This window comes from Methylobacterium sp. UNCCL125, from assembly GCF_900116795.1.
Taxonomy (GTDB): domain Bacteria; phylum Pseudomonadota; class Alphaproteobacteria; order Rhizobiales; family Beijerinckiaceae; genus Methylobacterium; species Methylobacterium fujisawaense.
On the sequence record NZ_FPBW01000015.1, the window covers coordinates 58879 to 113290 of the forward strand.

The window sequence follows — 54412 nt, forward strand, 5'->3', positions numbered from 1 at the left end:
CCGGGTCCTGTTGGATGAGGGCCCATAACGCGGTTCGATGCCGCGATGCAACAAGAGATCGGACACGTCGCTCCCGGCGGAGGTCGTCTCAGTGGTCCTTGGGTAATCTTATCCTCTCCACCGCCCCAGCGGCGGCGAGGGTGGCGTTGGCCGCGGCGACGTCAGCCTCGTCCGGATGCGAGACGGGATCGATGGAAGCGTCGGTACGCCGGCATAGGCGGGCGAGGTAGGGGAAGTGGTCGGACCCGAAGCCGTCGAGCCGTTCGATGGACACCGTCGCGAATCCCCCCTCGTGGAAAATCTGGTCGAGGGGCCAGCGCAGCCAGGAGGATCCGGCGTTCCAGGTTGCTACGTAGCCATAGCCACGGCGTGGGTCGACGAGGCCCGAGAGCTGCCGCATGCGCTCGACCGCGATCTCCCACGGGGTCGCGTTGAGGTCGCCCGCCAGGATGCCGGGCTCGACGCGCTCGTTCAGGATGCCCGCGGCCGCGTAGAGTTCGGCGTCCCTGCCGAGGGAGGACTGCCACGGGAGCGGCGGCTTCGGGTGGAGCCCGACGAAGTCGACGGTCTCGCCGGTCCTCATGGTCACGCCGGTGACGATGGCCGGCGTATCCCGCTTCGCGAGATGGCGGATCTCGCCGTTGACCAGGGGCAGGCGAGAATAGAGCTCGATCCCGTAGTACGACCCGGTGATCCGCTTCAGGACGTTCGGCATCCGCTCCCTGAGGGGATTGAGCGCCCCGTCCCACCAAGCATCCGTCTCCATCGCGAGGAACAGGTCGGGGTCGGCTTTTCGAACGGTGTCGAGCAACCCGGGAGCGTTGCGGTTCCCAAGCTGGACGTTCGCGATCAGCACGGACAGGCTGCGGTCCGCTGGGCATGCCTCCACGTGGCCACCCCCGTCCGGCCGGTACGGCCACAGGATGGCGACGTTGACCGCCAGGGCCAAGAGGACCGCGGCCCCGGCGATGCCCGTTACCCACCGTGCCTTCGACGGGAAAAGCAGGAGTCCGACACCGACCCCGACGAGCCCAATGGCCCAATGCAGGCGCGGAAAGTCCAGCAGCCGCACGGCCCACCACTCGGTCGGGACCAGGGGCAGGAGCGTGCACGCGACCAAAACCGCAGCGGCGCCGAGGGTGACAACGTGGAGGACGCGCCGGATCACGGCACCGGCGCCACCGCCGCTCAGCGCATGTCCATCGGGAGATGCTGGATCGGGTTCGTCCGCGACGGCGCGCCGTCACCCTGAACGGCCCCGCCCTTCATGACGTCGGTGGAGGACTGGATGGCACTCGGCGGCGCGACGCGGCCGTTGCCGCCATCCTGCGACGTGCCCGAGGGCAAGGTCCCCGGGGTGGGCTGGTCGATCCGGCTGGCCGCGGACTGGGCGAACGCGGGAGCCGTGACGCCTAGGCCAGCGACCATGACCACGAGGGCGACCGCCCGGGGGATTCTATTCGTCATTGCAGGGTGATGTCCGTTCCGGCTGCTACTGGGGCTGCGATCTTCCAGGCCCCAATGCCTCCGGGTCGTCGGTGTTCCCGCGCCGTCGGACGCCCCTTCGCGGCCGCCGGGAGGCATCGGAGCCATCTCCGCATCGTGAGGCGGAAAATTCGAATGTGTCTGAAACGTTTCCGGGAGGCGTACGTTGAGCCTCCCGATACGACCGGGGCGACGATGTCGAGGCATCGAAATGATCGTCTTCCTCAGACTATCGCCCACATATTTCCAAATGGAGAAAAGCTTTGTCGTTCCGTAATCTTGCCGCCGCGTTCGCCCTGACCTGCGTTGCCGTTCCTGCCCTGGCTCAGACGCCCGCTCCGGCCACCACCGCGCACTCCGCGTCCGACATGGGCATGAAGATGGCCGACACGGCGACGGTGAAGCTCAAGTTCGTCACCGTGAAACCGGCCGACATCACCTCGTCGAAGCTGATCGGCACGAACGTCTATAACAACAACAAGGAGACGGTCGGCGAGATCGAGGACCTCGTCATCGAGAACGGCAAGACCGTGACCGGCGTCATCGTCAGCGTCGGCGGCTTCCTCGGCCTGGGCGAGCGCTACGTGGTCCTCGACCCCTCGACGATCTCGGTGAGCAACAAGGACAACAAGTGGGCGGCCTACGTCGACACCGACAAGGACACGCTCAACAAGGCACCGACCTTCGACTACTCGAAGAAGAAGTAAGGCCTTCCCGGGTCTGACCGACTCATACTCGAAGAACGTAGGCCCGGACGCCCATTCGGTTGGCGGCCGGGCCTTCTCGTATCCGCTGCCCACCGATTGGTTGGCGTGTCGACGCCGGGCGCGTGACGGTCGACCGACCTCAGCCCTTGACGTCTGACGGTTCCGGCATCCGGGTCAGCAGGAGAGCGGCGGCGGTCCCGATGGCGCTGGAGACAAGGAACGCCGCGGTGAACCCGCTGAGGTCGACGATGCTGCCGGCGAGCACGTTCGACAGGGCGATGGCGACGCCCTGGACGGTCGCGATGGCTCCCGAGGCGAGGTTGTAGCGACTCTTGTCCTCCATGAAGTCGGCGATCATCAGCGGCTTGATCGCGCTGTAGAGGCCGGTGCTGACCCCCTCCAGGGACTGGACCGCGAACAGCCAGATGGCGTCGTCGGACACCGTGTAGAGCAGTGCTCGGACGGGCAGCATCGCGAACGCGAACAGGATGATGGGCTTGCGCCCCCAACCGTCGGCGAAGCGCCCGACCATGATGGCCATGGGCAGCATCACCACCTGGGCCGCGATGATGGTCGTGGAGGTAATCGCGGCGGACCAGTTCTCGTGCGCCAGGGAGATCTTCTGGGCGACCAGCGAGGCCATCGGCCCGTTGGCGAGTTGAAACAGGAAGATCGAAGCGGCGAAGATCAGAAGCGGGCGATTGGCGAGCAGCACCTTGAACGCGGAGCCGCCCTTCGCCTTGGGCTTCACCTCCTCGGCGATCTCCTGTCCGACGATGTCGCGCGGGATGGAGAGCACGGCCGCCGCCGCCAGCAGCGATAGGGCTGGGACGAGGAAGAACACCGCACGGTCCGGGAAGCCGTAGCCCACCAGGGCGATGAGAACGGCGATGCAGACATTGCCCCCACGATACCACGCGCTGTTGCGGCCCATCCGGCGTGACAGGCGCGCCTTCGGAAAGATGCCGAGGGTGAGGCCGGCGATGGTCGGGGTGAAGCTGCTGCCTGCCGCGGTCAAGATCGTGAAGGCCACGAGCACCGGCCAGAACTGGGGCCAGATCGCAATCACCGCGGCCCCGGACGACGCCGCCAGCAGGGCCGCCACAATGGCCATGCGCTTGTCCCGTGCGGCGTCGATGACGGCGCCGAGGGGTGCCTGCAAGGCGACGCCGATGAGACCGGCGACGGTCGTGACCAATCCGACGGTCGTGGCGCTCCACTCCCGGTGCACCAGCAGGAAGACGTTGAGGTACGGGCGTAGGCCGCCGTTCACGTCGACGACCGTGAGGTTGAGCAGATCGAACTTGCGGGGATGCAGTTTCCCCGCCCCCCCGGCCGCGGCTTCCGGGGACGTCCCGCTCGATTTCATGCTCATGTTGCCATCATGCCCGTCCTCGTATGACGGGAAGCGACGCTTGAGTGAGGATTGCGAACCGTCCCTCCATGATGCGTAAGGGGGCGTCGGAGACGGAGGAGCATCGGGCCAGCTGGTTCAATCTTCGGCGGGGGCAACCGTCCAGGGTGCCCGGCTCGTCCCCACGCCTCGACCGTCACAGCCCGAGTTGCGCTTTCCGTGTGAGATGCCCGTTGCGGAAGGTCAGGGTGACGTTAGCGCCATACCGACCCGCCCCACGCCAGGAATAGGTCGCCCTGCGCGTCGCGCCGATTGTCATATGGGTTACCTGCCGGCCCTCGCATCCGAAGATTGTCCGGACCCGCGCCATGCTCATGCCCGTCTCGATGCGGTCGTAGGCCGACCGCGTGGCACGGCATTCCTTCGCCCGTGCGTCCGTGGCGAAGCAGCCGACGGTGAGGAGGGCTGCCATCAGGATGACGGGGCGGTCGTTCGGCATGTTGTCCGGTGTCACTGGGGTGGATCGACGAGGTTCGATGATTGGGGGGTCATCGACCCTATCCGGGTCCGTTCACCGCGCGTCCGGCTTTGCCGTCCCGACCGGCGTCGGCGTCCGGTCGGACGACGACCCTCAGGTTCTGGCGCATGTCCTGAAGGTGGTCGACCACCACCCGGTCGCCGTCCGAGAGTCCATCCAGGATCGCGGTGTCGTCGCCATAGGCATCGCCGGTGGTCACGGGCCGCTGTTGCACCGTGCCGTTCCCGTCAACGACGTAGACGATCTGCTGCGCGAGTTGCGCATCCAGGGACACGGTGGGGACCAGCAGCCTGTCCTTCGTGCCGGTCTGGATCTTGGCGCGCACGAACTGCCCGGGCAGGAAGCGCTCGTCGGTGTTGGGCATCAACGCCCGGACGAGACGACGGGCGGTTCGGGGATCGAAGCGGTTGTCGAGCTGGTAGATCCTGGCCTCGCGAACGGTCTTGCCCTCGGCGTCGAGGACGGCGACCGTGACGCTTCCGTCCTTCATCGCCGCCCGGATCGTCTCGGAGTCCTCCGAGGAAAGGGCCATCTGGATGTCGATGGGATCGAGCTGCACGACCGAGACGAGCTGGGTCTGGTTCTCGATCACGAGGTCGCCGGGATTGATCGTCGAAAGGCTGGCGCGTCCGTCGAAGGGCGCGTTCACGATGGCGTAATCCAGGTTCAGGTTCTGCCTGGCAATCGCGGCCTCGGCCCCCTGGACCTGGGCGACGGCGGAGGTCCGGTTCGATTGCAACTGCTGGAACCGTTGCTCGGTAGCATAGCCCTTGTCGGCCAGGGACTCGGTGCGGTCGACCTCCGCCTGGGCGAAGGTGAGCTGCGCCTGTGCCTGCGCCGCCTGGGACTTCGCTGTCTGCAGTGCGACCTCGAAGGGGCGTGGATCGATGCGGAACAGGACCTGCCCCTTCTTCACGTGTCCGCCCGGCTCGAAGGGCCGCTCCGTCACGTTGCCGGTCACCCGGGCCTGCAGGGTCGCGTCCTGCTGCGCGATGATCGTGCCGGTGTACGTGAAGGCGATGGGCACCTGACGCTTGCGGGCGACGATGACCCGGACCTCCAGGGGAGGCTCCTCGGCCTTCACGCTTTCCTTCGCGCCTACGAATGGCAGGGCGGCCACGATCCGGTCCGGCGAGGGGCGCCCGGCCATGTACCAGCCACCTGCGCCCAGCAGGACGATCAGTCCCGCCCCGACACCGTATCCGACTGCTGCCCGCACCAACGATGCTCCTTAAGACCGATGGGGCCGGCCACCGCGACCGCCCAGCGCGAGAGGAACACGCCTGGGGACGAGACGTTGCATCGCAGGGTCCCCGCATCCGGCCCTGGACCGGAAGCCACGTTCCCGCATGTTTGCCCGCTTCGTCGACCGGCCGGTGCTCGCCGGCGTCATCTCCGTGCTCATCACGCTGATTGGCGCAGTCGCGGGTCTCACCCTGCCGATTGCGCAGTTCCCGGAGATCGCCCCGCCGATCATCAACATCCAGGCGACGTATCCCGGTGCCAGCGCGCAGCAGGCCTATGACGCCATCGCGATCCCGCTGGAGCAGGAGATCAACGGTGCGCAGAACCTGCTCTACATCAACTCGACCAGCAACACCGATGGCAGCGTCAGCATGGACGCGACCTTCGACGTCGGCTCGGACCTCGACGCCGCCGCCGCGGAAGTCCTGACCCGCGCCAACAGGGCGGAGGCCAAGCTGCCGCCCTCGGTGAACGCGCAGGGCCTCGAAATCACGAAGAGTTCGCGCCAGCGCCTCGGCAACATCGTGCTCTACGCCGACGAAGGCTCCCCCTACGACGAGCTGTTCCTGGCCAATTGGGCCGAAACCCAGGTGATCAAGCCCCTGCGTCGGGTGCAGGGCATGGGCCGCATCGTCAACTTCTCGAACAAGCGCTACGCCATGCGCGTGTGGCTCGATCCGATGAAGATGGAGGCTTTCGGGATCAGCCCCGGCGCGGTCACCGACGCCATCAGCCAGCAGAACGCGCAGATCACCACCGGCACCCTTGGCAAGCCGCCGGTCGACCAGGCCACCGCCTTCGAGTTGCAGCTCGTCACCCAGGGACGCTTGCGCAAGCCGGAGGAGTTCGGGAACATCCTCCTGCGTGCCAACCCGGACGGGTCCGTGGTGCGTATCCGGGACGTCGCCAGGGTCGAGCTGGGATCCGAGCAATACGGAGTCCGGTCGAGCTTCGATGGTTCGGCCTCCGCTACCCTCGGTCTCTACCAGAACCCCGACGCCAACGCGGTGCAGGTGATGGACGGCGCCCGCGAAACGATGAAGGACCTCGCCAAGCGCTTTCCGCCGGGGCTGAAGTATCGCATCGCCCTCGACCGGACCGAGTTCGTGAAGGAGGCGATCTTCGAGGTGGTGCGGACGCTGTTCGAGGCCCTCGCGCTTGTCGTGATCGTCACCTACCTCTTCCTCCAGAACTGGCGCGCCACCCTGATCCCGGCCATCGCGGTCCCGGTGGCGCTGGTCGGCACCTTCGGGCCGATGGCCCTGCTCGGCTTCTCGTTCAACACCCTCAGCCTGCTCGGAATGGTGCTGGCGGTGGGCCTTGTCGTCGATGACGCCATCATCGTGGTCGAGAACACCGAGCGCCTGATGGACGACGGCATGGCGCCGCGCGAGGCCTCGCGGGAAGCCGTCACGGAGGTCGCAGGGCCGGTCATCGCCACCACGCTGGTCCTGGCCGCCCTGTTCGTCCCGGTGGCCTTCATCCCCGGCCTCACGGGTAAGCTCTACAATCAGTTCGCCCTGACCATCGCCATCTCGGTGATGATCTCGGCGGTGGTCTCGCTCACCCTCACGCCGGCGCTGTGCGGCCTGATCCTCAAGCACCGCGACCATGACGCGAAGGACGAGAGCCTGTGGCGGGCGCCCCTGCGTTGGTTCAATCGCGTGCTGGATGGGGCGAGCCGTCGTCTCGTCAGCTCGATTGGTTGGCTGACCGGTCATGTCGCCCTCGTCGCCATCGCCTTCGTCGCCTTCGCGGCCCTCACCGTGTGGATGACCATGGCGCGGCCCTCCGGATTCGTGCCGGACGAGGACCAGGGCTACTTCTTCGCCGATGTGGTCTTGCCCAAGGGGGCCTCGGTGGCCCGTACCAACGTGATGGTCGACCGTCTCGGGCAAGCGCTGCGCGAGATACCGAGCGTGGAGCACACCATCGGCGTCACCGGGCGCAGCATCCTCGCCGACGCCATCGCGCCATTCTACGGCTTCCAGATCCCGACGCTGAAGCCGTGGGGTGAGCGTACCGAGAGCGTGAACGACGTCATCGCCACGGTTCAGGAGCGCTTCAAGCACGATCCCGACGGCCAGGTCCGGGTGGTGAACCCATCCCCGCTTCCCGGTCTCGGATCGCGCAGCGGCCTGACCCTGGAGCTCCAGGATCGCAGCGGCACCGGCGGTCTGAAGCTGGCGCAAGCCGCCAACCGCTTCATCGCCGAGATGGAGAAGCTGCCTTCGGTCGGGCGTGCGATTCCGACCACGACTTACGGCGTTCCGCAAATGCGCCTGGAGATCGACCGGGCCAAGGCGGAGCAACTCGGCGTGCCCCTGCAGAACCTTTTCGACGCGTTGGGCACCTTCGTCGGTTCGAGCTTCGTGAACCTCTTCAACCGCTTCGGATACGTCTATCAGGTCTACGTCCAGAGCGAGGCTTCCGGCCGCCGTACCATCCAGGACGTGGAGGCGCTGACGGTCCTCAACAGCCGTGGCGAACCTGTGCGGGTGGGCTCGCTGATCCAGACCAGCTTCGTCACCGGCCCGACCGCGGTCCTGTCCTACAACACCTATCCTACCATCGAGATCGCGGTGGACACCGCCGCGGACGCCAGTTCCGGAACGGCCATCGCGGCCATCGAGGCGTTGGCCGACGCCAAGCTACCCTCGACCTACGCGGTCGAATGGACGGACGTCGCCTATCAGGAAAAGATTGCGGGAGGCTACGCGCCCCTGATTTTCGGCCTCGGCACCCTGATGATCTTCCTCCTCCTGGCCGGGCAGTACGAGTCATTGCGCCTGCCCTTCGTGATCCTTCTCGGGACGCCGATTGCAATCTTCGGCGCCGTCGCCTTCCTGGCGATCCGGGGCCTCGCCCTCGACATCTTCGGGCAGGTCGGGCTCCTGCTCCTGGTCGGGCTGGCCGCCAAGAACTCGATCCTTCTCGTCGCCTTCGCCGAGGACCTGCGCAAGCAGGGCGAGGACGTGCTCAAGGCCGCGCAGGACGCCGCGCGCCTGCGCATGCGCCCGATCCTGATGACCTCGTTCGCCTTCATCATGGGATCGGTGCCGCTCGCCATCGCCAGCGGCGCAGGCGCCAACGCCCGGGTGTCGATGGGCACCGTGGTCATCGGCGGCCTACTGGTGGCCACTTTCGTCACCCTGTTCGTGACGCCGACCTTCTACGTCGCCTTCGAGCGCCTGCTCGGCAAAGACGACAAGGAATCGGCTCGTACCCCAAACGACCGGGTATCCCCTCAGGCCTCGGAGCCAGCCGGAGGCTAGCGGTCGTTGATTTTCGTGGCTCGGCACTAGGTTCATCATGCCCGACAAGCGCGAGACAGAGCACGGCTACGCCATCAGGCCGAAGGCTTGGTAGACGGGGACCCTTGCATTCTCGCGAGGATCTCGCCCAACGTGACCGGGCTCCACTCCCAGCAATCGACGCCGACGTCGAGGCTTGTCCGGGTGGCCGGAATGCTGCCGTGGGAATGGCCGTAGACGTGCAGGTCGCCGTGCCAGGCATCTGGCCCCGGTCTCGGGGCGTCTTGCGGGCGAGGGGCCGTGAACCCCGACCAACGCCGTTCGATACCTACGGCGTCCTTCCAGCCGCCAGACCCGCTCGGTCCATCAACTGGACCTGTCCGCGACGGACCTCGACCAAGCCGGTGTCGGCCCACTCTCCCAGGAGGCGGCTGATCACCTCGCGCACGCTCCCGACGTCGGAAGCTAGTTGCTGATGCGTCTTCCAGACGATCCCCTCGGCGTCGGCCTCGACCAACAGCCGGCGGGCCAGACGTTGCTCCAGCGGTGCGAAGGCGACCTCCTCCACCAGGTCGAAGACCGCCGACAGGAGCCTCGTGTAGTCGTCGAGGACGAAGTCCCGGAAGGCGTCGCTCTCGCGCATCAGCTGGCGGAAGGTATCGGCCGGTAAGGCCGCCAACTCGGTCCGGGCCTCCGCGACGCTCTGCGCCGGGAAGCCACCGCCCGAGAGGAGGCATTGGGTGGTGAGGACGCAGGTCCCGCCGGCGCCGACCTTGTAGATCAGCATCTCCCGGCCACCCTCGGACATCCGGAACACGCGGGTCCGGCCGTCGATGCACATGAGGTAGTTCGCGCATGAGTCCTGGAGCTCGTACGCGATAGCACCTGCTTCCAGGATGGGGAAACCGACCGTACCCCGCGCCAACTGGAGATGGCTCGCGCTGAAATCCCGGACCAGCGGAAAGCGCTCGATCCAGCGCTCGACCTGATGGGCGCTCTGCATGGTTTTCCTCCTCGGGCTGGCGGTCATTGAACGCCACCATGCCCCGGTCGATGCGTGAAACCTGGAGATCCACAGCCTTCGGTGACCTGGGTCACAGACGCTTGGAAACGTCCTCAGTACCACCGTCCCTAGAGAACAAAAATCCGCTCGGGCGACGGCATGAGGAAGCAAAGGCTTCCCGTGGGCCGGGGCGAAACCATCGGGAGAAAACTATGCGCCGCCTCGCCCCCCTTCTGCTCGCCTCCATCCTCCTGAGCGCCCCGGTCCATGCCGAACAGGACCTGCTCCTGGGCGCCGACATGGGCTCGGCCGCGATGACGAAGGCCGAGATGACCCGTGCCGACGTCGAGGCGCTGATCGCCAAGGCCGACGGCAAGCCCATCGACCTGTCAGACAAGGCGCTCGCCGGCCTCGACCTGTCGGGCCTGAACCTCAAGGGCGCGAACCTTCGCACCGCGCGGTTGAACAAGGCCAACCTGCGCGGCGCCGACCTGAGCGGGGCGAACCTGGAGCAGGCTTGGTTCATCAAGGCCGACCTCTCCGGCGCCAAGCTCGTCGGCGCCAAGATGTTCGGCATCACCGCCCGCGACGCTAACCTCAGCCGGGCCGACCTCAGCCGGTCCATGCCCATCGGCGACTTCAAGGGCGCCAACATGGCCGGGGCGACGCTGGTCGACCTCAAGGGCGGCGCCGACATCAAGAACCAGTCCATGGGCCTCATGCGGACCGTGTTCGTCTCGGTGAACCTCAAGGGTGCCAATCTGAAGGGGGCGAACCTCGGGCGCTCGCGCCTCGAATACGCCGACCTCACCGATGCCGACCTCACAAATGTGGTGCTGATGGGCTCCGACCTGTCGGGGGCCAACCTCACGGGCGCGACCGTCGCCGGGGCCGACTTCAAGAACGTCGACGTCACCGCCGCCCGTCTGATCGATCTCAAGGGCCAGGACAGCGCCAAGGACTGGTCGGCCCGCGTGAACGTCGACCGGGCAATCACCCAGGTCTCGAACTGAGCCTCGACTTCCACCTCCAGCCAGCCATCACGGGAACAACGTCCATGACGACCCGACGCATCCTGCTCGCCGCCTTCGCCGTCGCTCCCATGCTGTTCGGCACCGCCGCCGGCGCCGCCGAGATGACCTACACGCCCGCCGCCTTCGAGGCGGCCCAGAAGGCCGAAAAGCCTATCCTGGTGCACATCACCGCGCCGTGGTGCACCACCTGCGCCGCCCAGAAGCCGATCCTGTCGAAGCTTGAGGCCGACCCGAAGTTCAAGGACCTGCAGGTGTTCGACGTCGACTTCGACAGCCGCAAGGACGTGGTCAAGAAGTTCGGCGCGACGATGCAGAGCACGCTCATCACCTTCAAGGGTGAGAAGGAGACCGGTCGCTCGGCTGGCGAGACCAAGCCCGAGGCGATCTCCTCGCTCCTCGACAAGGCGATCTGAGCCGTCATGGTCACGAGCCTGGGCCTCGCCTTCCTCGCCGGCATCCTCTCGGTGCTGTCCCCCTGCGTGCTGCCGTTGCTGCCGCTGGTGCTCGGCGCGGCGGCCTCGGAACATAGGCTCGGCCCGGCGGCGCTCGCCACCGGCCTTGCCCTGTCGTTCGTGATCATAGGCCTGTTTGTGGCGACCGTCGGCTTCGCCATCGGCCTCGACGCCGGCATCTTCCGGACCGGCGCGGCCGTAATGCTGATCCTGATCGGCGTGGTCCTGATGGTCCCGGCGGCCCAGACGCGGCTCGCCGTAGCCGCCGGACCAGTCAGCAACTGGACGGAGAGCCGGTTCGGCGGCTTCTCGACCGCCGGCCTGCTCGGCCAATTCGGGGTCGGGATGCTGCTCGGCGCGGTGTGGAGCCCCTGCGTCGGCCCGACTCTCGGGGCGGCCTCACTGCTCGCCTCCCAGGGGCGCGACCTCGGCATCGTGGCGCTGACCATGCTCCTGTTCGGCCTCGGCGCGGCCCTGCCGCTGCTCCTGCTCGGCACCCTGTCGCGCGAGGTGCTGATGCGCTGGCGCGACCGGATGATGGGACTGGGCAGGGGGCTGAAGGCGGCTCTCGGCCTGATCCTCGTCGCAACCGGCCTGATGATCGCCTCGGGCTACGACAAGTCGGCGGAAACCGTCTTGGTCAATGCCTCTCCGGATTGGCTGACCAACCTCACCACCCGCTTCTGAGATCGAGGTCCGACGAGCGAACCAAGTCGGTCGTCGACGAACGCCGGGGATGATTGCCGCATCCCCGGCGTCGCCATGTCTTCATGCGGCCCTGGCGGTGACCTTCTCGTAGGTACCCGTCGCGACCTGCTCTTCGAGTTGCGCCTTGAAGTCTGCAATGCCGAGGACCTGCACGGGATTGCCCGCGTCGTCAAGGAACTCGTAGAGCGCGTCCTCGATGTTGCGGTTGCTGAAGAACACGATGGCGTCCTCGTCGCCGCCACCCTCCAGGTGCGGCTCGCCGTTCGCCACGCCCGAGACGTAGGAGCCCGTCGGGCGGGTCTCCTTATGAGTGCCATCCTGCCGATAGAACCGGAGCTCACCCTGCATCACGAGGGTCACGTAGGGGCTCTTGTGCCGGTGCAGCATCACGCGCTGGTTGGCGGCGAACTTGAACACCACATCGACGATGCGATTCTCCTCGTCGACCTTGTAGACGAAGAAGGAGATATGCGGCAGCCAGTCGAGCGTCCGCCAGGTGATGTTGCTCTCGTCGAACATGGGCTTCGGCATACCGTTTCCTTCCGTTCCCGCATCCGGCCGCTCTTGGGCGACGCACGGCTTTCCGCCGCGTCGGATGCCTCGGGACAAGGTCAACGCCGCCCACGATGAAACGATGCGACGCGCACCCCTGACGTCGCCCGTGACCAAGTCCGCCGCCCGGGCCCCCGGAAGGTCATGACCCGGGCGCGACGGGGTCACCCCGCGACCCCGCCATCGGACCGGCCGACGGTCCCGGAACCGGATCGAGCGAGGTGAACCGGACCTCTGGGTCCACGGCCATGTCCACCGCCACGCCGACTACCTGGTCGGGCGAACGCGCATCGTCTGCAATGCACGAGGCCATATCGACGAGGGTTCCGGCTTCCAGGCCGACACGGTCATCGAACTGCACGGCCCTCCGATTGCGTAGCGCCCGAAGGGTTCCGCCACGTCGCGGAGGCATGGCGGCGTCGGGGCTATCAGTCTGTGGTTCCTAGGCTTTCAATGGAACAAAACGGCACCCTGGCGCCTATCCCTGGACCTTGGCCGCCAGTCACGGAGGCTTCATGGCCGCCCGAAATCCCGTTCGATCCGGGAAGCCGCCCCCAAGTCGCCGGACCGCTGCGCCCCGCAAGGCCGCCACGCGGCCGTCGACGGTCGCGCGGACAGCCGCCCCGGGCAAGCCCGAGGTGCGGATCTTCGTCTCCTACAGCCACGTCGACGCCGACGAGCGCGCCAGGTTTGAGACCCATCTCGCCCCGCTGAGGCGGGACAACGTCACGACCTGGTTCGACGGCGACCTGAACGCCGGGGACGCGTTGGATGCGAACATCGCGCGTGAACTCAAGAAGGCGCACGTCTTCGTCGCCCTGCTGAGCCCGAGTTACCTCAACAGCCACTACTGCTGGCAGATCGAGTACAAGCGGGCGACGGGCCGGCGCCGCAAGGGCACGATGCGGGTCGTCGCCGCGGTGGACAAACCCTGCGATTGGAAGGCGACCGACGCGGCGGGATTCAAGCTGTTGCCGAAGGACGGCAAGCCGGTGATCAACTGGCGCAGCGCCGACCTGGCCTTCCTCGACATCGCCCAGGGCATCCGGGGGGTCGTCAAGGACGTGCGCAAGCACATGGCGGTCGACCCGCAGCCTCCCTCCGCCGCCAAGGCCCCGGCGGTGGCTCCGCGCACCAAGCCGCCGGCCAAGCCGAAGCCCGGCAAGGTGGCGAACGCGAGGACGAGGACGGGTGCGGCGACGAAGCGAACCGCGAAGCCGGCATCGTCCCGTCCGAAGGTCACGCGCAGCCGTCCCTGACGCCGTAACCCGACCCGCTCCCAGCCACCTGGCGGAATGGGGCGCTCGACATCCCTCAACGACCGGCCGTCGCCGACGTCCCGGGGCGTACGACGTCCTGCGCCCCCACCCCGGGGATACGAGCGGACGGGCCGATGCCTTGACCGAGATGCTCGAATTCGTAACGCGTGACGGGTGCCGCTATCCGATATCCGTTATCTTCGGACTCGCTTGGCCTGCTCCCCCTCGGGCTCGGGACCCGCCGCGTAGCGACCGTCGCCGAGCGGGTGGAAGTAGGTCTTGGGGCCCACCCGTTCGGACATCTTCTTCGCGAAGCGGTCCAAGCCATCCGACCAGAATCGCCTTGCCAGCGCCGTCGTCCCCGCCGGTAAGAGCGGGACGATCTCGGAGGGTCTCATCGGCCCGTGACGTGCGAGGACATCGCGCACGTCACGCATCACCGCGTCGCCGTCCGTCGTCGGCGGTTCCTCGTCCACCATCCACGGGGCAATCGCCTCGGGCATGACCTCGATGCCCTTCTCCGCGGGAACGAAGCGGCCGCCCTTCTCGACCAGCGATCCGCCCTCGACCGCCAGGGCCCGCAGGCGGAAGCGCAGCCAGCCCACCGACAGCGGCATCTCGACGTCCGCGCCGCGGTTCAGCAGGTTCCCCGACAGGTTCGTCAGCAGGTCCCCCGCGGGCATCGGGCCACGCTTGCGCAACAGCGCCAGCACCTCGCGCTCGACATCCTGCCAGAACGCCTCCTGGGCGCCGGGGACGACCTTCTCGTCCATCTTGCGTGCCATCAGCGCCCGCAGGGACGCGCCGCGCTCCCAGACGCCCCGGCGGCGCTCCTCCTCGGCCATCTCCTCGGGGGTCCGTCCGGCAGCCGTCTCCGTGGCGCCGTCCCTGCGCAAGCGCTCGACCTCCGCGGTCAACGCCGCCACCCGCGCCTCCAGCACGTCGACCGTCATCCCGGCCTCGTCGAGCATGTAGCCGTAGGCTTCCCGCTCCACCTCGAAGTTCCTGCGCTCGCCGTCCCGGATGCGGCTCTCGTGTGCCTGCACCTCGTCCAGCAACGCCTTGCCGAAGTCGCCCAGGCGCCGCTGCAGGGCGTCCGGCAGTTCCATCAGCTCGATGACGGGCTGGTAGTTGCGGGCCGCCTTCCACCGCAGGAGCTCCGGCCCGACGTCGCTGAACGACCCCTTCCGTTCGAGCGCGTCGCGCACCCGCCGCACCGAGACCCGGACCTTCTTGTCGCCCCTAAGCGCCCGCAGCTTGTCCGCGACGCGAAAGACCTCTGCCCTGTCCACCATGACCGCCGCCCCGAAACCGTTCGGCACAGCATGGCCCCAGGGCGTGAAGAAGCTCTCACCGAACGCGTCGGTCGTAGCGGGCCGATCAACTCGTTACCGCTCAAGCGACACCAGGGGACACAACGCGGCGGCGCCCGATGCGGTGTTCAGGAACGACCGCCCTTCTCGAACCTGTCGACCACGTCCGGTTCATGTTCCTCCACCACCTCCCAGCGCGCCCGTCCCTCGCCGAGATGCAGTATCGTGATGGCCTGGTCGAACGCCGTCGCATGAACCGTGAATTCCTCGACTTCCTCGTCGAACCAGATGCCCGAGGGGTGGGCGATACCAGCCCGGCAGGCTTCCGTCAGATCGGGCTGCGACGCACCGGCGCCCGCGGGGATCTCGTGCGGGGTGCCTGACGTCCTGATGAAGCGACCGGACTTGAACGCCGGCTCGCTCGACCTCGCCCAGAGGGCATATCCCTCCGTGGAGACGACCATGAGCGACCGGCGTTCGGTGATTTCGAGCCACCTCAGCGTCACCGCCGTAAGCGATACGCCGTAACGCTCGGCCAGCGCGCCGAGGTCCGCCAGAGTCGGCTTTGCCTTCGGATCGATCTGCCGCCGCAGGTCATGGAGGGGCATGAGGAGCGCCGCGGCGAACGTGTCCGCCTCCTTCTCGATGTCCTTGCCGGCCCGGCGGCTGACGTCTTCCTCCTTGCAGTAGATGCCCTGCGGGGGAATGCGGTCACGGTGAAGGATGTAATGGGCGACCTCGTGCGCGACCGTGAACCGGCGCCTGCCAGGCGAGGCCGACGAGTTGCTGACGACGAGCCATCCGCAAGGGGCCTCGCGCACCGGAACCAGCGCGCCCTCGAACCCCCTCAGGGGCCGGCTGACGATCTCAAGCACCGGGTCGTCCGGCGAGATGACCCGGGAATATTCGAGGATCAGTTCCTCGACGTCGACCGGGTAACGGTCGGACCCCTTCACCGCGTCGAGCATCCGGGTGAGCCGGTTGGCCCACCTCATCGGTGTCATCTCGGATGTGTCTGGCATCGACCGGAACCTGAATCGCTCACAGGTCCAGGCTCGCAGCCAAGCGAGGCCAGGGCAACGCCAGCCTACGCCTTTCGACGTCAGACGATGCCTATTTCCGGAAGGTCTCGGTAATCCGGCGGATCTGATCCTTCACGTCCGGATCGAGGCCCCTGTACTTCCGGAAGAACGCCTCGTCCTCCGCGGTCGCCAAGTCGGCCTGGGCGTCCATCAGGTAATCGGCGGTCACGCCGAGCGCCTTCGCGATCCGGTCGATCTTCTCGGCCGAGGGCCTAGGGGGATTCTTGTTCTCCACCTCCCAGACGTACGACTTGCTGGAGCCGGTCATCTCGGCGAGCTGGTCGAGCGTCAGACCCGCCTTCTTCCTCAGCTCCTTGATCTTCTCGCCGAACGTCGCCACCGCGGCCTGTCTCCCCTCACGCACCGGTCGAACCAGAAAGTTCGGCGTAGACTAACACCAGGGCCTTGCAAAGCGCTACAACGACGCGCATGTTCGGTGTAGACATACTTTATGGTTCGCTACCACGGTGGCGTAGCCGGAGCACGCGATGCAGCCGGAGAACTGCCCAAAGCCTGGCTGCGAAGCCGACCCGACGTCCCGGGAGCACGGAACGGAACCCCCGACCACCACCGTCGCTGCCGCGACGCCGGATGGCCAACCTTCCGGGCTGCCGATTCGCTTGGCGCTCTCCGGCGGAGGCATACGCGCCGCGGCCTTCCATGCGGGGGTGCTGAAACGACTGGCCGAGGAGGGCCTTCTGGAAAGGGTCACGCACGTTTCGACCGTATCCGGCGGAAGCCTGCTCGTTTCGGCCCTCGTGTCGTTCAACGAACATGCGTGGCCCGGCTCCGCAGCCTACCTCGAACGCACATACCCGGCCCTCCGCAACCTCCTGACGACCGTCGACCTCTTCACGGTCAGGGCAATCGGATGGCGCGGTCTGTTCCGTTTCAACCGAAGGATACTGACGCACCGGGCCAGCGTGCTCGCGGATCTCCTGGCCGAACGCTGGGGCGTCACCGGCCGCGTGAGGGACCTGCCGGAGAAGCCCGCCTGGCTCATCAACACGACGTCCCTCCACAGCGGCAAGTGCTGGAGGTTCTCCGCGAGGGAAATGGGGGACTGGGTGTTCGGGCGCCATTACGCCCCCGACATTCGATTGGCGGATGCGGCCGCAGCATCGGCAGCCGTTCCCTACGTCCTGGGCGCCCTCTGGGTCGACCTGCCCAAGGAGGGTTGGTTCCAGACCGATCCCGCCACGCGCAAGCCGCTCAAGCGGACCCAACCCGACGTGGACAGGATCGGGCTTTGGGATGGGGGCGTCTACGAGAACCTGGGACTGGAAGCGATCTACAAGCCCGGAATAGCGCCGGACCCGGCGGCGTTCGTCATCTGCAGCGACGCTTCCGGTCCCGTCCCGGCGTACGGATCGGCCTCCCCGCTCGCCATCTTTCGAGGACGCCTTGCCGGACCCCGCCTCTTCGACATCGCGAGCGACCAGATCCGGGCCCTAAGGTCCAGGATGTTCATGAGGGACGTCGACGCCAAGGTCGTCACCGGCGCCCTCTTCAAGATGGGCGTGTCGATCCGGGACGTCGACATCAAGGAAGGACGCTCGCGCGACGAGCGGGAATACGACGCTTTCCTGAACGACGCCGAAGTCCGCGCGGCTCTCGGCCATCCCACGGACCTCAAGGCCATGACGCCGGCCGCGTTCGAACGCATCGCACGGCACGGCTTCGAGGTGGCCGACACTGTCCTCACGACGCATTCGGCCGCCCTGTTCCCAAGGACGCTTCAGTGGCGCCCGTAGACGAAATGCAAGCCTGAACCCAAGGGAACGAGGAGACTTCGAGATGACCGCCTACGCGACCTTCTATCCGCTCGGAAACGCCGACAGCACCCTGCTTGAGCTCGCGAACAAGCAGTTGCTCCTCATCGACTTCGGCAACCAGCACAATCCCGACGATCCCTACGAGAAGCGCTGCGATCTCGCCAAGGAGTTGAGGGCGGTCCTCCGCAAGGCGGGGCGGAACCACTTCGACGTTGTCTGCTTCACGCACCTCGACGACGACCACTGCCAGCGCATGGGCGAGTTCTTCTGGCTCCGGCACTCGACCGCGTACCAGGGGGAGGACCGCGTCGAGATCGACGAGCTCTGGGTGCCGGCCTGCGCGCTGACGGAAACCAATCTCGACGGCGATGCCCGCCTCATTCGACAGGAGGCGCGCCATCGCCTCCGCGAGAAGAAGGGCATTCGCATCTTCTCCCGCGCCGACCGCCTCAAGTCGTGGATGGAAGCGGAGGGCATGGACTTCGAAAGCCGCAAGCACCTGTTCGTCGACGCGGGCAAGCTCGTGCCCGGCTTCGCCAAGGACGGGCCGGAGGCCGTGGAATTCTTCGTCCACAGCCCCTTCGCGTGGCGACAGGACGAGACCGTGGTCCACGACCGCAACGGCGACAGCATCGTCTTCCAGGCCGTCTTCGTGGACGGTGGGGAGGAATCGTATGCGCTGTTCGGCTCGGACGTCGACCATACGGTGCTGGCCGAGATCGTGAACATCACACGCGGCTACGGAAACGACGACCGCCTGCGTTGGGACCTGCTGAAGCTGTTCCACCATTGCTCGTACCTGTCCCTGGGGCCGGATCGCGGTTTGACCGAGACCGTGGCGGTCCCCGAGGTGAAATGGCTCTTCGAGACCCAGGGGCAGAACCGCTGCACCATCGTGTCGCCGAGCAAGCCCATCCCGCTCCCCGGATCGCTTGAGGACAAGTCCACGCAGCCGCCCCACCGCCAGGCGGCCAACCACCATCGCCGCGTCGTCGGCGACAAGCTCGGGACGTTCATGGTGACCATGGACCAGACCGCAAACCCACCGAAGCCCCTGCGCTTCGAGATCGACCGCTACGGCATCGGCTTGGTGCTTGCGGCCCCGACCGTCGCGACGGCCGCCACCTCCAAGCCCGCCCGCCAGGGTTGAGCGCCATGGCCTGGATCGACGAGTGGGCCGTCATCGCCATCGACGACTTGGTTACGAGGCAGGCGAGGGCCATCGACGCCTACATGCGCACGGCCCCGGACATCGCCACCGTGGTCGAGGCTCGCCGACATCCCGCCGGTCCGGAGATGCTTCTCGTCGATATCAGGACGGGGGTGCCGCAGCGGCCCGTCGTACCCATCGAAAGGATCGAGAGGATCGGCATCGCCCTTGGCGCCGACGAGGCCATGCCCTTCGTGGTGATGATTCGGGAGGACTTTCCGGACACGGAGCATCAACAGCTTGTGCCGGAGGGCTTTCCCTCCGCCATGTGCATCGACGACCGTCCCTGGGACGAGGCGCGCCTGACCTGGTCCCCGGCGGAACTGCTTCAGCGCGTCCACCTCTGGTTCCGGCGAGCCGCCCGAGGCGAATTGCACGACCCCCATCAGCCCGTGGACCCCTTCTTCGGGCTATCTCCCCTTAAGATCGTCGTGCCAACCTCCGTCCTGTCCGGGACGGACGACGTGGAGCTCGTCGGTTTCAGAACCAGCGATGACGATCCCGACGTCCTCATGGTCCTGCCTGTCGATTCCATGCCGAGGAGCGCGGACGCGAGCCGCATCATCCCGGTGGCCTACACCGTGCCCCCGGAGCGGATGACCCGAATGCGGCGGGCCCCGCGCGATCTGGCCGCGCTCGCTGCGGTGCTTTCGGACCGCGGCGTCGCGATCATCCCCGACCTCCAGGAACGTGTGAGGCGTTGGGCCGGGTCGGAGGCGAAGGACCGGGCGCGCCTCAACGGGGCGCTGGCCCTGATCGTCGCAATGCCGGTCGTCGCTCCGAACGGCGACCTTCCGGGGCTGATCGACCTCCGGGTCTTCATCACGCAGAAGACGGTCGGCGAGGTCGGGGTCGCCCTCGGCGTCCTGCTCCCGGACCAGGATGCGAACGCGGCATCCGGATTCGTCCGTGCGATCCCGTCACGCGACGTAGACGGCATGCAATTGACCGGATGCGTCGTGGAGATGGCGCAGGTCCATCGCGCGTTCGACGCGGGATTGGCCGCCACCTTGGGAGGCCGGCAAACGGCGGACGCGCGGAAGGTGGTCATGGTCGGGGCAGGCGCCATCGGCTCCCACGTCGCCGAAAGCCTCGTCCGGGAGGGACGATACGAGTGGTGCATCGTCGACGACGACCGGCTGCTGCCCCACAACCTGGCACGTCACACGCTGGGGGCCATGCAGGTCGGGCAAGTGAAGGCGGCCGCGCTCGGGCATCACCTGAACGCCGTCTTCCAGCCCACGGCAGCCGGCCCGGTCACGAAGGTCATCGGCTGCAACGTCCTCCGTCCCGGGCCCCACGCCGACGACCTCGGCGATGCGCTCGCGCAGGCTGCGGTCGTCATCGACGCCTCGGCCTCGGTCGCGGCGAGCCGACATCTCTCCGACCTCGACGTGCCCGGCCGTCGTGCAAGCATCTTCTTCAACCCCTCCGCCGAAGCCGCGGTGGTCCTCGTAGAGCCCGAGGATCGCTCGACCACGCTGCGCGACCTTGAGGCCCAGTATTATCGATCCGTGCTGCTGATCCCCGCGCTGGAGCGCCACCTGACGGCCACGGGCGAGAGGTTCGCTTACACGGGGGCGTGTCGGGCGGTGACGAACCGCGTCCCGGAAACCCGCGTCGCCCTGTTGTCGTCGCTGGCCGCCATGGGCCTCGCGCGGGCCCTGGATGCCCCCGGCCCCTCAATCGGCATCTGGACCCTCGCCGCGGATGGGGGCGTGTCCGTCACGGCGCCGGTCGTCTCCCCCATCGAGCGCCACCGCCTCGTGGGATGGGAGATCACCATCGACGCCGAGGCGCGCGCCGCGATGGTCGCCATGCGGGAGGGCGCCCTACCTGCCGAGACCGGCGGCTCCGTGATCGGGGTGGTCGATGGCTCGGCGCGGAAGATCCATATCGTCGAACCCTTGCCGCCTCCGCCCGACAGCAGAGGGACGCCGGCCGCGTTCGAAAGGGGCGTCGAGGGCCTCTCCGACCACGTCACCGGCAAGATGGCCAGGGTCATGGACATGGTCCGGTACGTCGGGGAGTGGCATTCGCACCCCTCCCGACATCCCGTGGACCCGAGTCCCACCGATATCGTCCAACTCTGCCACACGGCCATCGACACCGCCTTGGACAGCTTGCCCGGGCTGTCGCTGATCCTCGGCGACGACGGGCTGAACGTGGTGCTGGCCGAGAAGGTCTGATGAGCGCCAGGAGCAGCGACAGCCGCCGATCCAGCGAGGGGTCGAACCGAACCTCGCCCACCCAGCGCAGACCGGATTAACGGGGTTCCGAATGGTGACGCGTTTCAGGGCTTACCAATTGGGTACGAAGGGGTCCTCCTTCTCGTACTTCGCCAACGGGCGCTTCACCGTCATCGAAGGTCGCCTGAACGCGATCAACCGGAAGACCTTGCTCGCCGAGATGGAGATCTGCGGGGTCACCCACGCGGACGACCTTCATGTGACGAGTTGGGACGCAGACCACTGCGCCGGCTCGGAGCTTGAGTCACTATTGGGCCTTGTGAGACCGTCTCGGATCGACTGCCCGGGATACGTTCCGCATACCGTCAACGGCGACACGTGCCTCGATATCATCGAGGCATACCGTCACGAGATGCGTTTCTCCAATCGCGGCGCATCCGTTCGACAGATCACGCCGGCATTCATCGCCAACCGCGATTATGCGCGCGACCTCGCGTTCCAGGACACATACCACAACCCGGTGCATCTCAGCGCGGGATGCGACAACGACAATTCCACGGTGAAGCACTTTCGGCGCGGCGATTTCAACGTCCTAAGCCTCGGCGACGTCGAGTCCACGTTCATCGGCGCGCGCCTCACCTACGTCCACCACGCCCTCAGCCATCTCGCCGCGATGGCGGACCACCCCTACGAGGAGGCTGTCACGAACCTAGTGCGCGGCGCCGCCCTTGAGGCCCGTTTCTTGGTCGAGGAGCGGGAGCGCCACAGGCGCGAGATGGATGCCTGGCGCGCCGGGTTCGAGCATGGCTTCCTCCGCCCGTACCAGCGCGCCTGCGTCGACCTCATCGTTGACGCCGAGGCGGTGAAGGCGGCCCGGCCTGCAATCGGCAAGCCCCTGTCCCGCCGGGCCCGGCGCCGGAACCGCGGACGCGTCCGGGCGGCCAGGCTCGCGCTGGGGCGACAGTGCCACCAGCCGATCCGGTGGGTGTGGCCGGGCATGCAGGGGGAAGCATGAAGCCGGTCATCATAAAGCGGGTCATCGGGAGATCGACCTGGATCGCGAAAACAGTCGGACCGATGGCTCGCGACGCCCTGGACGCCATCGGGCGCCCGTCCGACGTGGAGGAGATCCGCATCGAGCAGGTGGGCGACGACTACACCCTCGACGGGAAGCCGGTCTCCCGGGCGGACGCCGACCTCGTCTGGAACGCCTGGCGCTGCGACCCGAAGCGGTTCTCCGAGGACGCGTCTGAGGAACTCGTCATCTACATGCGCCGGGCCATCACACTCCGGCGGCTGCTCGGAGGGACCGCGGCATGACCGAAGCCTGGAAGGATCGCATCTTCACCAACGCGACCGTCGAGACCACTATCAAGCTCAAGCGGACTGCCTTCCTCAGCGAGGAGGACTGGCAGCGCGCGATCCGCGAGGGCGGCACCTTCAACCTGCGCGGAGGCTTCCGGGTCTACATCCAGCCCCCCGGGGTAATGCTTATCGCCGACACGGACTGCGACCCGGTCGACCTGAAATGGAGCGCATCGTTCGAGCCGGTGGAGCCGCAGTCAGTGAAGCGGGCCGAGTTCTGGTGGGTCCAGGTTCGCTACGAGAACGGCGACCCCGGCGACCTGCAGCTCGCCGAGGTCGAGTTCGAGGGCGACGCGCCACGGCAGGCCAGCCTGATGGGAACCTGTGCCTCTTTGACGCCGGAGGACATGGGCGACCTGTCCCTGATCGAGCGGGTGCTCCCGGCCGGGCGCGCCGCGGCGGCCGTCTCGAAGCTGAGCGAGGCCTGGAGCGACACGGGCTCCCCAGGAACGGCCAATGACATCGCGGCAGCCATCGACATGCTGAGCGCGGGCGCGTACTTCGCCGCCACCTGCGCCGTCCATCCGGAATCAGTGCAGCCCGAGGCGGATATCCACAGGTAACTGCGTAAAGATTCGCCGCGCGCTGGTCGTAAACTGCTTACTGTGTTTCCATCTTTCGTCGATTGCTCATCAGGAAGATGCCCTTGGCAGATCTCGAAGCGCTGTTTGACAAAGCGGGTGCCGGTTTCTGGAAGACCCGCTCAGACGACGAACTTCTGGAAATGGAGTTCACCACCGACGACCCCGAAAGCTTGGACAACGTCTCGAACGACCCGCCGCCCGACGAGGAGGCGATGGTCGAACTGGCCTACAACGTCGCCGGCCGGGAGCGCGGCCGCGCCCAGTGCGTGTTCTGCAAGCACCCGAACCACGACCGCGGCGTGGTGATGCTCTACCGCTCCGGCGGGCGCCGCCTCGTCGGGCGGGACTGCGCCCACAAGAGGTACGGCGTCGTTTTCGACGAGTTGGTGAAAGACTTCGACGCGGCCCGGGACCGGCGCGACTACGTCGAGCGCCAACGGACCGTTCTCTCGCAGCGGACCGACCTCGTCGACCAGATCGCCGCCATGGCCCGCGACCCGGCGGTCAAGGCCTTCGCCGACATCCAGCGCCAGTTGCGGGCGATGCTCGGGAAGTCGTTATGGGCGAAGCTGCAGCGGATCGCCGACGGGGACGGCCTGCTCACGGCCGAGGAGCAATTGCGCGACTACGGGAGCGGGAACGAGCGGGTGCGGGGCGTCATCGTCCAGGGCGACGCCCTGCACGGCGCCGAACTCTTTCGGTCCGGCCCGTCGGTGTCCGACCAGTTGATGGACATCGAGATCGACGTCGCGATGACGCTCGAAGCCCTGCGCCAGCCGGACGTCACCACACGCGAGATCCGCATCGGCCTCGTGAAGCTAGGCGACCTGATGCGGCGGATCGAGGAGCAGCGGGTTCGCTTGCGGGCGGTCAACAGCTTCTTCGAGATCTACAACCTCGGCCACCTCGCCCGGTGGGCGGCCAAGGTCGACCGGCAGGTCTGGATCGCGACCGGCACCCTGCCGAACAGGCTGGTGGTCCAGCGAGGGAGCGAGACCCTGGAGTGCGCCGCGCCCGAGCACTACCGCGTCCCGGGGCAGTCCCTCGTGGCGCTGATGCGGGACACGGTCACGTCCCAGAAGGAGGAGCGCCGGCGCGCGTAGTCGGCCTCCCGGTCGGGGGGATCGCCGCGATCCAGGTGGTATCCCGGTGGTATCCGGCGCTTGTGCATTCAGCGGCGGATACCACCGCAGAGCGCCTAAGCGCCTGCGACAAGAGCGATAATCAGGGGGAGAGGAGTGGAGCGGGTACCGGGAATCGAACCCGGGTATTCAGCTTGGAAGGCTGCTGCTCTACCATTGAGCTACACCCGCGCGGGCGGATCGTTAGCACGCTGCGATGCCCGTGAGAAGGTGGGGCGCGGCCGGCGATGAACGGCCGCCGCGAAGGGACGATCCTCCGGCGCCGCGCCGCTCGGCAACCCGGCACCGCCTCGAAACGAGGGGCTTGCGACGGTCGCGTCGCTCCAGCCGGGGGCACTCGTCGCGGGACCGAGGCGTCGCCCGATCAGCCGAGCCCCAGCGCGGCGCGGGCCTCGGCGGGCGTCGCGACCCGCCGGCCGTGCCGGGCCACCGCCTCGGCGGCGAGGCCGACCAGTTCGGCGTTGCTGGCCGCCAGACGGTCCTTCGTCACCCGGATGTTGTCCTCCAGGCCGGTGCGGACCGCGTCGGCGCCGCGGGCGAGCGCCCAGTCCATCACGATCGCCTGGTTGCGGCCGATCCCGGCCGCCGTCCACGTCGCCTCCGGCAGGATCCGCCGCGTCTCGGCGAGCAGGATGTCGAGGAGGTGCTCCTCGGCCGGCATCGCGTTCTGGACGCCCATGACGAACTGCACGTGCGGGCGCGCGTCGATCAGGCCCGCCTCCACGAGGCGCTTGGCGCCGTGCAGGTGCGAGAGGTCGAAGATCTCGATCTCGGGTCGGACGCCATACTGCTTCATCTGGCCGGCGAGGTCGGTCACGAGGCTCGCGGAATTCTCGTAGACGATCGTCGGGAAGTTCACCGAGCCGGTGGACAGGGACGCCATGTCGGGCCGGTGCTTGAGCGAGAGGCCGCGGGCGGCCGGGTCGCGCCCGCGCCCCCCCGTGGAGAACTGCACGATCATCCCCGGGCAGTGCTCGCGCAGCCCCGCCTGCACGGCGGCGAACTTGTCCGGGTCGGAGGAGGGCGACTCGTCGTCGTTGCGCACGTGGATATGGCAGAGCGTGGCGCCCGCCTCGAAGGCCTGATGCGTCGACTCGACCTGCTCGGAGACGGTGACCGGAACGGCCGGGTTGTCGGTCTTGCGCGGCACGGAGCCGGTGATCGCCACCGCGATCACAACGGGCACCTCGCTCCGGGATCCTGCCATCCGCCTGTCCTCCCTGCCTCTTGGATTTCGGAAACCCGGATAGCGCCGTGGAAGCCGGATCTGAACCGCCCGGCGCGGGCGGCAGATCCGTCTGCGGGACATCTCGGGCCGGATGACAGCCCGGACCCGTGTCCCGACGGACTTGTGTCTCGCCGGCGCTTGCCGCACCTCTTCCGGCCGCGAGGCACACGATGAACGACACGATCCTGGTCCTGAACGGGCCGAACCTGAACCTGCTCGGCAAGCGCCAGCCCGAGATCTACGGCCGCGAGACCCTGGCCGACGTCGAGGCCCTGTGCCGCGAGACCGCCGCCGGCTTCGGGCTCACGGTCGATTTCCGCCAGAGCAACGCCGAGCACGTGCTGATCGACGCGATCCACGATTTCCGGGTCGGCTCGGCCGGCATCGTGATCAACGCGGGCGCCTACACCCATACCTCGGTGGCGCTCCTCGACGCGCTCAACACCTGCGAGGTGCCGGTGATCGAGTACCACATCTCGAACGTCCACCGGCGCGAGGCCTTCCGCCACCACTCCTACATCTCGCTCGCCGCCACGGCGGTGCTGGCGGGGTTCGGGACGCACGGCTACGCGCTCGCCATCCGCCACCTCGCGCATCTGCGGGCCGGCAAGCCTGCATGAGGCGCGGATAGCGCCGCGATCAGGGTTGACGCTGGCGGAGACAGGGCGGAGGAGGGCGGTCAGGCCCTAGTTTCACGCGCGCTCCCCGGCCGGACCGGTCCTCATGGCCCCGGAGAGCGCCTCAAGCGGAGCGCGCACGCCGCATGACCAGCCCCTTCCTGCCCCTCGACCGGACCGTCATCGCCCGCGAGGCGGCCAAGATGTTCCTCGAGATCGGTGCCGTCCTCTTCTACAAGGACGAGCCGTTCAAGTTCACCTCCGGCTGGGCGAGCCCGGTTTACACCGACAGCCGGAAGATCATCTCGTTCCCGCGCCTGCGCTCGACGCTGATGGACTTCGCCACCGCCACGATCGTGCGCGAGATCGGCTACGAGAAGCTGACCCACATCGCGGGTGGCGAGACCGCCGGCATCCCCTTCGCGGCCTGGATCGCCGACCGGATGATGCTGCCCATGCAGTATATCCGCAAGAAGCCCAAGGGCTTCGGCCGCAACGCCCAGATCGAGGGCGAGATCGTCGACGGCGCCCGGACGCTGCTGGTCGAGGATCTGGCCACCGACGGACGCAGCAAGGTCAACTTCTGCAAGGCCCTGCGCGAGTCCGGCGCCCAGGTCGATCACTGCTTCGTGCTGTTCTACTACGACATCTTCCCCGGCAGCGCCGCGCTGATGGAGGAGATCGGCATCAAGCTCCACTACCTCACCACGTGGTGGGACGTGCTGGCGGTGGCCAAGGAGATGGGCACCTTCGACCCGAAGACGCTCGACGAGGTCGAGCGCTTCCTCAACGCGCCGGCCGAGTGGTCGGCCGCCCATGGCGGCATCTCCGCCTTCGGCCAGGCCTGAGGGGTTTTCGCGATGGGCGTCGCAGACCTGTTCCCCGCCGAGCGCCAGGACGCGAAGCCGGTCGACCGGATCACGATCCGCCGGCCGGACGACTGGCACATCCACCTGCGCGACGGCGCGATGCTGAAGGCGGTGCTGCCCTACACGGCGGCGCAGTTCGCCCGGGGCATCATCATGCCGAACCTCGTGCCGCCCGTGACCACGGTCGCCGCCGCGGAGGCCTATCGCGCGCGGATCCTGGCGGCCCTTCCCGCCGGCATGGACTTCACCCCGCTCATGACCTGCTACCTGCGGGACGACACCGATCCGGACGAGATCGAGCGCGGCTTCCGGGAGAAGGTCTGGGTCGCCGCCAAGCTCTATCCGGCGGGCGCGACCACGAACTCCCATGCGGGCGTCACCGACCTCCTGGGGATCGCGCCGGTGCTGGAGCGGATGGAGCGGATCGGCATGCCGCTCCTGATCCACGGCGAGGCCACCGACCCGGAGATCGACATCTTCGACCGGGAGGCCGCGTTCATGGAGGGCAGCCTGATCCCGCTGCTCGGCCGGCACAAGGGGCTGAAGGTCACCGTGGAGCACGCCACCACGGCGGAGATCCTCGACGTGGTCCGGGAGCACCGGAGCCGGTGCGCGGCCACGATCACGCCGCACCACCTCGTGATCAACCGGACGCACATCTTCCAGGGCGGGCTGCGCCCGCACCTGTACTGCCTGCCGGTGGCCAAGCGCGAGCGGCACCGGCTGGCCCTGCGCAGGGCCGCGACCTCCGGCGAGGCCTGCTTCTATCTCGGCACCGACACCGCCCCCCACGTCCGCGGCGCCAAGGAGGCGGCCTGCGGCTGCGCAGGCGTGTTCTGCGGGCCGAGCGCGCTCCAGACCTACGTGCAGGTCTTCGACGAGGAGGGGGCGCTCGATAAGTTCGAGGCCTTCGCCTCCCTCAACGGCGCCCGCTTCCACGGTCTGGAGCCGAATGCCGGGACCGTCACCCTGGAGCGCCGGCCCGGCCGCGTCGCCGAGGCCGTGACCGTGGACGACACCGCGGTGGTGGTGTTCCGGGGTGACGAGACGCTGCCCTGGTCGGTGGTATCCAGCTAATCGCGACGGATGCCGGTCTCAGGCCGTTCGGCTTGAGACGAAGACCCCGCCAAGCCGAGGAAGACGAGTATCGCTCGGTCGAGCCGCAGCAGATCCTCGTCGTCGAGCCGTCCGATGCGGTCGCCCATCTTGATTTTCGGAACGGTCGTGATCTTGTCGACCATGAGCCGTGACGGTGCACGCAATCCGTTGCGTCCGGTTGGAAGGACGGGGATCCGGAAAAGAGGCGCGTCCGTCTCGTTCGACGTGAAGGCGCAGATGGTGATCGAGTCGGTCGCGTCGAAGCTGTCATCCTGAACGATCACGGCCGGGCGTGGCTTCCCCGCGTAGGTTTTTCCGCCGGCTACCGTCCAGATCGCACCGCGCCTCATTCATCGCCCTGATCGGACACGGCGTCGATGAAGGCCTGATCCTCCGCATCGCGCTCGCTCTCGGCGATCGCGTGCGACTGGCGATGCGCCTCCGCTCTGAACGCGGGCGCGCTCACGTCCGGCACCCAGATCTGCATGGGTCTCAGGCCTTGAGCGCGCAGACGTGCACGGTCGTTGCGGGCCTTCGCGGCTGCGGATCCGGCTTTGAAAGCGGGCGGCATGTCGTTCGCGCTCCTCGGCGGCGACCTGTAAGCTACATGGGCGGCCGAGGGCTTGCCAACGCTCTGCTCGGCGGCCGTCATCTCCGTACTCATCCCGACCAAGCTGGAGGCGGTGTACGATGCAGGACGCGCGACAGGACGGCATCACGGCGATGGGCGCCGTGGACCTCGCCGCCGCCATCCGCGGCCGGGTGGTCTCCTGCGCGGAGGTGATGCGCGCCTATCTGGAGCGGATCCACCGGCTCAACCCGCAGGTCAACGCAATCGTGGGCCTGCAGGACGACGCGGCGCTCTTGCGCGAGGCCGAAGGTGCGGACGCCGTCCTGGCGCGGGGCGAGCCCGTCGGGCCGCTGCACGGCTTCCCGCTGGCCGTGAAGGATCTCGACCCGGTCCGCGGCCTGCCGTTCACCCAAGGGTCGCCGATCTTCGCCGACCGGATCGCCGAGACGGACTCGATCATGGTGACGCGCCTGCGCGCCGCCGGGGCGATCTTCATCGGCAAGACCAACATCCCCGAATTCGGCCTCGGCTCGCACAGCTTCAACCCGGTCTACGGCGCCACCGGCAACGCCTACGATCCGGCGAAGACCGGGGGCGGGTCGAGCGGCGGCGCGGCCGTGGCGGTGGCGCTGCGGATGCAGCCGGTGGCCGACGGCAGCGACCATGCCGGTTCGCTCCGCAACCCGCCGGCCTTCAACAATTGCTACGGCCTGCGCCCGGCCTGGGGACGGATCCCCGCCGAGGCCAAGGACGTGTTCAGCCCCGGGCTCGGCGTGCTCGGGGCGATCGGGCGAACGCCCGGCGATATCGGACTGATGCTCTCGGTTCTGGCGGGCTACGACCCCCGCTGCCCGAACGCCATCCGGCAGGACCCCTCCGCCTTCGCGAGCCCGCTCGCCCGCGACTTCCGCGGGACGCGGATCGCGTGGCTCGGCGATTGCGGCGGCCAGATCCCCTTCGATCCCGGCGTGCTCGACGTCGGACGCGCCGCCCTGGCGACGTTCGCGGAGATCGGCTGCATCGTCGAGGAGGCGATGCCGCGCTACGATATGGAGCGGCTCTGGGAGGATTGGCTGGTGCTGCGCGCCTTCACCGTCGCGGCAAATCTCCGCCCGTTCTACGACGAGCCCCGCCACCGGGCCCTGCTCAAGCCGGAGGCGGTCTGGGAGGTCGAGCGGGGGCTGGCGCTCGGCGCCGACCGGATCATCGCGGCCCTGGAGGGGCGCACCCGCTGGTACGAGACCCTGCGCCGCTTCATGGAGGGCTACGATTACCTCGTGATGCCGAGCGCGCAGGTCTTCCCGTTCGACAAGGCTTTGCGCTGGCCCGAGACGGTGGGCGGACAGGCGATGGACACCTATCACCGCTGGATGCAGATCACGATCCCGGCGACGATGTCGGGCCTGCCGGCCCTCGACGTGCCGGCCGGGTTCGGAGCCGCCGGACTGCCAACCGGCATCCAGATCGTCGGACCGAACCACGGCGAACTCGCCTGCCTGCAACTCGGGGCCGCCTACGACGCGGCGAGCAACTGGGTCCGCCGTTTCCCGCCGCCCCTGCAGTGAGGGAGCGGCTCCGCCTCCGAACCGGCTCACTTGCACGCGCGGACGCGTTGACCCGCCGCGCGCGCTCCGCTATGAGGCCCGACACTTCGCGCGCCGACCATGAGCCAGTTCCGGATCATGCGGGTGCCGCGAGGCAGGTTCGGATTTCCGATGACCACGGTCCTTATTGTAGCGGTAGCGTCACCGACGGGGCGGCCCTGAGCTAGGGCCGCGATCCGGGCGGTGGCGCATGCAGGGTCCCTCGGGGCCCTTTTTTGTTGCCCGCGTCCGGGCGGGACAGGACTGGGACGGACGGAGATCCGAGGCGATAGGCACCTTCGGGCGAGGCGGAGACCGCCCCGCGTGACGAGGGTGCCGGGAGAGAGGACGGGGCAGGGCGGCGATCACGGGATCGCGGTGGCTCCGGAGAGCGCGAGGAGACGAGCATGGGCGGCGAGGTCATGACCGGGGCCGAGATGGTCATCCGGGCCTTCCAGGATCAGGGTGTCGACACGCTGTTCGGGTATCCGGGCGGCGCCGTACTTCCGATCTACGACGCGCTCTTCCACCAGAACGCCGTCAAGCACATCCTCGTCCGCCACGAGCAGGGCGCCGTCCACGCCGCCGAGGGCTATGCCCGCTCCTCCGGCAAGGTCGGCTGCGTGCTGGTCACCTCGGGCCCCGGTGCGACCAACATCGTCACCGGGCTGACCGACGCGATGCTGGATTCGATCCCGCTGGTCTGCATCACCGGGCAGGTCCCGACGCACCTGATCGGCACCGATGCCTTCCAGGAATGCGACACGGTCGGCATCACGCGCCACTGCACGAAGCACAATTACCTGGTCAAATCGATCGACGACCTGCCGCGCATCCTGCACGAGGCGTTCTATGTGGCGGCGAACGGCCGTCCCGGCCCGGTCGTCGTCGACCTGCCCAAGGACATCCAGTTCGCCTCCGGCCTCTACGAGCGTCCGGAGATCGCGAGCCACAAGACCTACCGCCCGGCCGTGAAGGGCGACGCCGACCGGATCCGCGCGGCCGTCGAGCTGATGGCGACCGCGCGTCGGCCGGTCTTCTACACCGGCGGCGGCGTGATCAATTCCGGCCCGGAGGCGTCGCGCCTGCTGCGCGAGCTCGTCCGCGAGACCGGCTTCCCGATCACCTCGACCCTGATGGGACTCGGCGCCTATCCGGGCACGGACGAGAAGTTCCTGGGCATGCTCGGCATGCACGGGACCTACGAGGCCAACCTCGCGATGCACGAGTGCGACGTGATGATCTGCGTCGGCGCCCGGTTCGACGACCGGATCACCGGCCGTCTCGACGCGTTCTCGCCCTTCTCCAAGAAGATCCACATCGACGTCGACGCCTCCTCGATCAACAAGGTCGTCAAGGTCGATGTCGGGATCGTCGGCGACTGCGCCTCGGTGCTCGCCGACATGCTGGAGGCGTGGCGCGCCCTGCCGTCGCGGCCCGACAAGTCGAACCTCGACCCGTGGTTCCAGAAGATCGGTGCCTGGAAGGCGCGGGACTGCCTCGCCTACTGGCCGTCGGGCACGATCATCAAGCCGCAATATGCCGTGCAGCGGCTCTACGAGGCCTGCAAGGACCGCGAGACCTACATCACCACCGAGGTCGGCCAGCACCAGATGTGGGCGGCCCAGTACTTCAAGTACGACGAGCCGAACCGCTGGATGACCTCAGGCGGCCTCGGCACGATGGGCTACGGCCTGCCGGCGGCGATCGGCACGCAGCTCGCGCATCCGAATGGGCTGGTGATCGACATCGCCGGCGAGGCGTCGATCCTTATGAACATGCAGGAGATGTCGACGGCGGTGCAATACCGCCTGCCGATCAAGGTGTTCATCCTGAACAACGAGTACATGGGCATGGTCCGGCAGTGGCAGGAGCTGCTGCACGGCTCGCGCTACTCGCAGAGCTACTCGGAGAGCCTGCCGGACTTCGTGAAGCTCGCGGAGGCCTACGGCGCCAAGGGCATGCGCTGCGAGAAGCCGGGCGACCTCGACGGCGCCATCGCCGAGATGCTCGCCTATGACGGCCCGGTGATCTTCGACTGCATCGTCGACAAGACCGAGAACTGCTTCCCGATGATCCCGTCGGGCAAGGCGCACAACGAGATGCTCCTGTCCGACTACCTCGGTGAGACCGGCGTCGAACTCGGCGACGTGATCTCCGAGGAAGGCAAGATGCTGGTGTGATGGGTTTGGCGGCGGCCCTCCGGGGTCGCCGCTGGTGAGCACGGACGGGACGACGAGGACGAGGCCGGCGATGAATGCGATGAACACCCACTACCCCGATGCCGTCCGCGTCGAGCCGGTGAACCGGCACACGCTGGCGGTGATCGTCGACAACGAGCCCGGCGTGCTCGCGCGCATTTCGGGCCTGTTCTCCGGCCGCGGCTACAATATCGAGAGCCTGACCGTCTCCGAGACCGAGGAGGCGCGCCACATCTCCCGCATCACCATCGTCACGACGGGCACCAACGCCGTGATCGAGCAGATCAAGGCGCAGCTCGACCGGCTGGTGCCGGTCCACCGGGTGGTGGACCTGACGCTCCAGGGCAACGCCCTCGAGCGCGAGATCTGCCTCGTGAAGGTGAAGGGCGAGGGCGAGCACCGCAGCGAGGCCCTGCGGCTCGCCGCCGCCTTCGGCGCCAAGACGCTGGACGCCACGCTCAACTCCTTCGTGTTCGAATTGACCGGAGCCACCGAGGAGATCGACCGGTTCGTGCGCCTGATGAGCGTGATCGGGCTGGTGGAGATCTGCCGGACCGGCATCTCCGCGATGGGGCGCGGGGCTGAGCCGCTGTAGGCTCCGGCGGCTGACCTCTGCTAGGATGCCCCGTCCCCGCAGGAGGCGGAGTGATGGAAGCCAAGGTCATCCGCTGGGGTGACGACCTCGCCGTCCGTCTGAGCAGCGCGGAGGCCGAAGAACTCGGCATCCGCGAAGGCGAGACGGTCGAGATCGTCTCGAAGCGCCCGGTCCCGCCGGAGCCGCAGCAATGGGCTGGGCGCCGGTACGTCAACGGGCTGCCGGTCTATACGCTCGAGGACATGGTCGCCGAGATGCGCCGTCTGGGCCCGGATTTCGAGCCGCCGACCGTGGACTGGGGTCCGGATGTCGGCTCTGAGATCATCGATGACGACGACTCCCGCTGAGCCATCGCTTCAGGCCGGCGATTTGATCCTCGTCGAATTCGGTCCTGTCCGCGGGACGGAACAAGATGGGCGTCGACCGGCGTTGGTTGTGTCGGAAGTGCTGATGAACACGGCGACGCGCCGCGTCATCGTCTGCCCGATTACGAGCAACATCGAACCATGGCCGACGAAGATCATGCTTCCGGTCGGAATGACTGTCGAAGGCGCGGTGTTGACGGATCAGATCCGGTCCATCGATCAGCGGGCGCGTATTCTGAGGCGCCTCGGCGTCGCGCCGGGCGCTGTTCTCGCCGAAGTCCGGCATCAGATCGCGAAACTGCTCGGGCTTTGAAGCAGGACGGCGTATAGCAGTGTCATGACCGCCCGCACCCTCTACTACGCCCCCGGCGCCTGCTCGCTCGCCGCCCACATCGTCCTGGAGGAATCCGGGCTGCCCTACGAGGGCATCAAGCTCGACCTCGCCGCCGGCGACCAGCGCCGGCCGGAATACCTCGCGATCAACGATCGCGGCCGCGTGCCGGCGCTGACCGAGGACGGCTGGGTGCTCACCGAATGTGCGGCCATCATGCGCCACGTGGCCCGTCAGGTGCCGGAGACGGCTCTGTGGCCCGCCGACCTGCGGGAGCAGGCCGCCGCGGACGAGTGGCTCGGCTGGCTCGCCTGCAACCACCACGTGACCTACGCGCATGTCCGCCGTCCGGAACGCTACACCGAGGATGAGGGCGCGTTCGACGGCATCAAGAGCAAGGCGGCCAACACCTACGCGGATCTCGCCACCATGACCGAGGTGCGCCTCTCGCACGGCGGCTGGGCGGTGGGCGACCGCTTCAGCGTCGTCGACGCCTACCTGATGGTCTTCTGGTTCTGGGCGAACGGCCCGGTGCTGCGGTTCGACATGGCCGGCCGCTTCCCGGCCTGGACCGCCCATGCCCGCCGCGTCGCCGAGCGCCCGGCCGTGCAGGCCGTCTTCGCCCGCGAGGGGTTGCCGCTACCGCACTAATCCCATTCGGTCGCGGCAACCCCCTTGCCGCGGCCATCGAATCGGCCTAGAGCGCGTACCGTACGGTACGGTACGCCATTCGAAATGATGCAGGCCAGCGCCACAGCAGAGCGGGAAGCGCCGTCGGCACGCCAGCAGGCGGTGCTGGACGTCGTGCTCGGCCTCATGGTCGAGGACGGCGAGCAGCTCACCATGGACGCCGTCGCGCGCCGGGCGAGCTGCTCGAAGGAGACGCTCTACAAGTGGTTCGGCGACCGGGACGGGTTGCTGACCGCGACGGTGCGCTGGCAGGCCTCCCGGGTCCATGCCGGGCACGACGCCGCGCAGATCCTCGACGGGGCGACCCTGCGGGAGCGCCTGCAGGATTTCGCCGTGACGTGGCTGGAGGTCATCACCGGCCCCACCTCGGTCGCGTTGAACCGCATCGCCATCGCGCATGCGGGCTCGCGCAAGAGCAATCTCGGCGGCATCGTGCTGGCCAACGGCCGCTTCGCCATCGGCGAGCGGGTGAAGCCCGTGCTGGAGGCCGGGCGCGCCGCCGGGCTACTCGCCTTCGCCGACAGCGAGGCCACCTTCCGCACCTTCTTCGGCCTCGTCGGCCGGGATATCCAGATTCGACTTCTGCTCGGCGAGACCCTCGATTTCGACGGGGCCGAGATCCGGCGCGATGCGGGCCGCGCCGTCGAGCAGTTCCTGGCCCTCTACGGCCAGGCCAAACCCGACCCGAACCGCCACGTTTAAGAGGAGACAGACATGCGGGTGTATTACGATCGCGACGCCGACCTGAACCTGATCAAGGGCAAGAAGGTCGCCATCGTCGGCTACGGCAGCCAGGGCCACGCCCACGCGCTCAACCTGCGCGATTCCGGCGTGAAGGACATCGTCATCGCCCTGCGCGAGGGCTCCGCCACCGCCAAGAAGGCCGAGCACGAGGGCTTCAAGGTCCTGTCGGTCGCCGAGGCCGCCAAGTGGGCCGACGTGGTGATGATGCTCACCCCCGACGAACTGCAGGGCGACATCTACCGCGAGTCCCTCGAGGGCAACATGAAGCAGGGCGCCGCGCTCCTGTTCGCCCACGGCCTCAACGTCCACTTCAACCTGATCGAGCCGCGCAAGGACCTCGACGTCCTGATGGTCGCCCCGAAGGGCCCGGGCCACACCGTGCGCTCCGAGTACCTCCGCGGCGGCGGCGTGCCGACCCTGATCGCCATCGCGCAGGACGCGAGCGGAAACGCCCACGACCTCGGCCTGTCCTACGCCTCGGCGAACGGCGGCGGCCGCGCCGGCATCATCGAGACGACGTTCAAGGAGGAGTGCGAGACCGACCTGTTCGGCGAGCAGGCCGTGCTCTGCGGCGGCCTCGTCGAGCTGATCAAGGCCGGCTTCGAGACCCTGGTCGAGGCGGGCTACGCCCCCGAGATGGCCTATTTCGAGTGCCTCCACGAGGTGAAGCTGATCGTCGACCTCATCTACGAGGGCGGCATCGCCAACATGAACTACTCGATCTCCAACACGGCCGAGTATGGCGAGTACGTCACCGGCCCGCGCATCGTCACGCCCGAGACCAAGGCCGAGATGAAGCGCGTGCTGAACGACATCCAGTCGGGCACCTTCACCCGCAACTGGATGCTGGAGAACAAGGTCAACCAGACCTCGTTCAAGGCGACCCGCGCCAAGCTCGCCGCCCACCCGATCGAGGAGGTCGGCGCCAAGCTCCGCGGCATGATGCCGTGGATCTCCGAGAAGGCGCTGGTCGACAAGACCCGCAACTGATCTGTTCGCATCACGCGGCCGGGCTTCGCCCGGTCGTCACGCCGGGGGCCGGTCGCGCGAAGGCGTGGCCGGCCCTTCGCGTTCCGGGTTGCCCGACCTGGGGAGTCCCGGCCATAAGCCCGCCAGCGGTCCCGCGCGTATGAGGACCGGCTAGCGGAGAGGACACGCATGGCATCGCTCTATTCCGACGCGCACCGGGCGCTGCAGGAGGAGTTCGGCACCACCAAGCTCGCGGTGCGCCTCGACGAGGACTGGGTCCACGAGAGCATCCAGCCGGACGAGGCCGCCTTCATCGGCTCCCGCGACATGTTCTTCCTCTCGACCGTCGACCCGGACGGCATGCCGACCGTCTCCTACAAGGGCGGCCCCACGGGCTTCGTGAAGGTGCTCGACGCCAACACGCTGGTGTTCCCGGGCTTCGACGGCAACGGCATGTTCTACTCGATGGGCAACATCGCGGGGCAGGCCAAGGTCGGCTTGCTGTTCATCGATTTCGAGACGCCCCACCGCATCCGCGTGCAGGGCCACGCCACGCTGCTGCGCGACGACGCCCTGATGGCCGAGTACACCGAGGCCAAATACTTGGTGAAGGTCGCGGTGACGAAGATCTGGATCAACTGCCCGCGCTACATCCACAAGTACCAGAAGCTCGAGCAGAACAAGTACGTGCCGCGGCCCGGCCGCGAGACGCCGCTCGCCGCCTGGAAGCGTCTGGACCTCGCGGGCGACGTGATCAGCGACGAAGACAAGGCGCGGGTCGCCCGGGAGGGCAAGCTGGAGGTCTCGGAGTACGAGGCGCTGGTCGCCCGCGGCGAGGCCTGACGACCCTTTGCCGGCCGCCCCGCGAAATGGGGCGGCCGGCGGGCGCTCGATATGCCGGGAATTCAATCTTCGGCGCACAAGTTGATACCAAGTAGATATCCGCGGCGCTTCATATTGATGTAGCAATATAATTGCGACTGATCGCGGCCGAGTTCAAAATTTCTTGACGATGTGCGGGGGTGGCCGCTAGATTTCCTGCAAATCTGGTCGGTCACATCCTTGCGCGGATCGTAGAGAACATGCTTTCGCTGCCCCTGCGTGTCGCCGTTATCTGTAGCGTCCTGATCGCTGCGGTTTTCGCGGGAGGGATGACTTTTCTTGCTCGTCGAATCAACGCTTCCTTCGAGGAGCAGGCGGCCAAGATGCAGTCGGAGACTCTGTCGAACGAGGCGCGCGAGGTCCGGTTTCGCCTCGCGGTCGCGGCCAAGACCGCCGAGAGCATCGCGGTCTCCGCCTCGGCCCTGCGCGCCCGCGGCATTCAGGACCGTGAGGTCTACGATGCGATGCTGCGCGAGCTTCTGCGCGCCAACCCCAGCCTGATCGCGACCTGGACGGGCTGGGAGCCGGATGCCCTGGACGGGCGCGACCGCACGTTCGCCGGCACGGCCTCCTCGGACGCGAGCGGCCGCTTCATGCCCTACTGGAATCGCGGCAGCGGCACGATCAAGCGGGAGGTTCTCACCGGCTACGAGGCCGAGCCGGACGGCGCCTATTATCTTCAGCCGAAGAAGCTGAACCGCTTGGTGGCCATCGAACCCTACATCTACAAGGTGGCCGGGAAGGACGTCGTCATGATGTCGTTCGGCGCGCCGATCAGCGTGGACGGCACGTATCGCGGCACCGCCGGGGTCGACATCGACCTCGGATCCCTGAATGCCGCCTTCGGCGCGGTGAAGCCGTTCGGGACCGGCTACCTGGCCGTGGTCTCGGCGAGCGGAACGACCGTCGCGCATCCGACCGGCGCGGCGGCCGGGAAGCCGATGCACGGCTTCGACGCGTCGGCAGCCGACGCGGCCAGGCAGGCGATCGCGGCAGGCGCCGTGGTGGTGACCGATGCGCCGGGCCCGGATGGGGCGCCGTGGCGGTACATGGCGCAGCATATCCAGGCGGGCGAGACGCCCGACCGCTGGGCCATCGTGGTCGCGGTGCCGGTGGCGACGCTCACGGCTGCCGCCGATCAGGCGCGCGCCAGGCTCATCGGCATCTCGGTCCTCTGCGTGCTGATCGGCTGCGCGGTCGTCTTCGGCGCGCTGCACCGCCTCGTCGGAAAGCCGGTCCGCGCCCTCGGCAGGACCATCGGCGACATGGCCGCGGGCGATTACGGGGCGGACGTGCCCGAGGCTCGGCGCCGCGACGAGGTCGGGCTGGTCGGGCGGGCCGTCCTGAAGCTGCGCGACGGCCTCCGGGCGCAGGCGGAGGCCGACACGCAGGCGCGGGCTTCTGCCCAGGCCGCCGCCGACCGGGACCGCAAGCGGGTGACGGCGGATCTGGCGAACACCTTCGAGCAGGCGGTCGGCGGCATCGTCGAGACGGTCACGAACGCGGCCACCGAGCTGCAGGCCACGGCCCGGGCGCTGGCCGCCACGGCGTCGGAGACCGCCGGCCAGTCGACCACCGTCGCGGCCGGGGCCGAGGAGGCGGCCGCCAACGTCCGGGCCGCGGCCTCGGCGGCCGAGGAGCTCGGCAGCTCCGTGCAGGAGATCGGGCGTCAGGTCCAGGGCTCCGCGCAGCTCGCGCGGGCCGCGGCCGACGAGGCCGGGCGGACGGTGCGTCTGGTCGAGGACCTGAGTGCGGCCGTGATGAAGATCGGGGACGTGGTGGCGCTGATCAGCGGCATCGCGGGCCAGACCAACCTGCTGGCCCTCAACGCCACCATCGAGGCGGCCCGTGCCGGCGAGGCCGGACGGGGCTTCGCGGTCGTGGCCGCCGAGGTGAAGGCGCTGGCCGAACAGACCGCGCGGGCCACCGAGGAGATTGCGGGCCAGATCGCCCGCGTGCAGGCCTCGACCGCGCAGGCGGCCTCGGCGATCGGCAGCATCACGACGCGCGTCGACGAGATCAGCGGCGTGGCCACGACGATCGCGGCCGCGGTCGAGCAGCAGGGTACGGCGACCCAGGAGATCGTCCGCAACGTGACCCAGGCCGCCGCCGGCACGGGCGAGGTGACGACGAACATCGCCCGCGTGGCCGAAGCCGCCGACATGACCGGCTCGGCCGCGGGCCAGGTGCTGGACTCGTCCGCGAACCTGTCGCAGCAATCCGAGCACCTCCGGGCGGAGGTCAGCCGCTTCCTCGGAACGGTGCGCGCGGCCTGAGGACCACCGGGCCGGCCTGCGCGCTACGGGGCTTTTCGGGCAACGATGAACACCCGCGGGAAGGCGAGCAGGCGCTGCCCGTCGCTGCGCGGCGTGTAGGCGGCGTCGATCGCGCCGGTATAGGCCGCCAGGAAGCCGGCCTTCTCCCCGGGCTGCAGCGGGTCGAGGAAGGGCCGGAGCCCCGTGGCGCTCACCCAGTCCACGATGGCGGCGGCATCCGCCATCCGGTGGTGATAGGCAGTGCGCCAGACATCGACCTCGGCGGCCAGGGGCGCCAGCAGGTCGTAGTAGGCCGCGGGCTCCAGCATGCGGCCGAGGCGGCCGGCCACGGCCGGGTCGCCGATCGTTGCCGCCCAGGGGCCGGCCGCCGCGACTTCGCGCATCAGCCGGTGGGTGGGCTCGGCGAGGTTGTCGGGCATCTGCACGGCGAGCACCCCGCCCGGGGCGAGGAGGCCGAACAGCCGCGGCAGCAGGGTCGCGTGGTCCGGCAGCCATTGCAGGACGGCGTTGGCGAAGATCAGGTCCGGGGCGCGCTCCGGGACCCAGGTCGCGGCATCGGCCTGCGCGAAGGTGAGGTCGGGCAGGCGGCCACGGGCGCTCTCCAGCATCGCCGGGGAACTGTCGAGGCCGAGCACCTCAGCATCGGGAAATCGCGCCGCGATCAGCGCGGTGGAATTGCCGGGCCCGCAGCCGAGATCGCAGGCGAGCCGTGGCGCGTCGAGGGGCACGCGGGCGAGGAGCTCGGCCGCCGGCCGCGTCCGCTCGTCCTCGAAGCGGGTGTAGAGGGCGGGGTTCCAATCGGCCATCTCTACCTCCGTGCGACGCCTCAGCAGCCGAGCTGGTCGGCGAGGTCCGCCAGGTCCCGCGCCGCGTGGGTGACCGGCACCGTCGGCGCGGTCTCGCCGCCGGCCGGGCCGTGCTCGTGCGGGCGGGCGATGTGGGCGGTGGACAGACCGTGGCGCGCCGCCGCCGCGAGGTCGTTCGAGTGCGCCGCGACCATCATCGTTTCCGCCGGCGCGAACCCGAAGGCCGCCACCGCGTCGCGGTAGAGCGCCGGCTTCGGCTTGTAGTCGCGGGAATAGCCGGCGCCGAGCACCGCGTCGAAGATCAGCCCGTTGCGGCGGGCGAGGTCGGCCATCAACCGGACAGGCCCGTTGGAGTTCGGTGCCAGGAGGTGCTTCTCCCGCAGCCGCCGCAGCGCGTCCGGCACCTCGGGCCAGGCGTCGAGCCGGTGCCACGCCTGGACCAGCTCCCGCTGCACGGTCTCGGGCACGCCCGCGATGCCGAACTGCGCCAGCACGTCGGGCAGGGACTCGGCCTGGAGCGTGTCGAGGTCGACATAGAGCCGGGCGCCGGAGCGCACCGTCTCCATCGACGGGTCGTAGCGGGCCCGCCATGCATCCGCGAAGGCGCCCGCATCGAGGCTCGGCGCGACGGACGCCAGCAGCCGCGCCGCCTCGCGGGCGACGCCGGAGCGCCAGTCGACGAGCGTCCCGAAGACGTCGAAGACCAGCGCCCGGATTGTCACCGCACCGCCTGGAGGCTGGGGCCCCGCCGCACGAAGCCGACGATGTCCTTGACCGCGTCGAGGGTCTGCGCCGCGATCGTCTCCGCCCGGCCGGAGCCGTCGGCCAGCACGGCGTCGATATGGCCGGGATCGGCGGTGAGCCGCCGCATCTCCCCGGCGATCGGCGCGAGGCTCGTCACGGCGAGGTCGGCGAGCGCCGGCTTGAAGGTCGAGAACTGCGCCCCGCCGAAGTCGCGCAGCACGTCCTCGCGGCTGATGCCGGCCAGCGCCGCGTAGATCCCCACGAGGTTGTCGGCCTCGGGCCGCTCCTTCAGGCCCGCGACCTCGGAGGGGAGGGGCTCCGGATCGGTCTTCGCCCGGCGGATCTTCTGGGCGATGGCGTCCGCATCGTCCGTGAGATTGATCCGGGCGTTGTCGGACGGGTCCGACTTCGACATCTTCTTGGTGCCGTCGCGCAACGACATGACCCGGGCGGCCGGGCCGCCGATCAGCGGTTCCGTGATCGGGAAGAACGCGTCGCCGTGGCCGTGCGCCGCGATGGAGCCGGCGAAGTCGGTGTTGAACTTCTGCGCGATGTCGCGGGTCAGCTCCAGATGCTGCTTCTGGTCCTCGCCCACGGGCACGTGCGTCGCCCGGTAGGCCAGGATGTCGGCGGCCATCAGCACCGGGTAGTCGTACAGGCCGATCGAGGCGTTCTCCCGGTCCTTGCCGGCCTTCTCCTTGAACTGGGTCATGCGGTTCAGCCAGCCGAGGCGGGCGACGCAGTTGAACACCCAGGCGAGCTCGGCGTGCTGGGGCACCTGGCTCTGGTTGAACACGATCGAGCGCTTCGGATCGATGCCGGCGGCGAGGAAGGCGGCCGTGACCTCGCGGATCTGGCCGCGCAAGGCCTCCGGATCCTGCCAGACGGTGATCGCGTGCAGGTCGACCACGCAGTACAGGCACTGCGCGTCGCGGTCCTGCATCTCCACGAAGCGCTTCACCGCTCCGAGATAGTTGCCGAGATGCAGGTTGCCGGTGGGCTGGACGCCCGAGAAGACCAATTCGGTGAACGCGGCCATCGGCGCCGATCCTGAGCAAAGATAGACCGGGGCTCCGCGCCGTCCGGGCGCGGGGTTACTCGCACCCGTAGGCCGGAATGGTCAAGGACGCGCTCACGGCTCCCGCACGGGGCGCTTCGCGCTGGGGCAGAGGTCGGTCAGGACGCAGCGCCCGCAGGCGGGCCGGTGATGGTGGCAGACCTGCTGGCCGTGCAGCATCAGGATCTCGTGATTGTCGTAGAGATCCTGCGCGCTCCACGCCGCGGGCAATTGCCCCCGCAGGATCGCGTGCGCCGGGCCGACATCGACCCGCGGGCCGATCAGCCCGAGGCGCTGGGCGACCCGGTGATGGTGGCTGTCCACCGGCAGCGCCGGCATCCGCAGGGTGGAGAACGACAGGACCGCCGCACTGGTCTTCGGCCCGATCCCGGGGATGGCCTGCAGCCACGCCCGCGCCGCCTCGACCTCCATGTCGGCCAGGAAGGCGAGGTCGAGGGTTCCGCACCGGTCGCGCAGGGCCCGGATCACGTCGCGGATGCGCGGCGCTTTCAGCTCCGGCCATGTCACCCCCGCGATGGCGGCCTCGATCTCCGGCACGTCCGCGTCGATCACCGCCTCCCAGTCCGGGAAGCGTGCCCGCAGGGCCTTGAAGGCCCGGCCGGATTCGGCGTTGCGCGTCCGGTGCGACAGGAGCGAGGAGACGAGTTCGCTGACCGGATCCAGGCTGTGGAAGTACGGGATCGGGCAGCCGTAGACCGGGCAGAGGCGCGCGTGGATCGCCAGCGCCTTCTCGGCGAGGGCGGGATCCATGGCGTTGGGGGCCGCCTTGCGGCGCGGAGGCGGGACGGTCCCGGTTCTGAGGGCGGTGGCGGGCATGTCGGGCGAATCCGCGAGCCGACGCCCCTGTTCCTGCCGGGGCGGGGCAGCGGCGATCTGTCCGATCTCCGCGCATGCGCGTCAGGATCGGGCGATCGGGTGCCGCACACTCCTCCCTTCCCCGCAGAGGGGCGAGAGGCGGCGGTTGCGGCCGGTTCTCCGGCGCAGGATCGGTCCGCGACGCCGGACGATCTGCCGGGCCCTACTTCACCAGCGCGTAGATGTTCACGTCGAGGTTGTCGTCGGTACCGTCCTTGAGGTCGGTGGCGTATTCCTCGACGAACCGGTCCTGCACCACGATGTCCTTGGCATCGAGATAGGCGGTCAGGGTCTCGTAGGTGCTGTCGATCGACTCGTAGGAACCCTTGTGGGCGAAGCGCAACGCCTTGCCGGAGGGCGTCGTGCCGAAGCGCAGCCCGTCGGTCTCCGCCGGCGCCGGGTTCGGCGCGGCCGCCACCGGGATCATCGCCTCGAACTCGAAGCCGTCATCGTCGGTTCGGGTGAAGACCGCCAGCGGCCGGCCGGCCGGCGCGACGCCCAGCTTGGCGAGGTCGGCCTCGATCCGCGCGAAGGCCTGCTTCAGGTTCGGCACGGCCTCCTCCCATTTGGTCTTACCCGACAGGATCGCGGCGGGCTTCGACGGCAGGGTGACCTCGTCGACGTCGCCGGGCTCGCCGGCCTTCTCGATGAGCGTCGGACGCGCAGGCGTTCCCACCGCGGACTGGCCCGCGGGCGGGGGCGCCACCGATTGCTGGGGGGCCGGGGCCGCGCTCTTGTCCGGATCGGCCACCGGGTTCGGCGCCGTCGTCGTCGGCAGCGGGTTCGTCTGGGCCGGCGCGGGTGCCGTGGAGGGCGGCGGCGCAGGCTGCTGCTGCGCGGCGATCGGGCCGCCGGACGCGAGCACGAGGGCGGCCGAGAGGGCGACGAGCGGACGAAGGCGGATCACGTGGGGCGCTCCGGTCGAGGCCCGCGGATGATCGCGCAGGCTCCCGCCGCGTAACCTAGTGGCGAACGTGACGGCCCGCGAGGGCACCGCGGACGAGAGCCGCGGGTGCGGCGCATCTGCCACGCTGCTGCACCCCTCGCGCCGGGCGGTCGCTTTTGCGATATAGCCGGCCCCTCCTCGACCTGCGGGACCGCATGAGCGCACTCGCCCACAGACGCTTCCTGAAGATGCACGGCGCCGGCAACGCGATCGTGGTGCTGGACCTGCGCGGCTCCACCGTGACGGTGCGGCCCGAGGAGGCGCGGGCGATCGCGCAGGATCCCGGCTCGGCCTTCGATCAGCTGATGGTGCTACACGATCCCGTGAGCCCGGGCACGGACGCGTTCCTGCGGATCTACAACACCGACGGTTCGGAATCGGGCGCCTGCGGAAACGGCACGCGCTGCGTCGCCTACGCGATGCTCGACGATCCGGCCATGGCCCGGCCGGCCGAGGGCGGGCGGCTCACCCTGGAGACCGAAGCGGGCGTGCTCGGCGTGCGCCGCGTCTCGGAGCGGGCCTTCACGGTCGATATGGGCCGGCCGCGTCTCGCCTGGGACGAGATTCCCCTGTCGGAGCCCTTCCCGGACACGCGCCGGATCGAGTTGCAGATCGGCCCGATCGACGATCCGATCCTGCACTCGCCGGGCGCGGTGAACATGGGCAACCCGCACGCGGTGTTCTTCGTGGAGCAGGATCCGGATTCCTTCGACCTCGCGCGGATCGGTCCGATGCTGGAGAACCACCCGCTCTTCCCGGAGCGCGCCAACATCTCCGTGGCGCAGGTGACGGGCCGCGAGACGATCAAGCTCCGCGTCTGGGAGCGCGGCGCCGGGCTGACGCTCGCCTGCGGCACCGCCGCCTGCGCCACCGTGGTGGCCGCCTCGCGCCTCAAGATGATCGGCCGGCAGGCCCAGGTCGCGCTGCCCGGCGGCGAGCTGTTCATCGAGTGGCGCGCCGACGACCATGTCCTGATGACCGGCCCGGTCGCGCTCGTCGCCGAGGGGACCCTGGCGCCGGAGCTGTTCGACAGCGCGGCCTGATGGCGGTCGAGACCCTCACCTTCGGCTGCCGCCTCAACACCGTCGAGTCCGAGGCTCTGCGGGCCCATGCGGCCGCGGACGGCCGCGACCGGGTGGTGGTCAACACCTGCGCGGTCACCGCCGAGGCCGGGCGGCAGGCCCGCAAGGCGATCCGGCGCATCGCCCGCGAACGGCCCGGCGCCGAGATCGTCGTCACAGGCTGCGGCGCCGAGGTGGAGACGGAGGCCTACGCGGCCATGCCGGAGGTCGCGCGCCTCGTCGGCAACGCCGAGAAGCTGCGGCCGGAGGGCTGGTCGGCGGCCGCGACCGGACCGGGGGCCGTCATGGCGGCGCGGATGGCCGAGCCGACGCGGATCGAGGCCATGGCCGGGCACACCCGCGCCTTCGTGCCCGTGCAGAACGGCTGCGACCACCGCTGCACCTTCTGCGTGATCCCGTTCGGACGCGGCGTCTCCCGCTCGGTGCCGGTGCCCGATGTGGTCGCGCAGGTGGAGACCCTCGTGGCCCGGGGCGGGCGGGAAGTGGTGCTGACCGGCGTGGATCTCACCGCCTATGGACGGGATCTCGCCGGGCCGTCCCTCGGCGGTCTGGTGCGGTCGATCCTCCGGGCGGTGCCCGACCTCCCGCGCCTGCGCCTCTCCTCCATCGATTCCGTGGAGGCCGACGACGCCCTGCTCGCGGCGATCGCCGAGGAGGAGCGGCTGATGCCGCACCTGCACCTGTCGCTGCAGGCCGGCGACGACCTGATCCTCAAGCGCATGAAGCGCCGGCACCTGCGCGCCGACGCGATCCGCTTCTGCGAGACCGTGCGGCGGCTGCGGCCCGACATGGTGTTCGGCGCCGATCTGATCGCGGGGTTTCCGACCGAGACGGAGGCGCAGTTCGCCCGCTCCCTCGACCTCGTGGCGGAATGCGGCCTGACGCACCTGCACGTCTTCCCGTATTCCCCGCGCCCCGGGACACCCGCCGCGCGGATGCCGCCGGTGGAGGCGGACGCGATCCGCGCGCGGGCGGCGCGGCTGCGCGCAGCCGGTGCCGACGCCCTGCGGCGGCACCTCGACGCACAGGTCGGGCGGCGGCTGACCGTGCTGGCGGAGCGCGGCGGCACCGGGCGGAGCGCGGATTTCACCGCCGTGCGCCTGTCAGACGCGCCTGCCCCCGGCACGTTCCACAGCGTCGCGATCGCGTCTCACGACGGGGCGCGGCTGATCGCGGCCTGAGCCGCGAGCGGCGCCACGGCCTCGGCGATGTGCGGCGGCGGCGGGGCCGTCACCGTGATGGCGTCGCGCTTCGGATAGAGCGGGATCGACAGGGTCCGCGCGTGCAGGTGCAGCGCGCTGCCGCGGGGCGCCCCGCCGTAGATCGCGTCGCCCAGGATCGGCCAGCCGGAGGCGGCGCAATGGACCCGGAGCTGGTGGGTGCGGCCGGTCACCGGCTTCAGCTCCAGCCATGTCCGCCCCCCGGCGCGGCCGAGCACCCGCCAGTCCGTCAGCGACGGGTCGCCCGCCGGGTCGGCCTTCATCCACCAGGAGCGCGGATCGTCCGAGCGGCGGGCCAGCGGCAGGTCGATGCGGCCGGCCTCCTCGGCGGGGCCGCCCTCCACGATCGCCCAGTAGGTCTTGTCGACGCCGCTGCCGGAGAACAGCTTGCCGAGCCGCGCCAGCGCCTTGGCGTGGCGGCCGAGCGCGAGGCAGCCGGAGGTGTCGCGGTCGAGCCGGTGCGCGGCCTCCGGGCGGCGCGGCAGGCCGAACCGCAGGGCGTCGAGGTGATCGGTGAGCGTCTCGCCGCCGCGGGGGCCCGGATGGACCGGTAAACCCGCCGGCTTGTCGATGACGAGCAGCAGGGCATCGCGGTAGAGGAGGCGCGCGCCTATGTCGAAGGCGTTGGACATCCGGATCGGCTAGAGGGTCGGTGTCGGCGGGGCAAGGTGGGGCGAGGACGCGATTTCATGGCGAGCGAGGAGAAGCCCGGCTGGTTCGGACGCCTGTTCGGGCGCAAAGGCCAGCCCGCGCCCGAGGACAAGCCCGAGGACAAGCCGGAAGACAAGCCCGAGGCCGAGCTGCCCGCGGAGGCGGCCTCGCCCTCCGAGGGTGAGCCGGACTTCGCCACCGCCGCGGAGGACGTCGCGCATGTTCCGCTGCCGCCCGAGGAGACCGGGGAGCCGGTCCCGGACGTGGTCGAGGGCGCCGATCTGCTGCCCGTCGCGGGCGAGCCCGAGCGTCCGCCGGCCGGCACCGCCGGCGACGACCCCGCGCACGGGGCCGACCCGGTCGATACCGGTGACGTGAACCGGGAGCCGGTGGTCGCGCCGATGCCCGACATCCAGCCGGTCGACAGCGCCGCGGCCCTGGCCCACGACGCGGGCGCCGGGCCGGACCGCGAGCCGGAGGCCAAGGGCTGGTGGAGCCGGCTGACCTCGGGGATGAAGCGGACCTCGTCGGCGCTCTCCGAGCGCGTGACCGGCCTGTTCACCAAGCGCAAGCTCGACGCCACCACCCTGGAGGACCTGGAGGACGCGCTGATCCAGGCCGATTTCGGCCTCGAGACCGCGATGCGGGTCTCGGAAGCCGTCGGCAAGGGCCGCTACGAGAAGGGCATCTCGCCGGACGAGGTGCGGGCGATCCTCGCCGCGGAGGTCGAGCGGGCGCTGGAGCCCGTGGCGGTGCCGCTCGCCATCGACGCGAGCCGGAAGCCCTTCGTGATCCTCACCGTCGGCGTGAACGGCGCCGGCAAGACCACGACCCTCGGCAAGCTCGCCTCGAAGCTGCGGGCGGAGGGGCGCACCGTGATGCTGGCGGCGGGCGACACGTTCCGGGCGGCGGCGATCGACCAGCTCAAGGTCTGGGGCGCGCGCACCGGCACGCCGGTGGTGAGCGGCGCGCAGGGGGCAGATGCCGCGGGCCTCGCCTTCGACGCCCTCAAGCAGGCGGCCGCCGCCGGGACCGACGTGCTGCTGATCGACACCGCCGGCCGGCTCCAGAACAAGACCGGCCTGATGGCGGAGCTAGAGAAGATCGTCCGCGTGCTGCGCAAGCAGGATCCGGAGGCGCCCCACGCCACGATCCTCGTGCTCGACGCCACGGTGGGCCAGAACGCCCTCAGCCAGGTGGAGCTGTTCTCGCAGGCCGCGCCAGTCTCGGGCCTGGTGATGACCAAGCTCGACGGCACCGCCCGGGGCGGCATCCTGGTGGCGCTCGCGGCGAAGTTCGGCCTGCCGGTCCACTTCATCGGCGTCGGCGAGGGCGTCGAGGACCTGGAGCCCTTCGCGGCCCGCGACTTCGCCCGGGCCATCGCCGGGCTGGAGAAGGATTAGGACGCGGCCCCCCGCCGATCTTTGGTGCGCGATGTCATGGACATCGCGCGCTCGGCGTACCACACACCCCGCAAATCCCGTTCGACGCTCCCGGCCCACCGTGAGCGCCGCAGCCGAGCCGACCGAGCGTATGCAGATCGAATCCGTCCCCCCGCACCGCCACCTGCCGCCGCTCGTGAAGCTGGCGCTGGAACTCGGCCCGCTGGTGCTGTTCTTCCTCGGCAACGCGTATTCCGAGAAGTTCGGCGTCGCCCCGGACCAGAAGCTGTTCGTGGCCACGGGCGTGTTCATCGCGGCGACCGTGGTGGCGCTGGCGATCCACTACGTCATGGTGCGCCGCCTGCCGATCATGCCGCTCGTGTCTGGCGTGGTGGTGGTGGTGTTCGGCGGCCTGACCCTGGCGCTGCAGGACAAGACCTTCATCATGGTCAAGCCGACCATCGTGAACGCCCTGTTCGGGACGGTGCTGCTCGGCGGCCTCGTGTTCGGGCGCTCGCTGCTCTCGGTGGTGCTCGATTCGATGTTCAGCCTCACCGAGGAGGGCTGGCGCAAGCTCACCTTCCGCTGGGGCGTGTTCTTCTTCGTGCTGGCGGCGCTCAACGAGCTGGTGTGGCGGACGCAGACGGAGGATTTCTGGGTGAACTTCAAGGTGTTCGGCATCATGCCGATCACCGTGCTGTTCGCCCTGGCGCAGACGCCGCTGCTGACCCGCTACGAGCGCAAGACCCCGCAGCCCGAAATCTAGGGTCTACTGCGCTGCCGCGACCTTGCCGGCGGCGCGGATTCGCGTGAGCACGCTCGCGAAATTCTCAGGCGTGAGGATGCCGACGAGCTTGTCGCGGATGATGCCGTCCGGCCCGATGATGAAGGTTTCGGGCACGCCGTAGACGCCGAAATCGATCGCCGCCCGCCCGCCGGCATCGGCCCCCACCGCGCTGAACGGGACCCCGTGCCGGGCCAGGAAGCGCTGGCCAGCCTCGGGGGTCGGCTCCTTGTAGTCGATGCCCACGAGCCGGATGCCGGGCTCCTTCGCCAGGCGCATCAGCATCGGGTGCTCCACCTGGCAGGGCGCGCACCAGGAGGCGAAGACGTTGAGCACCGTGATCTGGCCCTTCAGATCCGCGCTCGACAGGCCGGGCACGGGCGCGCCCCCGGCGGTCAGCCCCGGCACGGCGGGCAGATCGAACTGCGGCACCGGTTTGCCGATCATCGCGGAGGGCAGGGCCGCCGGATCGGCGCCGGAGCGCAGGCGCAGGAACAGCACGGCGGCGAGCGCCGCGAAGGCGAGGGCCGGCACGATCAGCAGCAGCGAGCGGCGGACCGGCTGCGGCCGCCCGGTCGCCTCGTCGAGGGGCGCGGTCATCGCCGATCCTCGCCGAAGCCCTTCAGGGCACGCAGCTGCGTCCGGCGATCGCGCAGGGCGTTGCCGACCAGGGCGACCATCACGAAGGCGGTGAAGGCGTAGGCGAGCAGGATGAAGCCGCCGTGAGACCCGAGATCCATTGCGGCCCCCTAGACCGGTTGGCCGACCGGCATCGCGGCCGGCGTCGGAGTGATGTGCGGCTGGGCGCGGTCGAGGCGCTCGGCCTCGCGGATCGTCAACGTCCGCACCCGGCGACGCATGATCTCGGTGCGCATCGTGTAGAGATGCAGGGTGGTCCCGCCCAGGGTCGCGGCGCCGATCATGACCAGCAGCGGGTAGAGCATCGAGGGATCGATGGTCGAGCCGCCCATGCGCAGGATCGAGGCCGGCTGGTGGAGGGTCGACCACCAGTTCACCGAGAACTTGATGATCGGCAGGTTCACGGCCCCGACCAGGGTCAGGATCGCCACCGCGCGCGCGGCACGGTTCGGATCCTCCAGCGTGCGCCACAGGGCGATGATGCCGCAATAGATCAGCAGCAGAATGAGCATGGAGGTCAGGCGGGCATCCCAGACCCAGTAGGTGCCCCACATGGGCTTGCCCCACAGGGAGCCGGTCACGAGGCAGATCAGCGTGAAGGCCGCCCCGATCGGCGCCGCCGCCCGCTGGGCGACATCGGCCAGCGGGTGGCGCCAGACCAGGGTGCCGATCGCCGACACGCTCATGGCCCCGTAGAAGAACACGCCGAGCCACGCCGCCGGGACGTGGATGTACATGATCCGCACGGTCTCGCCCTGCTGGTAGTCGGGCGGCACCACGAAGAAGGTCTGGTACAGCCCCAGGGCCAGGACGGCGAGCGACAGGGCCGTGAGCCACGGCACCAGCGCGCCCGACCAGCGCATGAAATGGCTGGGGTTCGACAGGCGGGTCCAGAGGGAAGGCGTCATCGCGGCAGCTGTCTCGGACATCGTGGAAGCGGTCTAGCCTAGGGTGCGGTGCAGCAACAATGCGGGACGGCGGCGCAGGCGGCGGGGTCGCCGGAATGTGGTCGCAGACGGTGCCAACGCTGACGGGGCGTCGGAGCCGACGCGCTCCTGGACGATCGCGTCGACACCCAACCGTCTTCTTGGGACATCCGCGACGCGCCCCCTCTCCCGTGCGGGAGAGGGGATTCGCGCTACGCCCACACGCGTCTAAGCCTCCCAGCGTTCGCCGGTCTGGACAGTATCGCTATCTCGAGCTTCCTGTGACCGCGCCTGTTCGAGGCGTCCCGGGCCATGCCCCCGGCGCCACCGGCGCGCGGGGACGATGACGCATGTCCGCAACCGCAGGTTTTGGCGTCCGAGCCTTGCGCATCGCGGGCAGATTGCGCATATAGACGTGAACAAAAAGAGAACGAAAGAGCGTCCCCGAGAAAAGCTGTGGACGACCCGCCTCCCTCCTGACGGAACGAGCGCCTCATGCGAACCGCCGACAAGCAGATCGCCGACATTCTCGTCCGCTACGGCGAGCCCTTCGGGGGCAACGTCTGGCGCGTTCAGGGGACCGCCGTCATCTACCACAAGACCCTGGAGCGCATCGCCGCCCAGGCCGGCATCGTGTTCGAGCCGCCGACCGTCATCCGGGCCGAACGCGACGAGGCCGTGATTCTGGTGACCGGCCGCCTGCCCGGCGCGAAGCCCGGGACCGAGCGGGTCGAGTGGTCGATGGGCGAGGCGCTGGTCAACGTGAACTACCGCGTCTCCGGCAAGCAGGCGGCCTACGTCTACGCCATGGCCGAGAAGCGCGGGAAGGACCGCGTCATCCTCAAGCTCATCGAGCTGCACGGTCTCGTCTACTCGGAGGAGGAGGCCGACGAGTTCCGCGCCCATCAGATCCCGGTCCGCGCCGTCGACGAGGATTTCGAGGAGGCGCCCGCCTTCGACGAGGTCACCGAGGCCGAGGGCGACCTCAAGCGCCGCATCGACGAGGCCGCGACGATCAACGCGGTCACCGACCTGATGCTGGACGGCGCCACCCAGGCCGTCCTGGCGACGATGCCGCCCGGCACCCGCGACGAGGTGCGCGACTACGCCAAGGCCCGCCTCGTGGCGCTCGGCTGGCCGAAGCGCGCCGGACGCCGCAGCGCCGCCTGATCCCGCTTCCACCCCACCGAAGGAGATCGCCATGCATCGCGCGACGAGCCGCCGCACCATGAAGGCCCGCCGGGATTCCCACCACGGCTGGAGCATCGAGACGCTGTCCTACAGCCCGACGCGGATCGTGCGCCTCGGCGCCGAGAAGGTCGCCATCCTGTTCCCCCCGGTCGAGCCCGGCGCGGCCTGGCAGCTCTACCCGCATCCCGACACGTTCCCGGGCCTCAACTTCGAGGGCCTGCCCGAGCCGCTGCGTCCGGAATTCCTCGCCTTCCCGGATCTTCCGGAGGTCGAGCGGTTCCTCGGCATCCGTGATGCCGAACCCGCCGCGCTGGCGGCGTAAGCTGACGGCTCAGAGCGATGGCCAGGGCGCGCCGCGATGGAGCGCCTCGGCCTCGGCCGTGAAGGTGCCGTCGGAACCGTGCAGCACGAGGGGCGGGCGCAGGCTCGCGGCGGCGCGGCTGCCGCGGACCGCGGCGATCAGCACACGGATCGCGGGCGCGTCGCCGCGGGGATGGACCGGGCGGATCGCCAGCCCGCCGTAGCGGCCCTTCAGGGCGTCGAGGCAGGCCGGAAGGGCGTCCGCCCGGTGGATCAGGCCGAGGCGGCCGCCGGGCCGCAGGATCGCCGTGCAGGTCCGGATCCAGGTCTCGAGATCCCCGCCCGCGAAGGTGTGGGCGGCGGCGCGGCCCGGATGCGGCGAGGCACGGTGGCTGCCGGGTGCGAAGAACGGCGGGTTGGTGAGCACGACGTCGAAACTGTCCGGCACCAGGCCGGCGGCGCGGCGTTCCGCCGCGGATGCCAGGACGTCGGCCACCAGAACCTGCGCGTCGATGCCGTTGAGGGCCGCGTTGGCGCGGGCATGCCCGGCGAGCACCGGGTCGCGCTCGACCAGCGTCGGCCGGAGGCCCGGCGCCAGGGCCGCGCAGGCGAGACCGACGGCACCGGTCCCGGCGCCGACATCGCAGACCCGCTCCCCGGCCTGCGGCGCGAGCAGTCGGGCGAGCAGCACCGCGTCGGTCCCGGCCCGATGCGCCCCCCGCGGCGGCTGGTGCAGGCGCAGGAGACCGCCGAGGAAGGAATCGGCGCCGGTGTCGGCCTCTTCTGTCACGGCTGGCGCAGCTCGTGGGCGATGCCGGCATCCGTGAGCAGGCGGCGGGCCTGGGCCTCGTGGTCGCGCGGGACGAGAAGGCGCTGGCCGAAGACCCCGATCGATCCCTCCATCAGGCTCATGTGGCTGTCGGCGACGAGGACCGGGATCTCGGCCGCCTCGAGGACCGATCGGGCGAACCCGATCAGCACGACATCGTTGGCCCGGATCAGCTCGATCATCGCGCGTTCGCTCCGAAGCGGGCTCGGATCGGCGGTTTCGTCGCGTGAGCCCCGCGCTGGCGGCACCCCATATCCGGACGGCGACGATGTTGCGGCGCCGCGGGGCGCGTGCGAAGGGATCGCCCGCCCCCTGAGGGGCGACCGGTCTGGAGGTCACGGATCTTGGGTATGGCCCTCTCCATCGAGAATCCGAAGCCCGAGGCGGAGGCGGGGCTCAACGACCTCGTCGCGCTGGTGGCCGACGGCATGGCGCGGGTCAACACCACGATCCTGTCGCGGACGGGATCGGACGTGGCGATGATCCCCGAGGTCGCCAACCACCTGATCGCCTCCGGCGGCAAGCGCCTGCGCCCGATCCTGACGCTCGCCTGCGCCCAGCTCTGCGGCTACGCGGGCGCGACCGACGGCGACGTGAAGCTCGCCGCCAGCGTCGAGTTCATGCACACCGCGACGCTCCTCCACGACGACGTGGTCGACGAGAGCGACATGCGCCGCGGCCGCGTCGCCGCCCGGATCAAGTGGGGCAACGAGGCCTCCGTGCTGGTCGGCGACTTCCTGCTCGGCCAGGCCTTCCGGATGATGGTGGAGGTCGGCTCCCTGCGGGCGCTCGACATCCTCTCGGCCGCCGCCACGGTGATCGCCGAGGGCGAGGTGATGCAGCTCACCAATGCCAAGAACCTGGAGACCGACGAGGCCGCTTACCTCGCGGTGATCCGCGGCAAGACCGCCGAGCTGTTCGCCGCCGCCTGCGAGGTCGGCCCGGTGCTCGCCGGACGGCCCGAGGCCGAGCAGGCGGCCGCCCGGTCCTACGGGATGAATCTCGGCATCGCCTTCCAGCTGATCGACGACGTGCTCGATTACGGCGGCACCTCGGCGGAGCTCGGCAAGAACGTCGGCGACGATTTCCGCGAGGGCAAGATCACCCTGCCGATCGTGCTCGCCTACCGCCGCGCCAGCGAGGGCGAGCGCGGCTTCTGGCGCCGCACCCTGCAGCAGGGCGAGATCGGCGCCGACGATCTGGAAACGGCCCTCGACCTCCTGCAGCGCCACGGCGCCCTGGAGGAGACCGTCGCCCGCGCCCACCATTACGGCGCAGAGGCCCGGGCCGCCCTCGACATCTTCCCCGACGGGCCCGTCAAGGCGGCGCTCCTCGGGGCCGTCGAGTTCTGCGTGGCGCGGGCGCGCTGAGGCGGGGCCTCACGGCTCCCGCATCGACAGCCAGACCGCCCCACCATCGGATCGGCAGCGCGTCGCCCCGGGCTGACCGGACCGCAGCCCGCCGCGAAGGTATCCCTCGCGCTCCGTCCCCGCAGGCGGGTCGGTGATGCCGGTCCCTACGATTGAACGACCCATCGGCCGCCGGTCGCGTCAGCGCGTCGCGGGTCCGAGGGCGTCGGTGAGGGCGGGGGCGAGGTTGCGCAGCTCGTCCAGATGCGCGGCCGTCAAGCTTTGCAGGAGGACCTCGGCACGGGGCGTGAGCGACAACGCGCTCCGCCGCCGGTCCTCCACGGCGCGTGTCTTGGTCAG

59 protein-coding genes and 1 tRNA gene (1 of these 60 cut by a window edge) are annotated in these 54412 nt (G+C 69.2%); 33 read left to right on the forward strand and 27 right to left on the reverse strand.

Going from position 1 to position 54412, the window contains the following annotated elements; genetic code table 11:
* Positions 1-88: 88 nt before the first annotated feature.
* Together BM396_RS16485 and BM396_RS16490 are read right to left on the reverse strand one after the other, a co-directional pair.
* Entirely contained in the window at positions 89-1168 is a 1080-nt protein-coding gene (locus BM396_RS16485; RefSeq protein ID WP_051976067.1) for an endonuclease/exonuclease/phosphatase family protein, read from the reverse strand.
* A gap of 20 nt (positions 1169-1188) precedes the next feature.
* On the reverse strand, positions 1189-1467 hold the full coding sequence (locus BM396_RS16490) for a hypothetical protein (protein ID WP_043382522.1): 279 nt from the start codon (positions 1465-1467) through the stop codon (positions 1189-1191).
* Positions 1468-1805: 338 nt separating this feature from the next.
* Between BM396_RS16490 and BM396_RS16495 the strand changes: the two genes are divergently transcribed.
* A complete protein-coding gene (locus BM396_RS16495; RefSeq protein WP_244538892.1) occupies positions 1806-2192 on the forward strand; it encodes a PRC-barrel domain-containing protein in 387 nt (128 codons plus the stop codon).
* A 139-nt stretch (positions 2193-2331) separates the two neighbouring features.
* Here BM396_RS16495 and BM396_RS16500 read toward each other — a convergent pair whose 3' ends face one another.
* The 3 genes from BM396_RS16500 to BM396_RS16510 form a co-directional block, all read right to left on the reverse strand.
* Positions 2332-3567: an MFS transporter gene (locus BM396_RS16500; RefSeq protein ID WP_051976068.1), complete on the reverse strand. Its 1236-nt coding sequence runs from the start codon at positions 3565-3567 to the stop codon at positions 2332-2334.
* A 175-nt stretch (positions 3568-3742) separates the two neighbouring features.
* Positions 3743-4045 (reverse strand): DUF3862 domain-containing protein, encoded by a 303-nt coding sequence (locus BM396_RS16505; protein WP_043382738.1) that lies wholly within the window; start codon positions 4043-4045, stop codon positions 3743-3745.
* A 58-nt stretch (positions 4046-4103) separates the two neighbouring features.
* Positions 4104-5234: an efflux RND transporter periplasmic adaptor subunit gene (locus BM396_RS16510; RefSeq protein ID WP_081948659.1), complete on the reverse strand. Its 1131-nt coding sequence runs from the start codon at positions 5232-5234 to the stop codon at positions 4104-4106.
* Positions 5235-5433: 199 nt separating this feature from the next.
* On the opposite strand from BM396_RS16510, the gene BM396_RS16515 reads away from it, so the two are divergent.
* Complete coding sequence (locus tag BM396_RS16515; RefSeq protein WP_043382526.1) at positions 5434-8604, forward strand: efflux RND transporter permease subunit; 3171 nt, start codon at positions 5434-5436, stop codon at positions 8602-8604.
* A 307-nt stretch (positions 8605-8911) separates the two neighbouring features.
* Here BM396_RS16515 and BM396_RS16525 read toward each other — a convergent pair whose 3' ends face one another.
* The gene (locus tag BM396_RS16525) at positions 8912-9586 is read right to left on the reverse strand and encodes a Crp/Fnr family transcriptional regulator (RefSeq protein ID WP_043382530.1); all 675 of its coding nucleotides are present in this window, start codon (positions 9584-9586) and stop codon (positions 8912-8914) included.
* A 212-nt stretch (positions 9587-9798) separates the two neighbouring features.
* On the opposite strand from BM396_RS16525, the gene BM396_RS16530 reads away from it, so the two are divergent.
* The 3 genes from BM396_RS16530 to BM396_RS16540 are packed head-to-tail and all read left to right on the forward strand — an operon-like array spanning position 9799 to position 11759.
* On the forward strand, positions 9799-10599 hold the full coding sequence (locus tag BM396_RS16530; RefSeq protein WP_043382532.1) for a pentapeptide repeat-containing protein: 801 nt from the start codon (positions 9799-9801) through the stop codon (positions 10597-10599).
* 44 nt (positions 10600-10643) lie between these two features.
* Entirely contained in the window at positions 10644-11033 is a 390-nt protein-coding gene (locus BM396_RS16535; RefSeq protein ID WP_043382534.1) for a thioredoxin family protein, read from the forward strand.
* 6 nt (positions 11034-11039) lie between these two features.
* A complete protein-coding gene (locus BM396_RS16540) occupies positions 11040-11759 on the forward strand; it encodes a cytochrome c biogenesis CcdA family protein (protein ID WP_043382538.1) in 720 nt (239 codons plus the stop codon).
* 81 nt (positions 11760-11840) lie between these two features.
* Here BM396_RS16540 and BM396_RS16545 read toward each other — a convergent pair whose 3' ends face one another.
* Positions 11841-12311 carry a cupin domain-containing protein gene (locus tag BM396_RS16545; RefSeq protein ID WP_043382541.1) on the reverse strand — a complete coding sequence of 157 codons (471 nt, stop codon included), beginning with the start codon at positions 12309-12311 and terminating at the stop codon, positions 11841-11843.
* A 163-nt stretch (positions 12312-12474) separates the two neighbouring features.
* The gene (locus BM396_RS16550) at positions 12475-12693 is read right to left on the reverse strand and encodes a hypothetical protein (protein WP_043382542.1); all 219 of its coding nucleotides are present in this window, start codon (positions 12691-12693) and stop codon (positions 12475-12477) included.
* A 277-nt stretch (positions 12694-12970) separates the two neighbouring features.
* On the opposite strand from BM396_RS16550, the gene BM396_RS16555 reads away from it, so the two are divergent.
* Positions 12971-13591, forward strand: coding sequence for a toll/interleukin-1 receptor domain-containing protein (locus BM396_RS16555; protein WP_051976069.1), 621 nt, complete (start codon positions 12971-12973; stop codon positions 13589-13591).
* A gap of 194 nt (positions 13592-13785) precedes the next feature.
* Here the strand turns inward: BM396_RS16555 and BM396_RS16560 are convergent, their stop codons facing one another.
* From BM396_RS16560 to BM396_RS16570, 3 genes are all read right to left on the reverse strand, one after another.
* On the reverse strand, positions 13786-14886 hold the full coding sequence (locus BM396_RS16560) for a DNA-binding protein (protein WP_043382545.1): 1101 nt from the start codon (positions 14884-14886) through the stop codon (positions 13786-13788).
* A gap of 146 nt (positions 14887-15032) precedes the next feature.
* Positions 15033-15872 carry an ImmA/IrrE family metallo-endopeptidase gene (locus tag BM396_RS16565; protein ID WP_244538888.1) on the reverse strand — a complete coding sequence of 280 codons (840 nt, stop codon included), beginning with the start codon at positions 15870-15872 and terminating at the stop codon, positions 15033-15035.
* Positions 15873-16017: 145 nt separating this feature from the next.
* Entirely contained in the window at positions 16018-16326 is a 309-nt protein-coding gene (locus BM396_RS16570; protein WP_043382550.1) for a helix-turn-helix domain-containing protein, read from the reverse strand.
* Positions 16327-16474: 148 nt separating this feature from the next.
* Between BM396_RS16570 and BM396_RS16575 the strand changes: the two genes are divergently transcribed.
* The 7 genes from BM396_RS16575 to BM396_RS16605 all read left to right on the forward strand — a co-directional run bounded on the left by BM396_RS16575 (position 16475) and on the right by BM396_RS16605 (position 24212).
* A complete protein-coding gene (locus BM396_RS16575; protein ID WP_081948662.1) occupies positions 16475-17740 on the forward strand; it encodes a patatin-like phospholipase family protein in 1266 nt (421 codons plus the stop codon).
* A 43-nt stretch (positions 17741-17783) separates the two neighbouring features.
* On the forward strand, positions 17784-18911 hold the full coding sequence (locus BM396_RS16580) for a ComEC/Rec2 family competence protein (RefSeq protein WP_043382553.1): 1128 nt from the start codon (positions 17784-17786) through the stop codon (positions 18909-18911).
* A 5-nt stretch (positions 18912-18916) separates the two neighbouring features.
* A complete protein-coding gene (locus BM396_RS16585) occupies positions 18917-21160 on the forward strand; it encodes a ThiF family adenylyltransferase (RefSeq protein WP_043382555.1) in 2244 nt (747 codons plus the stop codon).
* Between the two features lie 91 nt (positions 21161-21251).
* A complete protein-coding gene (locus tag BM396_RS16590) occupies positions 21252-22175 on the forward strand; it encodes a hypothetical protein (protein WP_051976071.1) in 924 nt (307 codons plus the stop codon).
* A 62-nt stretch (positions 22176-22237) separates the two neighbouring features.
* Positions 22238-22480: a hypothetical protein gene (locus BM396_RS16595; protein WP_139239506.1), complete on the forward strand. Its 243-nt coding sequence runs from the start codon at positions 22238-22240 to the stop codon at positions 22478-22480.
* Positions 22477-23088 (forward strand): hypothetical protein, encoded by a 612-nt coding sequence (locus tag BM396_RS16600; protein ID WP_043382559.1) that lies wholly within the window; start codon positions 22477-22479, stop codon positions 23086-23088. The genes BM396_RS16595 and BM396_RS16600 overlap by 4 nt, the downstream gene beginning before the upstream one ends.
* Positions 23089-23171: 83 nt before the next feature.
* Positions 23172-24212: a hypothetical protein gene (locus BM396_RS16605; protein WP_043382560.1), complete on the forward strand. Its 1041-nt coding sequence runs from the start codon at positions 23172-23174 to the stop codon at positions 24210-24212.
* A gap of 136 nt (positions 24213-24348) precedes the next feature.
* Here the strand turns inward: BM396_RS16605 and BM396_RS16610 are convergent.
* A tRNA-Gly gene (locus BM396_RS16610) sits at positions 24349-24422 on the reverse strand.
* Between the two features lie 193 nt (positions 24423-24615).
* The gene (locus BM396_RS16615) at positions 24616-25458 is read right to left on the reverse strand and encodes a 3-oxoadipate:acetyl-CoA acetyltransferase (RefSeq protein ID WP_043382563.1); all 843 of its coding nucleotides are present in this window, start codon (positions 25456-25458) and stop codon (positions 24616-24618) included.
* Positions 25459-25649: 191 nt separating this feature from the next.
* Here BM396_RS16615 and aroQ point away from each other — a divergent pair, with 191 nt between their 5' ends.
* The 3 genes from aroQ to pyrC all read left to right on the forward strand — a co-directional run bounded on the left by aroQ (position 25650) and on the right by pyrC (position 28042).
* Positions 25650-26099 carry a type II 3-dehydroquinate dehydratase gene (gene aroQ / locus BM396_RS16620; protein ID WP_043382565.1) on the forward strand — a complete coding sequence of 150 codons (450 nt, stop codon included), beginning with the start codon at positions 25650-25652 and terminating at the stop codon, positions 26097-26099.
* Between the two features lie 143 nt (positions 26100-26242).
* Positions 26243-26944: an orotate phosphoribosyltransferase gene (locus BM396_RS16625; protein WP_043382568.1), complete on the forward strand. Its 702-nt coding sequence runs from the start codon at positions 26243-26245 to the stop codon at positions 26942-26944.
* A gap of 12 nt (positions 26945-26956) precedes the next feature.
* Complete coding sequence (pyrC, locus tag BM396_RS16630) at positions 26957-28042, forward strand: dihydroorotase (RefSeq protein ID WP_043382570.1); 1086 nt, start codon at positions 26957-26959, stop codon at positions 28040-28042.
* Here the strand turns inward: pyrC and BM396_RS16635 are convergent.
* A complete protein-coding gene (locus BM396_RS16635; protein ID WP_043347142.1) occupies positions 28039-28413 on the reverse strand; it encodes a type II toxin-antitoxin system PemK/MazF family toxin in 375 nt (124 codons plus the stop codon). The two genes, pyrC and BM396_RS16635, sit on opposite strands and share 4 nt — an antisense overlap.
* Positions 28410-28715 (reverse strand): antitoxin MazE family protein, encoded by a 306-nt coding sequence (locus BM396_RS16640; protein ID WP_306307424.1) that lies wholly within the window; start codon positions 28713-28715, stop codon positions 28410-28412. Before BM396_RS16640 ends, BM396_RS16635 begins: the two co-directional genes overlap by 4 nt.
* A gap of 38 nt (positions 28716-28753) precedes the next feature.
* On the opposite strand from BM396_RS16640, the gene BM396_RS16645 reads away from it, so the two are divergent.
* The 10 genes from BM396_RS16645 (at position 28754) to BM396_RS16690 (ending at position 39270) form a co-directional block, all read left to right on the forward strand.
* Complete coding sequence (locus BM396_RS16645) at positions 28754-30199, forward strand: amidase (RefSeq protein ID WP_043382573.1); 1446 nt, start codon at positions 28754-28756, stop codon at positions 30197-30199.
* A 425-nt stretch (positions 30200-30624) separates the two neighbouring features.
* Complete coding sequence (locus BM396_RS16650) at positions 30625-32400, forward strand: acetolactate synthase 3 large subunit (protein WP_043382576.1); 1776 nt, start codon at positions 30625-30627, stop codon at positions 32398-32400.
* Positions 32401-32470: 70 nt separating this feature from the next.
* Positions 32471-33013 carry an acetolactate synthase small subunit gene (gene ilvN, locus BM396_RS16655; protein ID WP_043347129.1) on the forward strand — a complete coding sequence of 181 codons (543 nt, stop codon included), beginning with the start codon at positions 32471-32473 and terminating at the stop codon, positions 33011-33013.
* Between the two features lie 53 nt (positions 33014-33066).
* Complete coding sequence (locus tag BM396_RS16660; protein WP_043382578.1) at positions 33067-33360, forward strand: AbrB/MazE/SpoVT family DNA-binding domain-containing protein; 294 nt, start codon at positions 33067-33069, stop codon at positions 33358-33360.
* Positions 33341-33691, forward strand: coding sequence for a type II toxin-antitoxin system PemK/MazF family toxin (locus BM396_RS16665; protein ID WP_043382581.1), 351 nt, complete (start codon positions 33341-33343; stop codon positions 33689-33691). Before BM396_RS16660 ends, BM396_RS16665 begins: the two co-directional genes overlap by 20 nt.
* 24 nt (positions 33692-33715) lie before the next feature.
* A complete protein-coding gene (locus BM396_RS16670; RefSeq protein ID WP_043382583.1) occupies positions 33716-34360 on the forward strand; it encodes a glutathione S-transferase family protein in 645 nt (214 codons plus the stop codon).
* Positions 34361-34444: 84 nt separating this feature from the next.
* Positions 34445-35101, forward strand: coding sequence for a TetR/AcrR family transcriptional regulator C-terminal domain-containing protein (locus BM396_RS16675; protein ID WP_043347122.1), 657 nt, complete (start codon positions 34445-34447; stop codon positions 35099-35101).
* Between the two features lie 12 nt (positions 35102-35113).
* Positions 35114-36133, forward strand: coding sequence for a ketol-acid reductoisomerase (gene ilvC, locus BM396_RS16680; protein ID WP_012322218.1), 1020 nt, complete (start codon positions 35114-35116; stop codon positions 36131-36133).
* Between the two features lie 168 nt (positions 36134-36301).
* On the forward strand, positions 36302-36955 hold the full coding sequence (locus BM396_RS16685) for a pyridoxamine 5'-phosphate oxidase family protein (protein WP_043347120.1): 654 nt from the start codon (positions 36302-36304) through the stop codon (positions 36953-36955).
* Between the two features lie 239 nt (positions 36956-37194).
* Positions 37195-39270 (forward strand): methyl-accepting chemotaxis protein, encoded by a 2076-nt coding sequence (locus BM396_RS16690; RefSeq protein WP_043382586.1) that lies wholly within the window; start codon positions 37195-37197, stop codon positions 39268-39270.
* Positions 39271-39293: 23 nt separating this feature from the next.
* On the opposite strand, the gene tam is transcribed toward BM396_RS16690, so the two are convergent.
* The 5 genes from tam to BM396_RS16715 form a co-directional block, all read right to left on the reverse strand.
* Positions 39294-40076, reverse strand: coding sequence for a trans-aconitate 2-methyltransferase (gene tam, locus BM396_RS16695; RefSeq protein ID WP_043382588.1), 783 nt, complete (start codon positions 40074-40076; stop codon positions 39294-39296).
* A gap of 20 nt (positions 40077-40096) precedes the next feature.
* Positions 40097-40798 carry a haloacid dehalogenase type II gene (locus BM396_RS16700; RefSeq protein ID WP_043382591.1) on the reverse strand — a complete coding sequence of 234 codons (702 nt, stop codon included), beginning with the start codon at positions 40796-40798 and terminating at the stop codon, positions 40097-40099.
* The gene (gene trpS / locus BM396_RS16705) at positions 40795-41859 is read right to left on the reverse strand and encodes a tryptophan--tRNA ligase (protein WP_043382593.1); all 1065 of its coding nucleotides are present in this window, start codon (positions 41857-41859) and stop codon (positions 40795-40797) included. Before trpS ends, BM396_RS16700 begins: the two co-directional genes overlap by 4 nt.
* A gap of 93 nt (positions 41860-41952) precedes the next feature.
* Positions 41953-42714 (reverse strand): endonuclease III domain-containing protein, encoded by a 762-nt coding sequence (locus BM396_RS16710; protein ID WP_078947349.1) that lies wholly within the window; start codon positions 42712-42714, stop codon positions 41953-41955.
* A 202-nt stretch (positions 42715-42916) separates the two neighbouring features.
* On the reverse strand, positions 42917-43660 hold the full coding sequence (locus BM396_RS16715) for a GyrI-like domain-containing protein (protein ID WP_043382595.1): 744 nt from the start codon (positions 43658-43660) through the stop codon (positions 42917-42919).
* A 194-nt stretch (positions 43661-43854) separates the two neighbouring features.
* Between BM396_RS16715 and dapF the strand changes: the two genes are divergently transcribed.
* Positions 43855-44742, forward strand: a complete 888-nt coding sequence (dapF, locus tag BM396_RS16720) for a diaminopimelate epimerase (RefSeq protein WP_043382597.1) — start codon at positions 43855-43857, stop codon at positions 44740-44742.
* Positions 44742-45962, forward strand: coding sequence for a tRNA (N(6)-L-threonylcarbamoyladenosine(37)-C(2))-methylthiotransferase MtaB (gene mtaB / locus BM396_RS16725; protein WP_043382599.1), 1221 nt, complete (start codon positions 44742-44744; stop codon positions 45960-45962). The genes dapF and mtaB overlap by 1 nt, the downstream gene beginning before the upstream one ends.
* Here mtaB and BM396_RS16730 read toward each other — a convergent pair.
* Positions 45932-46633: an RluA family pseudouridine synthase gene (locus BM396_RS16730; RefSeq protein ID WP_043382601.1), complete on the reverse strand. Its 702-nt coding sequence runs from the start codon at positions 46631-46633 to the stop codon at positions 45932-45934. The genes mtaB and BM396_RS16730 overlap by 31 nt on opposite strands.
* Before the next feature lie 57 nt (positions 46634-46690).
* Between BM396_RS16730 and ftsY the strand changes: the two genes are divergently transcribed.
* Both ftsY and BM396_RS16740 read left to right on the forward strand, forming a co-directional pair.
* On the forward strand, positions 46691-48055 hold the full coding sequence (gene ftsY, locus BM396_RS16735) for a signal recognition particle-docking protein FtsY (RefSeq protein WP_043382603.1): 1365 nt from the start codon (positions 46691-46693) through the stop codon (positions 48053-48055).
* Between the two features lie 130 nt (positions 48056-48185).
* Positions 48186-48800 carry a septation protein A gene (locus BM396_RS16740; protein WP_043382604.1) on the forward strand — a complete coding sequence of 205 codons (615 nt, stop codon included), beginning with the start codon at positions 48186-48188 and terminating at the stop codon, positions 48798-48800.
* 3 nt (positions 48801-48803) lie between these two features.
* On the opposite strand, the gene BM396_RS16745 is transcribed toward BM396_RS16740, so the two are convergent.
* Genes BM396_RS16745 through BM396_RS16755 form a run of 3 tightly spaced genes read right to left on the reverse strand, consistent with a single transcriptional unit; the run spans position 48804 to position 50365 of the window.
* Positions 48804-49418 carry a DsbE family thiol:disulfide interchange protein gene (locus BM396_RS16745; protein WP_043382606.1) on the reverse strand — a complete coding sequence of 205 codons (615 nt, stop codon included), beginning with the start codon at positions 49416-49418 and terminating at the stop codon, positions 48804-48806.
* The gene (ccmD, locus tag BM396_RS16750) at positions 49415-49558 is read right to left on the reverse strand and encodes a heme exporter protein CcmD (RefSeq protein ID WP_043347163.1); all 144 of its coding nucleotides are present in this window, start codon (positions 49556-49558) and stop codon (positions 49415-49417) included. Before ccmD ends, BM396_RS16745 begins: the two co-directional genes overlap by 4 nt.
* A gap of 9 nt (positions 49559-49567) precedes the next feature.
* Complete coding sequence (locus tag BM396_RS16755) at positions 49568-50365, reverse strand: heme ABC transporter permease (protein WP_043382608.1); 798 nt, start codon at positions 50363-50365, stop codon at positions 49568-49570.
* 513 nt (positions 50366-50878) lie between these two features.
* On the opposite strand from BM396_RS16755, the gene BM396_RS16760 reads away from it, so the two are divergent.
* Together BM396_RS16760 and BM396_RS16765 are read left to right on the forward strand one after the other, a co-directional pair.
* Positions 50879-51553 (forward strand): hypothetical protein, encoded by a 675-nt coding sequence (locus tag BM396_RS16760; RefSeq protein WP_043382610.1) that lies wholly within the window; start codon positions 50879-50881, stop codon positions 51551-51553.
* 31 nt (positions 51554-51584) lie between these two features.
* Complete coding sequence (locus BM396_RS16765; protein WP_020090705.1) at positions 51585-51896, forward strand: hypothetical protein; 312 nt, start codon at positions 51585-51587, stop codon at positions 51894-51896.
* 9 nt (positions 51897-51905) lie between these two features.
* Here the strand turns inward: BM396_RS16765 and BM396_RS16770 are convergent, their stop codons facing one another.
* Together BM396_RS16770 and BM396_RS16775 are read right to left on the reverse strand one after the other, a co-directional pair.
* A complete protein-coding gene (locus BM396_RS16770; protein ID WP_043382613.1) occupies positions 51906-52664 on the reverse strand; it encodes a tRNA1(Val) (adenine(37)-N6)-methyltransferase in 759 nt (252 codons plus the stop codon).
* Entirely contained in the window at positions 52661-52885 is a 225-nt protein-coding gene (locus BM396_RS16775; protein WP_026604550.1) for a putative signal transducing protein, read from the reverse strand. The genes BM396_RS16770 and BM396_RS16775 overlap by 4 nt, the downstream gene beginning before the upstream one ends.
* A gap of 168 nt (positions 52886-53053) precedes the next feature.
* On the opposite strand from BM396_RS16775, the gene BM396_RS16780 reads away from it, so the two are divergent.
* Positions 53054-54073 (forward strand): polyprenyl synthetase family protein, encoded by a 1020-nt coding sequence (locus tag BM396_RS16780; protein ID WP_043347174.1) that lies wholly within the window; start codon positions 53054-53056, stop codon positions 54071-54073.
* Between the two features lie 180 nt (positions 54074-54253).
* Here the strand turns inward: BM396_RS16780 and BM396_RS16785 are convergent, their stop codons facing one another.
* Positions 54254-54412 carry the end of a MarR family winged helix-turn-helix transcriptional regulator gene (locus tag BM396_RS16785; RefSeq protein ID WP_043382616.1) on the reverse strand. Its footprint extends 270 nt past the window's final position, so only the last 159 of its 429 coding nucleotides appear in the window; its start codon lies beyond the right edge, outside the window — the gene reads right to left on this strand; it ends in the stop codon at positions 54254-54256.

Bases quoted from the DNA above. Each gene is read 5' to 3' on its own strand.
- BM396_RS16490 (WP_043382522.1), bottom strand. From the start codon at position 1,467: ATGACGAATAGAATCCCCCGGGCGGTCGCCCTCGTGGTCATGGTCGCT.
- BM396_RS16500 (WP_051976068.1), bottom strand. From the start codon at position 3,567: ATGAGCATGAAATCGAGCGGGACGTCCCCGGAAGCCGCGGCCGGGGGG.
- BM396_RS16505 (WP_043382738.1), bottom strand. From the start codon at position 4,045: ATGCCGAACGACCGCCCCGTCATCCTGATGGCAGCCCTCCTCACCGTC.
- BM396_RS16510 (WP_081948659.1), bottom strand. From the start codon at position 5,234: ATGGCCGGGCGCCCCTCGCCGGACCGGATCGTGGCCGCCCTGCCATTC.
- BM396_RS16515 (WP_043382526.1), top strand. From the start codon at position 5,434: ATGTTTGCCCGCTTCGTCGACCGGCCGGTGCTCGCCGGCGTCATCTCC.
- BM396_RS16525 (WP_043382530.1), bottom strand. From the start codon at position 9,586: ATGCAGAGCGCCCATCAGGTCGAGCGCTGGATCGAGCGCTTTCCGCTG.
- BM396_RS16530 (WP_043382532.1), top strand. From the start codon at position 9,799: ATGCGCCGCCTCGCCCCCCTTCTGCTCGCCTCCATCCTCCTGAGCGCC.
- BM396_RS16535 (WP_043382534.1), top strand. From the start codon at position 10,644: ATGACGACCCGACGCATCCTGCTCGCCGCCTTCGCCGTCGCTCCCATG.
- BM396_RS16540 (WP_043382538.1), top strand. From the start codon at position 11,040: ATGGTCACGAGCCTGGGCCTCGCCTTCCTCGCCGGCATCCTCTCGGTG.
- BM396_RS16545 (WP_043382541.1), bottom strand. From the start codon at position 12,311: ATGCCGAAGCCCATGTTCGACGAGAGCAACATCACCTGGCGGACGCTC.
- BM396_RS16560 (WP_043382545.1), bottom strand. From the start codon at position 14,886: ATGGTGGACAGGGCAGAGGTCTTTCGCGTCGCGGACAAGCTGCGGGCG.
- BM396_RS16565 (WP_244538888.1), bottom strand. From the start codon at position 15,872: ATGCTCGACGCGGTGAAGGGGTCCGACCGTTACCCGGTCGACGTCGAG.
- BM396_RS16575 (WP_081948662.1), top strand. From the start codon at position 16,475: ATGCAGCCGGAGAACTGCCCAAAGCCTGGCTGCGAAGCCGACCCGACG.
- BM396_RS16580 (WP_043382553.1), top strand. From the start codon at position 17,784: ATGACCGCCTACGCGACCTTCTATCCGCTCGGAAACGCCGACAGCACC.
- BM396_RS16585 (WP_043382555.1), top strand. From the start codon at position 18,917: ATGGCCTGGATCGACGAGTGGGCCGTCATCGCCATCGACGACTTGGTT.
- BM396_RS16590 (WP_051976071.1), top strand. From the start codon at position 21,252: ATGGTGACGCGTTTCAGGGCTTACCAATTGGGTACGAAGGGGTCCTCC.
- BM396_RS16595 (WP_139239506.1), top strand. From the start codon at position 22,238: ATGGCTCGCGACGCCCTGGACGCCATCGGGCGCCCGTCCGACGTGGAG.
- BM396_RS16600 (WP_043382559.1), top strand. From the start codon at position 22,477: ATGACCGAAGCCTGGAAGGATCGCATCTTCACCAACGCGACCGTCGAG.
- BM396_RS16615 (WP_043382563.1), bottom strand. From the start codon at position 25,458: ATGGCAGGATCCCGGAGCGAGGTGCCCGTTGTGATCGCGGTGGCGATC.
- aroQ (WP_043382565.1), top strand. From the start codon at position 25,650: ATGAACGACACGATCCTGGTCCTGAACGGGCCGAACCTGAACCTGCTC.
- BM396_RS16625 (WP_043382568.1), top strand. From the start codon at position 26,243: ATGACCAGCCCCTTCCTGCCCCTCGACCGGACCGTCATCGCCCGCGAG.
- pyrC (WP_043382570.1), top strand. From the start codon at position 26,957: ATGGGCGTCGCAGACCTGTTCCCCGCCGAGCGCCAGGACGCGAAGCCG.
- BM396_RS16635 (WP_043347142.1), bottom strand. From the start codon at position 28,413: ATGAGGCGCGGTGCGATCTGGACGGTAGCCGGCGGAAAAACCTACGCG.
- BM396_RS16640 (WP_306307424.1), bottom strand. From the start codon at position 28,715: ATGACGGCCGCCGAGCAGAGCGTTGGCAAGCCCTCGGCCGCCCATGTA.
- BM396_RS16645 (WP_043382573.1), top strand. From the start codon at position 28,754: ATGCAGGACGCGCGACAGGACGGCATCACGGCGATGGGCGCCGTGGAC.
- BM396_RS16650 (WP_043382576.1), top strand. From the start codon at position 30,625: ATGGGCGGCGAGGTCATGACCGGGGCCGAGATGGTCATCCGGGCCTTC.
- ilvN (WP_043347129.1), top strand. From the start codon at position 32,471: ATGAATGCGATGAACACCCACTACCCCGATGCCGTCCGCGTCGAGCCG.
- BM396_RS16660 (WP_043382578.1), top strand. From the start codon at position 33,067: ATGGAAGCCAAGGTCATCCGCTGGGGTGACGACCTCGCCGTCCGTCTG.
- BM396_RS16665 (WP_043382581.1), top strand. From the start codon at position 33,341: ATGACGACGACTCCCGCTGAGCCATCGCTTCAGGCCGGCGATTTGATC.
- BM396_RS16670 (WP_043382583.1), top strand. From the start codon at position 33,716: ATGACCGCCCGCACCCTCTACTACGCCCCCGGCGCCTGCTCGCTCGCC.
- BM396_RS16675 (WP_043347122.1), top strand. From the start codon at position 34,445: ATGATGCAGGCCAGCGCCACAGCAGAGCGGGAAGCGCCGTCGGCACGC.
- ilvC (WP_012322218.1), top strand. From the start codon at position 35,114: ATGCGGGTGTATTACGATCGCGACGCCGACCTGAACCTGATCAAGGGC.
- BM396_RS16685 (WP_043347120.1), top strand. From the start codon at position 36,302: ATGGCATCGCTCTATTCCGACGCGCACCGGGCGCTGCAGGAGGAGTTC.
- BM396_RS16690 (WP_043382586.1), top strand. From the start codon at position 37,195: ATGCTTTCGCTGCCCCTGCGTGTCGCCGTTATCTGTAGCGTCCTGATC.
- tam (WP_043382588.1), bottom strand. From the start codon at position 40,076: ATGGCCGATTGGAACCCCGCCCTCTACACCCGCTTCGAGGACGAGCGG.
- trpS (WP_043382593.1), bottom strand. From the start codon at position 41,859: ATGGCCGCGTTCACCGAATTGGTCTTCTCGGGCGTCCAGCCCACCGGC.
- BM396_RS16710 (WP_078947349.1), bottom strand. From the start codon at position 42,714: ATGCCCGCCACCGCCCTCAGAACCGGGACCGTCCCGCCTCCGCGCCGC.
- dapF (WP_043382597.1), top strand. From the start codon at position 43,855: ATGAGCGCACTCGCCCACAGACGCTTCCTGAAGATGCACGGCGCCGGC.
- mtaB (WP_043382599.1), top strand. From the start codon at position 44,742: ATGGCGGTCGAGACCCTCACCTTCGGCTGCCGCCTCAACACCGTCGAG.
- BM396_RS16730 (WP_043382601.1), bottom strand. From the start codon at position 46,633: ATGTCCAACGCCTTCGACATAGGCGCGCGCCTCCTCTACCGCGATGCC.
- ftsY (WP_043382603.1), top strand. From the start codon at position 46,691: ATGGCGAGCGAGGAGAAGCCCGGCTGGTTCGGACGCCTGTTCGGGCGC.
- BM396_RS16740 (WP_043382604.1), top strand. From the start codon at position 48,186: ATGCAGATCGAATCCGTCCCCCCGCACCGCCACCTGCCGCCGCTCGTG.
- BM396_RS16745 (WP_043382606.1), bottom strand. From the start codon at position 49,418: ATGACCGCGCCCCTCGACGAGGCGACCGGGCGGCCGCAGCCGGTCCGC.
- ccmD (WP_043347163.1), bottom strand. From the start codon at position 49,558: ATGGATCTCGGGTCTCACGGCGGCTTCATCCTGCTCGCCTACGCCTTC.
- BM396_RS16755 (WP_043382608.1), bottom strand. From the start codon at position 50,365: ATGACGCCTTCCCTCTGGACCCGCCTGTCGAACCCCAGCCATTTCATG.
- BM396_RS16760 (WP_043382610.1), top strand. From the start codon at position 50,879: ATGCGAACCGCCGACAAGCAGATCGCCGACATTCTCGTCCGCTACGGC.
- BM396_RS16765 (WP_020090705.1), top strand. From the start codon at position 51,585: ATGCATCGCGCGACGAGCCGCCGCACCATGAAGGCCCGCCGGGATTCC.
- BM396_RS16775 (WP_026604550.1), bottom strand. From the start codon at position 52,885: ATGATCGAGCTGATCCGGGCCAACGATGTCGTGCTGATCGGGTTCGCC.
- BM396_RS16780 (WP_043347174.1), top strand. From the start codon at position 53,054: ATGGCCCTCTCCATCGAGAATCCGAAGCCCGAGGCGGAGGCGGGGCTC.